This is a genomic window from Yersinia frederiksenii ATCC 33641 (assembly GCF_000754805.1).
Classification (GTDB): Bacteria; Pseudomonadota; Gammaproteobacteria; order Enterobacterales; family Enterobacteriaceae; genus Yersinia; species Yersinia frederiksenii.
The window spans coordinates 1,401,206-1,458,876 of record NZ_KN150731.1; the positions used below are offsets into that span (position 1 = coordinate 1,401,206).

A 57,671-nucleotide genomic window follows, 5' to 3' on the forward strand; every position below is an offset into this window, starting at 1 on the left:
GTGGCCAATAACCATGCCTGAGCGATAATTAATAACCCACTGAGGAGGCCAAGTAACATGGACAGGCGGAGCCAACGTTGCGCGGGGGCGCTTTGTTTTTTCAGCCAACGAATCAACTCATACTGTCGTGTTTTATTCATCAGGCAATTTGTCTGCGCAGAGTACTGGAAAATATCAAAAAGTGTTTGCCGCCATTGGAGGTGGCACACCAGCGAGGGGCAATATTACCTCGTCATGCCATGAGGTGAAACCATAATGCTTGTGATAGTTGCCGCATTAGCTGACATCAATAATTTGCCGTTTTTCATTAACATGACAATAGATAAAAATTAAGGGCAGAACAGAAATTAAAAACGGGCAGCTCACATATTTGTCAGTTGCCCGTTTTTGCTAAGTGAAACAGTGATATCCGATACCAATATCAATGGCGCTATTTGTCGTTAATCAATCCATCCAAATAACGCTCGGCATCCAGTGCCGCCATACAACCGGTACCGGCTGAGGTAATGGCCTGACGATAGATATGGTCCATAACATCACCCGCAGCGAATACACCTGGAATTGAGGTCTGTGTTGCATTGCCCTGAATACCAGACTGCACTTTGATATAACCATTCTCCAGAGCCAACTGGTCGCCAAATATAGCGGTGTTAGGGCTATGGCCGATAGCGATGAATACACCGGCTACTGCTAACTCTTCGGTCTCGTTGCTTTTGGTTGATTTCAGGCGCACGCCGGTCACCCCCATATCATCACCGAGCACTTCATCCAACGTCCTGTCAGTGTGCAGAACGATGTTGCCGTTTTTCACTTTTTCCATCAGGCGGCTGATCAGGATCTTTTCTGAGCGGAAACTATCACGACGGTGAATCAGATGAACTTCGGAGGCAATATTTGCCAGATACAGCGCTTCCTCAACGGCGGTATTCCCTCCACCAACAACGGCGACTTTCTGGTTGCGATAGAAGAAGCCATCACAGGTTGCGCAGGCTGAAACCCCTTTGCCTTTGAAGGCTTCTTCAGATTCCATCCCCAAATAGCGGGCAGATGCGCCTGTAGCGATAATCAGCGCATCACAGGTGTATTCCGCGCCATCACCAAACAGGCGGAATGGACGATTTTGTAAGTCAACCTTGTTGATATGGTCAAACACGATTTCTGTATCGAATTTTTCTGCATGGGCATGCATCCGTTCCATTAGTGCCGGCCCCGTCAGACCCTCTGGATCACCTGGCCAGTTTTCTACGTCGGTGGTCGTGGTCAACTGACCACCTTTTTCCATTCCGGTGATCAATACAGGTTTCAGGTTGGCGCGTGCGGCATAAACTGCCGCGGTATAACCTGCAGGGCCAGAACCCAAAATAATCAATTTGCTATGTTTAGCCGTGCTCATGAATACCTCTTTCCCACAATGGCGGACAATGTTAGCGATTGTAGGGAAAATCGAGCATTAAAAAAAGCAGGCAAAAATGTTGTTAGCGATTTGTTTGATAGGTAATGCCTATTTAATAAACTAAATGTATTAAGAATCGACAGTTAGCCAGTAAACGAATTTGAGCAGTTCGCAAATTAAACCAAAATTAAGTTTTACGTTATGAATAAAATAACGCTAAAAATCTTTAACCCCATAAAAAATGTGGTTTGCAAGCCGGTAGTGTCAAAAAACACCCGTAATTTTCATATGCCTACTTGCCCCATTTTATAGCAAATAAACGATTAAAAAATAGGTAACGGGAGGGGGTTGAGATTTTAATTCTGGCACGTTCCACTGATTTAACTTCTTTTACTTTGACAATCGGCTGTGCATTTGCGAAAACATCATAGGAAGAAGAAATTATCTACGCGCCATAATTTCAGATTTGGTATCAGTGATGCCAAGCGAAAACCCTGGAATGTTTTCGATTAATACTGGATGGCATGTGGAGTATGTTCTCAAACAACTGCAGGGGGGAATTTTTGCAGTTGTTTGTGATGCGCTATCTCTTCCTTAACGCTAATAATCATCGAGTACCTCGCATACAGTTGGACAGACAGGGTGTGAGATAACAACGTATTGATATATTTGCATAAAACAGGCTGCGGGTCGTTGTTTGCAGCAGGCTCTAAATCGATTAACGAGCGGAGCATGTCGCAGACTCAAGGAAATTAAGAGAGACTATAAGATGATAGATAATAAAAAACGCCCGGGGAAAGAGCTTGATCGTATAGATCGTAACATCCTGAATGAATTACAAAAGGATGGGCGTATCTCTAACGTTGAGCTTTCAAAACGAGTAGGGTTGTCACCAACACCATGTTTGGAACGGGTTCGCCGCTTAGAGCGTCAGGGCTTCATTCATGGCTATACCGCACTGCTTAATCCACAGTATTTGGATGCATCATTGCTGGTTATCGTTGAGATTACTCTGAATCGTGGCGCTCCGGATGTGTTTGAGCAATTTAACGCCGCTGTAAAAAATCTTGAGGAAATTCAAGAGTGTCACCTGGTTTCCGGCGATTTCGACTATTTGTTGAAAACCCGTGTACCTGATATGTCTGCTTACCGTACTTTGCTCGGTGAGACCTTGCTTCGCCTACCGGGTGTGAATGATACCCGTACCTATGTGGTCATGGAAGAAGTGAAGCAGAGTAACCGCTTAGTGATTAAAACGCGGTAAACAGGCAGGTGCAAAACCTGAGTAATTTGGTTACACTCCTGTTTATTCATACAGTTTCAACGCCGGGAGGGTTCTCGGCGTTGTTACTCATACTAGTTAACAGGAACCTGGAGAGCCTTTCTTGAGCCAGGAATATACAGAAGATAAAGAAGTTACTCTGAAAAAACTCAGCAGTGGGCGTCGTTTGCTTGAGGCTGTTTTGATTATAGTAACGCTATTGGCGGCCTACCTGATGGCGGCGCTGCTTAGTTTTAATCCTTCGGACCCGAGTTGGTCCCAGACCTCATGGCATGAGCCTATCCATAATCTTGGCGGGAGTGTTGGTGCCTGGATGGCCGATACGCTGTTCTTCACTTTCGGTGTTTTGGCTTATGCCATTCCGGCCATTATGGTGATGTTATGCTGGGCAGCATTCCGTCAGCGTGATGCCAGTGAGCATGTCGATTACTTTGCGCTTTCGTTACGCCTGATTGGCACATTAGCTCTGATTTTAACGTCATGTGGGTTGGCAGCATTAAATATTGATGATCTCTATTACTTTGCCTCCGGTGGCGTGATTGGTAGCTTATTCAGTAATGCCATGTTGCCATGGTTCAATGGTTTGGGTGCGACTCTAACATTGCTCTGCATCTGGGCTGTGGGCTTGACGCTCTTTACTGGCTGGTCATGGCTAGTCATTGCTGAGAAAATTGGTGGGGTAGTCTTAGGCTCATTGACATTTATGACTAATCGTTCACGTCGTGAAGAACGTTATGACGATGAAGATGACGATTATCATATTGATGATGCGAGTGCTACCGAGCAAGAGCCGAATAAAGCAGTTACTGCGGGTGTGGTTACTGCAACAGCATTGACGGCAAACTCTGCTCATGCGGCAGATGATGATGTGTTGTTCTCTGCGCCGTCAGTAACTGACGCGCCAGTTAACCCCTTACGTGATCGTGATAATATTCCGCCAAATGATGGTCTATCAGTTGGAACCAACGATAACGATGACCCATTATTAACGACACTGCGCGCGACAGATGATAGTGATTCATCCCCATTATCAGCTAACTCCTCTGAGGGGGCGATTGAATCCGCTGTCAGCCATAATCACAGTGCAATCCCTGTAACTGATAATGTGACGGCGACACCGCCACTTTATTCTTTTGAAATCCCACAGGAGGCGACATCTCCTGCGCCGACCCGTATCACGCTACCCGCCGAGCGGCCAGAACCTCAGTTGGGTGCATGGGATAAGCCGACAACTCCTGCGAGCCATTCACCATTTGATTTTTCGGCGGCGCAACGTCATAGCGTTCAGGTGGAAAGTACTCCTTATATGAATCCTGGGCTGAGTACTGATAGCGATAGTTTGACCGCTATGGGCGCAGTAAATCGCCCGGTTTCCCCGTCTGGAATCGTGGCAGCAAGTGCCGCAGCTGCTACGTTTATGCCCGCATTTACGGCAACCAGCGATAGCAGTTCTCAGATTAAACAAGGCATAGGCCCTGAGTTGCCACGGCCTAACCCGGTACGTATTCCAACACGGCGTGAGCTGGCATCCTATGGGATTAAACTGCCATCTCAACGTATGGCAGAACAGGAACAACGCGAGCTGCGTGAAGAGGATATTCAGAACCCTTCAGCAGTAGAAACTCAATTTAATGCAGGTGCTGTGTCTGAAGATGATGATGCATTGCAACAGGCCATCTTGCGTAACGCCTATGCTGAGCAGCAATCAGAGCGTTATGGGTCAGCATCTGAAGCGGGTGCTAGTGCTTTCTCGACAGTTGAACCTGAAGATGAACAGGCTTTACAAGAGGCAGCCTTACGGCAGGCCTTTGCAGCACAACAACAGCATCGTTATGGCGGAGTTCATACTGAAAATCACGAAACTAATGTTGCTGAAAATACTAGAGCTGAAGAGATGCAGCCGGTAGATACGCGCAGTGCTTTCACTTTCTCACCAGTTGCAGACCTCGTAGATGAGAGCCCACGTGAGCCGTTGTTCACGCCTTCTCCGTATACTGAAGAAGTTGCGCAGCCAGTTGTTGATCACAGCACTTTGGCACCAGATTATCCTGAACAGGTCTCGGCCTATCAGCCATCTGCACCACAGCAACCTTATTCAGAGCAAGCAAGACCGGCTCAACCCACCGCGCCAGTTCAACCGGTTTCTCCGGTACAACCAACGCCAGCAATGGACAGTTTGATTCATCCATTCCTGATGCGTAATGACCAGCCACTTGTTAAACCTACAACACCACTGCCGACTCTTGACCTTCTTTCTTCTCCGCCGGTGGAAGAAGAGCCAGTCGATATGTTTGCGCTGGAGCAAACTGCTCGTCTGGTCGAGGCGCGGTTAGGGGATTATCGAGTAAAAGCTGAAGTGGTAGGCATTTCTCCCGGGCCAGTGATTACACGTTTTGAGCTGGATTTGGCTCCGGGCGTTAAAGCTTCGCGTATTTCTAATCTTTCGCGCGATTTGGCTCGTTCTCTGTCTGCCATCGCAGTGCGTGTGGTTGAGGTGATCCCAGGTAAACCTTATGTCGGCTTAGAATTGCCAAACAAACACCGTCAGACGGTGTATTTGCGTGAAGTGCTGGATTGCGCCAAATTCCGTGATAACCCTTCGCCATTAGCTATCGTGCTGGGTAAAGATATTGCTGGGCAGCCGGTGGTGGCAGATCTAGCCAAAATGCCTCACTTGTTGGTGGCGGGTACCACTGGCTCTGGTAAATCGGTTGGGGTGAACGCAATGATCCTCAGCATCCTGTATAAAGCCACGCCAGATGAGGTGCGCTTTATCATGATTGACCCGAAAATGCTGGAGTTGTCGGTGTACGAGGGCATTCCTCATCTGTTAACCGAAGTCGTGACAGATATGAAGGATGCGGCAAATGCATTGCGCTGGTGTGTTGGTGAAATGGAACGGCGCTATAAGCTGATGTCAGCCTTGGGTGTCCGTAATCTTGCCGGATACAACGAACGAGTTGCTCAAGCCGAAGCTATGGGACGGCCAATTCCAGATCCATTCTGGAAACCATCTGATAGCATGGACATTTCACCGCCAATGTTGGTGAAATTGCCTTATATCGTGGTCATGGTGGATGAGTTTGCTGACCTGATGATGACGGTTGGTAAGAAAGTTGAAGAGTTGATTGCCCGTTTGGCGCAGAAGGCACGTGCTGCTGGCATTCATCTGGTTCTGGCAACCCAGCGTCCGTCAGTAGATGTGATTACTGGTTTGATTAAAGCCAATATTCCAACTCGTATCGCGTTTACCGTTTCCAGTAAAATTGACTCACGAACTATCCTTGATCAAGGTGGCGCTGAATCGCTACTGGGAATGGGGGATATGTTGTACATGGCGCCAAACTCTTCGATTCCTGTCCGTGTGCATGGTGCCTTTGTCCGTGACCAAGAAGTACACGCTGTAGTTAATGATTGGAAAGCTCGTGGTCGTCCGCAATATATCGAGAGCATTCTCAGTGGTAGCGAGGAAGGTGAGGGTGGCAGTCTTGGATTGGATAGCGACGAAGAACTGGATCCACTGTTTGATCAAGCGGTGAACTTTGTGCTGGAGAAACGTCGTGCGTCAATCTCTGGGGTTCAGCGCCAATTCCGTATCGGCTATAACCGTGCTGCGCGTATCATTGAGCAGATGGAAGCCCAGCAGATTGTAAGTACGCCGGGCCATAATGGTAATCGTGAAGTTTTGGCTCCACCGCCGCACGAGTAACTTCTTGTTTTGAAATCGTTAACATAAATGGGGCCGCTTTGCGGCCCTTATGCAAAGAAGCGTAAAAGCTGTATTTATCAGATTAATATGCTAACGCAAAAGGAATGCTTCAGCTAAAGTGCATGGGTTTGTCGAAAATAGGTTTGTAGTCTGTTTTCAGTTTGCCGGTCATGGACTTAAACCGCGCTTAGAGTGACAATATATTCGCTTACTGAATCCGCCTTTGTGGCAGCCCGGTTAGGGTGCAATGAATTTTATAAGGTATTTAGAATAATGAAAAAACTGCTTATTGCTTGCTGTCTGTTGTCAGGTTTAATTTCGGGTTCAGTTCTGGCCGATGCCAGTACAGACTTGCAAGGTCGCCTGAGCAAGGTGAACAGTTTCCATGCTAACTTCTCACAAAAAGTCACCACTGCAGATGGCGCTGCCGTACAAGAAGGTGAAGGTGAGTTATGGGTGAAACGGCCAAATCTGTTTAACTGGCATATGACTTCCCCAGATGAAAGTGTTCTGATTTCTGATGGCGAAACCTTGTGGTTCTATAACCCATTTGTTGAACAGGCGACTGCAACCTGGTTGAAGAATGCCACCGGTAATACCCCTTTCATGCTGATCACCCGCAATAACCCGGATGACTGGAAACAGTACAATGTGAAGCAAAAGGGTGACGATTTTGAGCTGACACCGAAGAGTGCTAGTGGCAATCTTAAGCAATTTGCGATTACGGTGACGCCAGCTGGCACCATCAAAAACTTTGCTGCGGTTGAGCAAGATGGGCAGCGCAGCACATATGTGCTGAAAGGCCAGCAAAATAGCTCAACTGATGCCAGCAAATTTAAATTTACCCTACCAAAAGGTGTGACGCTGGACGACCAGCGGCAGTGAGGTTTGCGTGAGTAATATGTCCCTCGATTTTTCCCAGAATGAGTTTCAACCATTGGCCGCACGTATGCGGCCTTTGACGTTGGAACAATATATTGGTCAGCAACATTTGCTGGCACCGGGTAAACCGTTACCGCGGGCAATCGTTGCCGGGCAATTACACTCCATGATCCTTTGGGGGCCGCCGGGAACCGGCAAAACGACATTGGCAGAAATTATTGGGCGGTACGGTCAAGCTGACGTTGAGCGCATTTCTGCGGTAACCTCCGGTATTAAAGAGATTCGTGAAGCAATTGAGCGAGCGAGGCAAAACCGGGATGCGGGTCGGCGAACTATTTTGTTTGTCGATGAGGTTCATCGCTTTAATAAAAGCCAACAAGATGCATTTTTACCCCATATTGAAGATGGCACTATCACCTTTATTGGTGCCACCACGGAAAACCCATCGTTTGAACTGAATTCGGCTTTGCTCTCCAGAGCGCGTGTTTATTTACTGAAGGCATTAACTGCCGAGGATATCGAAAAAGTTATCGATCAGGCGATGTCCGATAGCAGCCGTGGTTATGGCGGGCAGAATATAAAACTGCCAGATGAAACTCGTCGTATGATGTCTGAGTTAGTGGGCGGAGATGCCCGCCGCGCCTTGAATAGCCTTGAAATGATGGCAGATATGGCGGAAATAGATGCCAATGGGGTACGAGTTCTAACTCCTGATTTGCTAAAAGAGGTTTCTGGTGAGCGTAGTGCTCGCTTTGATAACAAAGGCGATCGTTATTACGATCTTATCTCGGCTGTGCATAAGTCTATCCGTGGCTCTGCACCTGATGCGGCCTTATATTGGTATGCGCGTATTATCACCGCGGGCGGTGATCCTCTCTATGTCGCCCGGCGCTTACTGGCTATTGCCTCAGAAGATATTGGGAATGCCGATCCGCGTGCCATGCAAGTAGCGATATCCGCTTGGGACTGTTTTACCCGTGTTGGCCCAGCGGAAGGTGAACGGGCGATTGCTCAAGCGATTGTTTATTTGGCCTGTGCACCGAAAAGTAATGCTGTTTATACCGCGTTTAAAGCAGCAATGCAGGATGCGCGTGAAAAGCCAGATTTTGATGTACCGGAACATTTACGTAATGCCCCGACCAAACTAATGAAAGAGATGGGGCTGGGGGCTGAGTACCGCTATGCTCATGACGAGCAACATGCTTATGCTGCCGGTGAGAACTATTTCCCGCCAGAAATGGCAGCTACTCGCTACTATTCTCCGTCATCCCGAGGTCTGGAAGGTAAAATCGGTGAAAAGCTGGCATGGTTGGCTGAGCAGGATCAAAATAGCCCGATAAAACGCTACCGCTAGCCTTGCTGTTGCGGTAAGGTTAGCGCTATAAATACTTTGTAAGTGGCTGTTTACACCGCTTACGTCGTTAATTTCTCCTTTCACAACCATTTATCAATAACTACAAGCACAGGACTAGCATGCTCGATCCCAATATGCTGCGCAATGAGCTAGACGCAGTTGCCGAAAAACTGGCTCGCAGAGGTTTTAAACTTGATGTTGAAATGTTGCGCCAACAAGAAGAGCGCCGCAAAGTTTTACAGGTTGAAACAGAAAGTCTGCAGGCAGAACGTAACTCCCGATCGAAAATGATTGGCGCGGCCAAGGCGCGTGGCGAAGATATCGAACCATTACGTCTGGAAGTGAATGTGCTGGGTGAAAAGCTGGATGCCGCTAAGGCCGAGCTGGACAAGTTGCAAAACGAAATCCGTGATCTGGCATTGTCTATTCCTAACTTGCCTGATGATTCTGTTCCAGTGGGCAAAGATGAGAACGATAATGTTGAAGTCAGTCGTTGGGGTGAGCCTCGCAAGTATGACTTTGAAGTAAGAGACCATGTTTCTCTGGGCGAAATGGCCGGTGGTCTTGATTTCGCCGCCGCAGTGAAACTGACTGGCGCGCGCTTTGTGGTGATGAAAGGGCAAATTGCCCGTATGCACCGCGCATTAGCGCAATTCATGCTGGATCTGCATACTGAAAAACACGGCTATCTGGAAACTTACGTCCCTTATCTGGTTAACCATGCAACTTTGTACGGAACCGGCCAATTGCCTAAGTTTGGTGGTGATTTATTCCACACCAAACCTCTGGAAGAAGAGTCAGACAGCAGTAACTATGCACTGATTCCAACGGCCGAAGTTCCCGTGACTAACTTGGTGCGTGACGAGATTCTGGAAGAAGAATCCCTGCCATTGAAAATGACCGCCCATACACCGTGCTTCCGTTCTGAAGCGGGTTCTTATGGCCGTGATACTCGTGGCTTGATCCGTATGCATCAGTTCGACAAAGTTGAAATGGTGCAGATAACTCGCCCGGAAGATTCAATGGCGGCTCTGGAAGAGCTAACCGGTCATGCAGAGAAAGTTCTGCAATTACTGGAATTGCCTTACCGCAAAGTGCTGCTGTGTACCGGTGATATGGGCTTTGGTTCCAGCAAGACTTACGATTTAGAAGTATGGTTGCCAGCGCAGAACACTTACCGCGAAATTTCTTCATGTTCTAACATGTGGGATTTCCAGGCGCGCCGTATGCAAGCTCGTTGCCGCAACAAGACTGACAGAAAGACCCGTTTGGTTCATACCCTGAATGGTTCTGGTTTGGCTGTTGGGCGTACGTTGGTTGCCGTGCTGGAAAACTACCAGCAGGCTGATGGCCGAATCCAAGTGCCAGAGGTCTTACGCCCATATATGGGTGGATTAGAATTTATCGGTTAATAAAACAGGTGAATTAGTTACCTGAATTTTGTTATTAATCTAAAAGCGCCTGCGGGCGCTTTTTCTTTTTATAATGACCGTCAGCGTTTTGATTTAGTGCTATTGATGCTGCTAAGCAACATATTGTGCTATCCCCTCCTGCGAGGTAATTGACTTTTTTATCGCCAGTGGCATGATGCGCTCACTTTCATTGTCCCGATGGCTTCAGTCTTATTATGTCCGCATATTCTCGCCCAGTGCTGCTTCTGCTCTGTGGGCTTTTGTTGTTTACGATTTCTATCGCGGTTTTAAATACATTAGTTCCCTTATGGTTATCCCATCAACAGCTTCCAACCTGGCAAGTGGGGATGGTGAGTTCATCATATTTTACCGGGAATCTTATCGGGACATTAATTGCCGGGCGGTTTATCCAGCATCTTGGTTTTAATCGTAGTTACCATTATTCCTGCATTCTATTCGCGCTAGCGACTTGCGGATTGATGCTGTCGGTCGATTTTTGGAGCTGGTTAGGGTGGCGCTTCTTTGCCGGTGTTGCCTGCGCGCTGATCTGGGTTATTGTCGAGAGTGCATTACTGCGCAGTGGCACATTAACCAACCGCGGACAACTGCTGGCGGCTTACATGATGGTTTACTATCTCGGGACCGTCACCGGGCAGCTCCTCTTGGGCATTGTCTCCACCCAATTGCTTAACGTTATCCCTTGGGTCAGTGCGTTGGTGATTACTGCGATGCTGCCACTGCTATTTGCCCATTTCTCGCATCAAAGTGAGGGCGAATCATCACATATCGCCGTTTGGCCGATGTTAAAACGCCGTAGCGCACGTTTAGGCATTAATGGCTGCATTATCTCAGGTGTATTGCTAGGTTCGCTCTATGGGTTGCTACCGCTGTATTTGTCCCATCAAGGAATGAGTGATGCGAGCGTCGGGTGGTGGATGGCACTGCTGGTCAGCTCGGGAATAGTGGGTCAGTGGCCGATAGGGAAAATGGCAGACCGCTATGGCCGGCTACTGGTGCTGCGCATTCAGGTATTCGTCATTATTCTTGGGAGTGCGGCTATTCTGGGTAACTCTGCACTGGCTCCAGCACTGTTTATCCTGGGGTGTGCCGGTTTTACTCTCTATCCGGTAGCCATGGCATGGGCGTGTGAAAAAGCCAGTGCTGATGAGTTGGTGGCGATGAATCAGGCTTTATTGATGAGTTATACCATCGGCAGTTTGGCCGGGCCGACCATGACCTCACTGTTGATGCAGCGTTATTCAGATAATCTATTGTTCGTTATGATTGCTGGCGTGGCTTTAGTGTATTTAATGATGTTATTGCGTAAACCTGACCAGCAGCACACGCCTTACGCTGCAGTGTAGTGGATAAAAATGCCGCCAGCGGAATAATCCGGCATGGCGGCACAGTTTGAGCATCAGTTGGTCGCTATTAATGACTCGGTCACTGAGTTAGTAGATAACTTTGTGGCCATAGCTTTCCAGAATGCCCTTTACACGATCCATAATTTCCTTGGATGGTGGCTTAACGCCATCCAGCTTGTATTCTTCGCCCATGGCAATCCATTTGTGCTTACCTAATTCGTGGTAAGGCAGCAACTCGATTTTTTCTATATTGGTCATGTTCTGGGTAAACTCACCCAACATATGAGCTGATTTGTCATCATCTGACCAGCCCGGTACTACCACATAGCGAATCCAGGTTTTCTGGTTGCGTTTTGCCAAATAGCGGGCAAATTCCAGTGTCCGGTGATTGGATACGCCGACCAGATTCTGATGCACGCTGTCATCCATCTGTTTTAAATCCAGCATCACTAAATCTGTGGCATCCAGTAATTCATCAATGACTGGATCATAACGACGTACAAAGCCATTGGTATCCAGGCAAGTATGAATGCCTTCTTCATGACAGGCGCGGAACCAATCGCGCACAAACTCGGCCTGCAAGATAGCTTCGCCACCAGAGGCAGTCACACCGCCGCCAGATGCATTCATAAAGTGGCGATACGTGATGGCTTCTTTGACTAACTCTTCAACGGTAACTTCTTTACCGCCGTGGGTGTCCCAAGTATCACGGTTATGGCAATACAGGCAACGCATCAAGCAGCCCTGGAAGAATACGATAAATCGGATGCCCGGGCCGTCAACGGTGCCACAGGATTCGAATGAGTGAATACGACCAAGTACTGACATAGCAGGATTTCTCCAACGCTGGATGAATAAAGGCCCCACTAAAGTGGAGCCTTTAAGTTTATGCCATTTTACTGCGGCAGGGAATTATATCGACTGTGTAAAGGTACGAGTAATCACATCCTGCTGTTGTTCTTTAGTCAGTGAGTTGAAACGAACAGCGTAGCCTGATACGCGGATAGTCAACTGCGGATATTTTTCCGGGTTCTCCATCGCGTCTAACAGCATTTCACGGTTCATTACGTTCACGTTCAGGTGTTGACCACCTTCGATGGACGACTCGTGATGGAAGTAACCATCCATCAGACCTGCCAGGTTAGCTTTACGAACTTCATCGTCTTTACCCAGCGCGTTTGGCACGATAGAGAAGGTATAAGAAATACCATCTTTCGCATAAGCAAACGGCAGTTTAGCAACGGAGGTCAGAGAGGCTACAGCACCTTTCTGGTCACGGCCATGCATTGGGTTAGCACCAGGACCGAATGGAGCACCAGCACGGCGACCATCTGGAGTGTTACCGGTTTTCTTACCATAAACCACGTTAGAGGTAATGGTCAGTACAGACTGAGTTGCGACTGCACCACGGTAAGTACGCAGCTTCTGAATTTTCTTCATGAAGCGCTCAACCAGGTCACAAGCAATATCGTCAACGCGTGAGTCGTTGTTACCAAATTGTGGATATTCGCCTTCGATGTTGAAGTCGACAGCCAGGCCATCAGCATCACGGATGGTGCTTACTTTGGCATACTTGATAGCAGACAGTGAGTCAGCGGCAACAGACAGACCGGCGATACCACACGCCATAGTACGGTAAACATCACGGTCATGCAGTGCCATCAGTGCAGCTTCATAGCTGTACTTGTCATGCATGTAGTGAATGATGTTCAGCGCGGTAACGTATTGTTTAGCCAGCCAATCCATAAAGTGGTCCATGCGTTCCATGACTTTGTCATAGTCCAGCACGTCATCCATCATTGGCGCTTCTTTCGGGCCAACCTGAATTTTCAGTTTTTCGTCAACGCCGCCGTTGATTGCATACAACATGGTTTTCGCCAAGTTGGCACGGGCACCGAAGAACTGCATTTGTTTACCAACAATCATCGGGCTAACGCAACAAGCAATGGCATAGTCATCGTTGTTGAAGTCAGGGCGCATCAGATCATCGTTTTCATACTGTACAGATGAAGTATCGATAGACACTTTAGCTGCATATTTTTTGAAGTTCAGTGGCAGTTTTTCTGACCACAGAATGGTCATGTTCGGCTCTGGAGAAGGTCCCATGGTGTACAGGGTGTTCAGGAAGCGGAAGCTGGTTTTAGTGACCAGAGTACGACCATCAACGCCCATACCGGCCAGAGACTCAGTAGCCCAGATTGGGTCACCAGAGAACAGCTCATCGTATTCAGGAGTACGCAGGAAACGAACCATACGCAATTTCATAACCAAATGGTCAATCAGTTCCTGAGCTTCGATTTCAGTCAGTTTACCTTCTTTCATGTCACGTTCGATATAAACGTCAAGGAAGGTAGAAACACGGCCGAAGGACATTGCAGCACCGTTCTGGGATTTAACTGCAGCCAGGTAGCCGAAGTAAGTCCACTGTACCGCTTCACGGGCATTAGTTGCAGGACCGGAGATATCACAACCATATTTGGCTGCCATTTCTTTGATCTGACCCAGAGCACGATGCTGTTCAGCAATTTCTTCGCGCAGCTGGATAGTCATTTCCAGGTCTTTACCGTTTTCCAGATCATCCTGCAGAGAGTTGAACTGAGCCAGTTTGTCTTTCATCAGGTAGTCGATACCGTAAACGGCTACGCGACGATAGTCACCGATGATACGACCACGGCCATAAGCATCTGGCAAACCAGTCAGGACACCAGATTTACGGCAGTTCAGGATGTCTTTAGTATAAACGTCGAACACACCTTGGTTGTGTGTTTTACGGTAGTCGGTGAAGACTTTTTTCAGTTGCGGGTCAAGTTCACGACCGTAAACTTTGCAAGAGCCTTCTACCATTTTGATGCCGCCGAATGGAATCAGGGCACGTTTCAATGGTTTTTCAGTTTGCAAACCAACGATGGTTTCCAGATCTTTGTTGATATAGCCAGCATCATGGGAGGTGATGGTTGCTGCAACGTCGGTATCGAAATCAACTGGCGCATGGGTGCGGTTTTCCAGTTTGATACCTTCCATAACTTGCGCCCACAGCTTGTCGGTCGCTTCGGTAGAGCCGGCAAGGAAGGACTCATCGCCTTCATAAGGAGTGTAGTTTTTCTGGATGAAGTCACGAACGTTTACTTCGTTCTGCCAATCACCTTTGGTAAAACCTTGCCATGCTTTGGCCAATTTTTCATTAAGTTCGGTCATAATGCATCTACCTTTTAATGTGAATTTCTTCGAAAACCGTGTGCGGCCACACTTAGTGTTGCTGGTCACCGCGCAGATAAATTACCCAGTAAGTCAAACCTACCAATAATCCGCCACCAATGATGTTACCGATAGTGACTGGGATCAGGTTATCAATAATAAAGTTACTTACGGTTAAGTGAGCAAATTGCTCAGGTGCTGCTCCTATGGATTGCCAAAACTCAGGCGAAGCGAAATTTTTAATCACAATACCCATAGGGATCATAAACATATTTGCGATGCTATGCTCAAAGCCGCTGGCAACAAACATTCCCACCGGTAAAATCATCGCGAACATCTTGTCCATTATGGTACGGCCGGAGTAACTCATCCAAACCGCCAGACAGACCATTAAGTTAGCCAAAATACCCAAACATACTGCTTCAATAAAAGTATGGTGCAATTTATGGTCGGCGGTTTGTAAAACATTCAGACCCCATTGACCATTTGCCACAGTATATTGGCCTGCGAACCAAATAAGGCACACAAAGAACAGTGCACCAATCAGGTTCCCAACATAGACGTTAACCCAGTTGCATCCCAGTTGGCGCCATGTAATACGGCCACTGGCTTTAGCAACAGTTGTGAGTACGGTAGATGTGAAAAGGTCACCACCACATACCACTACTAACATTAGCCCTAGGGAGAAACAAATACCACCGACTAACTTGGCAAAGCCGAAAGGCACACCTGCAGTCCCGGTAGTCGCTGTAATATAAAAAACAAACGCAATTGAAATAAACACACCAGCAGTAATCGCTAAATAAAAGGTTTTTAGCGGATGCTTGGTGGCTTTATAGACACCGGCATCTTCGGCTACTTTAGCCATTGCCGCAGGTAATAATGCATCGAAGGGGTTGTCAGCTTTCACACTAACTCTCTCTTAAGGGTTAATAAAGCACAGCGAGATACTAGCAAAGCAGTATAGCGTGAAAATTGATGTGGATCATATTGCACGAGTTTAGTTGGCTCTAAAACACTACAAAATGTGTGCTTAATTGGGTTAATTATTTGATTTTAAAGGTGAAAAAATATTTTAAGATTTACAAAAAATTTTGAGCGGCCTGTTTTAATGCCGTTGAGAAAGTTAAATAAAAGCAGTGTTTGTAGCTATTTTTATTGTTTGCTGTCATTAAAAATTAACTATTTATTCACCTCTATGTCTATTTTATCTGATGAACAAATAAAGTTTGTTTAAAGGTGCTGTTTTTTACCAGAGGCGGTGTCAGAAAATAACGTTTTTTTATGACAAAAACAATTATTGGTTGTCCTGATTTGTATTTATTTTCGTCAGGAATAATTGCAGTAATAAATAGAAGGGAAGAATCAAGGAGTAAAAAATAAGGATGAAAACAGGTAAAGCGACATTTGCCGCTTTACCTGAATGGTGCTTATTCGTCTTTAGCCCAATAACGGCGTTTGGCCGCTTGTAGCTTGGCGTAGGCACCAAGCAGTGCCTGATGTGCTGGCAGAGATTTCAAGTCGGCATCCACACTGAACAAGCCATTAAAGCGCTCTTCACCTGCTAATGCCGCAGATGCCGCCTCTACTGCTTCGTGACCATACATTTTCACAAACGCGCTGTGATATTGCATAGGTTCGCGATCTGGCTCTTGGGTCAGCAGTAACAAGGTTTGCAGGCAACGGTAATAATTTGCCTGTTTCGCAGTGAAGACTGAAGAGTTGAAATCTTGTGTCCATTCCACCCAGATTAGAGCTTGCTCCAGATCACCACCCGCTAATGCCAGCATGGATTTCAGCTCGCCAACTCGTAGGGTATACCAGCCGTTATCTTTACCGGAGGCGATACCAAGCAGCTCGCGCACACGGGCAAAATCATCCAGACCGTCGTCATCCAACTTCTGAATGAGTTCCAGATATTGCTCTGGCTGCCAATCACTGTCTGGCAGTGCCAGAATGGTGTCACGCAGATGCACACCCATGGTGTTGTTTGCCATCAGCAGGTCTTCGGCAGGATAGATATCTGACATTCCTGGCACCAGAATGCGGCAAGCATAAACCCCTAAGTGTTCATAATCAGCGATATACACTTCGGCATCTTCTTGCTTGAAGATAGCCATTAAGGTGGCGAACTCTTCTTCTGTGGTGCCTTTAAAGCTCCAGTCGACAAACGGATAGTCGGCATCTTCTTTAAACATATCCCAACTGATCAGGCCGCTTGAATCGATAAAGTGTGTTTCCAGATTGGTATGCTCCGCCACTTCTTCATCATCAAAGGTGGGGGCAGTAAACACATTCAGATCTTTCAGGCTGCGGCCCTGCAATAACTCAGTCACCGTACGTTCAAGGGCGACACCAAAGTCTGGATGCGCGCCGAACGAGGCAAAACAGGTGCCATTTGCTGGGTTAAACAGCACCACACAGATAACTGGATAAGCGCCGCCTAAAGAAGCATCGTAAGAAAGGATCGGGAATCCTTCTTCTTCCAGTTTGGCAATGGCTTCCACCACCCCCGGATAGCGATTGAGCACCTCGACTGGGATTTCTGGCAGACTGATTGATTCTGCAATAATGCGATTTTTCACCGAACGTTCAAACACTTCTGACAATGCCTGCACACGGGCTTCGTTGGCGGTGTTGCCCGCAGACATTCCATTAGAAACATACAAATTACCAATAATATTCATTGGAATATAGACAGTTTCTAAATCTGACTGACGGGTGAAAGGCAATGAGCAGATACCCCGCTTAGCATTACCTGACTGTAAATCGACCAGGTCACTGGCAAGCAACTCTTGCTCTGGATCGTAAAATGCCAGCAGACGCTTATCCAAAATCCCCTCTGGTAGCAGGTCATCTTCAGGAATTGGGAACCATTTCTCGTTCGGATAATGAACGAAATCGCCCTCTGCAATGCCTTTGCCCAGATAGAAATCGGCAAAGAAATAGTTAGTGGATAAACGCTCGAAATATTCACCCAACGCGGAAGCCAGTGCTGCTTTCTTGCTGGCGCCTTTGCCGTTGGTAAAGCACAACGGGCAGTCACGGTCGCGGATATGTACCGACCAAACGTGAGGAACCGGATTCAGCCAGGAGGCTTCTTCAATATTAAAACCGAGGTCGCTCAGTTTCAGCTGAAAGCGGGAGATGGAGTCTTCCAGCGCGGCGTCTTTGCCGGGAATAAAGGTTTGAGTCATTGTTCTTCACTTTTTGGCGGTACTAAAAACGCGCAATCATACGGGGTTTTAGCTAATAGCTCCATGTATTCCTAAAGCACAGCAAATGTCACAGTTTTAGTATGGATATTCCGGATAATTCACTAGCTTATAAATAATGGAGTCATAATATGAAATCTATAAAGCTAACTGTCTTAGCCGGAATCTTAGCAGGGATCAGCGGTTCGGCCTTTGCTCTACCCAACATCACCTTGTTGGCAACCGGGGGAACTATCGCTGGTGGCGGTGATTCAGCCACCAAATCTAACTACACCGCGGGCAAAATTGGGGTCGATGCCCTGGTTAACGCGGTACCAGAAATGAAAAAACTCGCTAATATTCAAGGCGAGCAAGTAGTCAATATCGGTTCTCAAGATATGAATGACGAGGTTTGGCTAAAATTGGCGAAGAAAATTAATGCCGATTGCGCTAAAACCGACGGGTTCGTGATTACCCACGGTACCGATACCTTGGAAGAGACGGCGTATTTCCTCGATTTAACCGTCAATTGCGATAAACCCGTGGTGATAGTTGGGGCAATGCGCCCGGCAACTGCCTTGGGGGCTGATGGCCCGTTGAATCTCTATAATGCGGTGGTGGTGGCCAGTGATGCCAACTCAGCTAAACGTGGTGTGTTGGTTGCCATGAATGACCAGGTCATGACTGGCCGCGATGTTATGAAAACCAATACTACCTCGGTACAAACCTTCCAGTCGCCAAATACCGGTCCATTGGGCTATATCTATGACGGTAAAGTCAATTATCTGCATCAGCCAGCACCAAGGCAGCCTGCTTTCGATATCAGCAAGCTGAGTACCTTACCGAAAGTTGGCATTATCTATAACTATGCCAATGCGTCCGATTTACCCGCCAAGGCTTTGATTAACGACGGTTATCAGGGGATTGTTAGTGCTGGTGTCGGCAATGGTAATCTTTACCATACGGTATTTGATACATTGGCAACAGCGGCACATAACGGTGTTGCCGTGGTGCGTTCATCTCGTGTGCCAACAGGCTCTACCACAGAAGATGCTGAAGTTGATGATACAAAATATGGCTTTGTTGCTTCCGGCTCACTTAATCCGCAAAAAGCGCGGGTATTGCTGCAGTTGGCATTAACACAGACGCAAAAACCGCAAGAAATCCAAAAGCTGTTCCATACCTATTGATTTAGCCAATCGCTAACGGAGGCTTCGGCCTCCGTCTTTTTATTACCTGTAATCTGAAATGAAAACGCTAATCCCTTCGGCCTACTACCTTTAATGAATATCAGGCGAGGATTTGTCAGTCTTTTTAGACAGCAGGAAAACAATAAATGAAAACTTTTGATTTCAACCGGATGGCTCTGGATAAGTTCCCTATTGAATTTTTAGCAGAGGTGGGTATCCGCTGCTTATTTACCTTTGTCTTAGTCTTTTTATTTCTCAAACTGAGTGGTCGTCGAGGCGTGCGACAGATGTCGCTCTTTGAAGTGGTGATCATTCTGACACTCGGTTCCGCAGCGGGTGACGTCACCTTTTATGAAGATGTCCCTATGCTGCCCGTCGTCATGGTATTTATCAGCATTATGATTCTGTACCGCCTGTCCACTTTCTTAATGTCTCGCAGCGAAAAAATACAGCAATGGATGGAAGGTAAGCCGTTAATTATTATCAGCGACGGTGTATTTGTTTGGGAAACCATGCAGCAGGAGAATATTACCCATGATGAGTTCTTTATGGAGTTGCGCCAGCAAGGTGTTGAACATCTTGGTCAGGTGCGGCTGGCGATTTTGGAGGTCAATGGGGCTATTAGCGTCTTTTTCTTCGCTGACGAACACGTTAAACCGGGGTTGCCTGTTCTGCCAAAATGCTGCATCAAGCCGTTGAGTACCATAGAGAAAAAAGGGGAGTATGCCTGTAGCCAATGTAGCCTCATTATTACATTATCAGCGGGTTCACAGGTCACCTGCCAACGTTGTGGTCACCACCATTGGGTTGAGGCCTTGCACCATCAACGAGCAAAATGAGTTATCTATCGTGCCGTAGCAGTATGATGGGGCTACTTTTGGTGAATAATTTCAAATTAATGACAAGTTAGCGCACAGCCTGCTGTAGCGGAGGCTGAGAGTTTGCCCCTTGCCAGTGAATAACCGTTGCAGCAGGCGGACTCGGATGATAAAACCCAGTAATGGGTTATAACGATGGCAATCTCAGTAGAGTGTAGTGAGGGGAAATGACACAGGTTTATAATTTTAGTGCAGGGCCTGCAATGCTACCGGTTGAAGTTTTACGTCGTGCGGAACAGGAATTACGTAATTGGCATGGTCTGGGTACATCGGTCATGGAAATCAGCCACCGTAGTAAAGAATTTATGCAGGTAGCTGAAGAGGCTGAAAAAGATCTGCGCGATTTGATGCAGATCCCAGCCAATTATAAAGTGTTATTTTGTCACGGCGGCGCACGTGCACAGTTTGCTGCGGTTCCACTGAATTTGCTCGGCGACAGTAACAGCGCTGATTATATTGATGGTGGTTATTGGGCGCACAGTGCGGTTAAAGAAGCACAGAAATATTGCACCCCGAATGTTATCGATGTGACAACGCACGAGAACGGTGTCACTGGCATTCAGCCAATGAAACAATGGAAATTGAGTGATAATGCCGCCTATGTGCATTACTGCCCAAATGAAACCATTGATGGGCTTGCTATCGATGAAGAGCCTGATTTTGGTAACAAAGTGGTGGTCGCTGACTACTCCTCATCTATTCTCTCTCGCCCGATTGATGTCAGCCGTTATGGGGTGATTTATGCCGGTGCTCAGAAGAATATTGGCCCAGCGGGTCTGACAGTGGTTATCGTGCGTGACGATTTGCTCGGCAAAGCCCGCCAAGAGCTGCCGTCAATCCTTGATTATAAGGTTCTGGCAGAGAACGATTCGATGTTCAATACACCGCCAACTTTCGCTTGGTATCTCTCTGGCCTGGTATTTAAATGGCTGAAAGAACAGGGCGGTTTGGGCGAAATGGAAAAACGTAATCAGGCCAAAGCTGAGTTACTGTATGGCGCTATTGACCGCACTGGTTTTTATCGTAATCAGATTGCTACCGCGAATCGTTCTCGGATGAATGTGCCATTCCAAATGAAAGATCCTTCTCTGGACAAGCTGTTCTTGAGTGAAGCTGAAGCTCAAGGTCTGCAAGCTTTGAAAGGCCATCGAGTAGCTGGGGGAATGCGAGCTTCAATCTATAACGCAATGCCAATTGAAGGCGTTAAAGCATTAACCGATTTTATGGCTGACTTTGAACGCCGCCATGGTTGATTGCGCTGTGCGGGGATAAACCTGCACAGATTTATTTATCACCATTATTTGCATCATAATTATTCATTAGTGATTTATTCATTGATAACAACAGCCTCGCCCGGTGCGGGGCTGTTGTTCATTAAGACTGGAGAGTGCTTTTCTCATGCTGGAATCCCTGACTTTACAACCCATAGCCCTGATTAATGGCACCGTTAATTTACCTGGTTCTAAAAGTGTTTCTAACCGTGCACTTCTTCTGGCAGCGCTGGCTGAGGGGACGACCCAACTAAACAATTTGCTAGACAGTGATGACATCCGTCATATGCTCAATGCGCTTCAGGCATTGGGGGTAAAGTTCCGTCTTTCGGCTGATCGTACTCGCTGTGAAGTTGATGGTCTTGGCGGCAAACTGGTTGCCGAGCAGCCGTTAGAGCTGTTTTTAGGCAATGCCGGCACAGCAATGCGCCCATTGGCCGCCGCACTGTGTCTGGGGAATAGCGATATCGTACTGACCGGTGAACCGCGAATGAAAGAGCGACCAATTGGTCATTTAGTCGATGCATTACGTCAGGGCGGTGCACAGATTGATTATCTGGAGCAAGAAAACTACCCGCCATTGCGCTTACGTGGTGGTTTCCACGGCGGCAAGTTGACGGTTGATGGCAGTGTTTCTAGCCAATTTCTGACGGCATTGCTAATGACCGCGCCTTTAGCTGAACAAGATACTGATATACAGATTCAAGGTGAGCTGGTTTCCAAACCTTATATCGATATCACCTTGCATCTGATGAAGGCTTTTGGCATTGATGTAGTGCATGAGAATTACCAAATATTCCATATCAAAGGTGGCCAGACTTATCGCACTCCGGGAACTTATCTGGTTGAAGGCGACGCGTCATCAGCATCCTATTTCCTGGCTGCTGCGGCGATTAAAGGCGGCACCGTGCGTGTGACCGGCATCGGCAAGAAAAGCGTGCAAGGTGATACTAAGTTTGCCGATGTACTGGAGAAAATGGGCGCGAAAGTGAGTTGGGGTGATGACTATATCGAATGCAGCCGTGGTGAATTACATGGTATCGATATGGATATGAACCATATTCCTGATGCGGCAATGACCATTGCCACGACGGCATTATTTGCCGATGGCCCGACGGTGATTCGTAATATTTATAACTGGCGCGTTAAAGAAACTGACCGCTTATCTGCGATGGCGACGGAACTGAGAAAAGTCGGAGCCGAAGTGGAAGAGGGACAAGATTATATTCGCGTTGTGCCACCGACACAGTTAATCGCTGCAGAAATAGGGACTTACAATGACCATCGCATGGCAATGTGCTTCTCTCTGGTGGCACTGTCTGATACGCCGGTCACTATTCTGGACCCTAAATGTACCGCCAAGACTTTCCCGGATTACTTTGAACAACTGGCCCGCTTGAGCCAGTAATTTCAATTGCAGATTGACATAATTTAACTGCATAAATGGGTGCCATTGGGTACCCATTTTTTATGGCATAAAAGGTGCTTTCTGAACAAATTATGATTAGCTAACGTCGCCAGAACTTTGGCGAGAGATAACTTAAAAATAAATATTTATCTGCCTATCTTGCCCATCTCTTCTACACTTGAGCCACAGCCTATGGTTTTATTTTCAGCAACTAAACCACTGCAGGGTAACAGTTCATACCGATGCAGCGTATAATACTGCTCCTGTGTTTGCCCTGTTGGGTAGACAAGAGGTTTTGCCTACCGAAAGGAGAGATAAATGACGGCGTCAGCTCCGGTGATAACCGTTGATGGACCAAGTGGTGCAGGTAAAGGTACGCTTTGTAAGGCACTGGCTGAATCGCTGGGCTGGAATTTGCTGGATTCTGGTGCGATTTACCGTGTTTTAGCTTTGGCAGCACTGCATCATCAGGTTGATATCAGCACCGAAGAGGCATTAGTTCCACTTGCCGCGCATCTCGATGTTCGTTTTGTCTCACAGAATGGACAGTTAAAAGTGATTTTAGAAGGTGAGGATGTCAGTAATGAGATTCGCACCGAAACTGTGGGCAACACGGCATCTCAGGCTGCGGCTTTCCCCCGAGTGCGTGAAGCATTGTTACGCCGACAAAGGGCATTTCGTGAAGCACCTGGCCTGATTGCCGATGGCCGTGATATGGGAACAGTAGTCTTTCCTGATGCGCCGGTGAAGATATTTCTGGATGCAAGTTCGCAAGAACGTGCGCACCGACGTATGCTACAGTTGCAGGAAAAGGGGTTTAATGTTAACTTTGAACGTCTTTTGTCCGAGATACAGGAGCGGGATGACCGTGATCGTAATCGGGCTATTGCACCTTTAGTCCCTGCCGCAGATGCGTTGGTACTGGATTCAACCAGTATGTCCATCGAGCAGGTGATCGAACAGGCGCTGGCTTATGCCCAACGAATTCTAGCGTTGCCGTTAAATAAATAACGACAATGCGGTCAGTTCTGAGCTCTCAACGATTTATTTTTTAAATAAAATTATTTTTGATGAGCACTTTAACCTTGCTGCAAGGATGTGTGGCGAGGCATGTGAAACAACCCCATCCGGCGGGATGCTAGATGGACGTTAAACTTAAGAATCCTGAAGATTATAAACATGACAGAATCTTTTGCTCAACTCTTTGAAGAATCCCTGAAAACAATTGAAACACGTCCGGGCTCTATCGTCCGTGGTGTTGTTGTTTCTATCGATAAAGATATCGTACTGGTTGACGCCGGTCTGAAATCTGAGTCAGCAATTCCAGCAGAACAGTTCAAGAACGCGCAAGGTGAACTGGAAATTCAAGTCGGCGATGAAGTTGACGTTGCACTGGACGCTGTTGAAGACGGCTTCGGTGAAACTCTGCTGTCCCGTGAGAAAGCTAAGCGTCACGAAGCATGGCTGATGCTGGAAAAGGCTTACGAAGAAGCTGCAACCGTTACTGGTGTGATCAACGGCAAAGTGAAGGGCGGCTTTACAGTCGAACTGAACGGCATCCGTGCGTTCTTACCTGGTTCACTGGTTGATGTGCGTCCAGTTCGCGATACTCTGCATCTGGAAGGCAAAGAGCTTGAGTTCAAAGTCATCAAGCTGGATCAGAAGCGCAACAACGTCGTTGTTTCTCGTCGTGCAGTTATCGAATCCGAGAACAGCGCTGAGCGTGATCAATTGCTGGAAAACCTGCAAGAAGGCATGGAAGTTAAGGGTATCGTTAAGAACCTGACTGACTACGGTGCATTCGTTGATCTGGGTGGCGTTGATGGCTTGCTGCACATTACTGACATGGCTTGGAAACGTGTTAAACACCCAAGCGAAATCGTCAATGTGGGCGACGAAATCACAGTTAAAGTTCTGAAATTCGACCGCGAACGTACTCGTGTATCCCTTGGCTTGAAACAGCTGGGCGAAGATCCATGGGTTGCTATCGCTAAACGTTACCCAGAAAGCACTAAGCTGACTGGTCGTGTAACTAACCTGACTGATTACGGCTGCTTCGTAGAAATCGAAGAAGGCGTTGAAGGCTTGGTACACGTTTCAGAAATGGATTGGACCAACAAAAACATTCACCCGTCTAAAGTTGTTAACGTTGGCGACGTAGTGGAAGTTATGGTTCTGGACATCGATGAAGAACGTCGTCGTATTTCTCTGGGCCTGAAACAGTGCAAATCTAACCCATGGCAGCTGTTTGCAGAAACCCACAACAAAAACGACCGCGTTGAAGGTAAAATCAAGTCTATCACTGACTTCGGTATCTTCATCGGCCTGGACGGCGGCATCGACGGCCTGGTTCACCTGTCTGACATCTCCTGGAACGTTGCAGGCGAAGAAGCAGTTCGTGAATACAAGAAAGGCGACGAAATCGCAGCTGTGGTTCTGCAAGTTGACGCAGAACGTGAGCGTATCTCCTTGGGCGTGAAGCAACTGGCAGAAGACCCGTTCAATAACTACCTGTCTGTTAACAAGAAAGGTGCTATTGTTACTGGTAAAGTAACTGCAGTTGACGCTAAAGGTGCTACAGTTGAATTGGCAGGCGGCGTAGAAGGTTATCTGCGTGCTTCCGAAGCAACTCGCGACCGCGTTGAAGATGCGACGCTGGTTCTGAACGTCGGTGATGAAGTTGAAGCCAAATATACTGGCGTTGACCGCAAAAACCGCGTAATCAGCCTGTCTGTTCGTGCTAAAGACGAAGCTGATGAGAAAGATGCTATTGCTACAGTTAACAACAAGCCAGAAGAAGGCAACTTCTCTAGCGCAATGGCAGAAGCGTTCAAAGCTGCAAAAGGCGAGTAATAACGGGGGGCGGTTTTTCTGCCCCTATACGGTAGTTTAGCTGCAAAGCTTGGAGGTAATATGACCAAGTCTGAACTTATTGAAAGACTTGCTGGCCAGCAATCTCACGTACCGGCGAAGGTCGTTGAGGATGCAGTGAAAGAAATGCTTGAACATATGGCTGGAACACTAGCTGAAGGTGAGCGCATTGAGATCCGCGGATTTGGCAGTTTTTCGCTTCACTACCGTGCTCCGCGTGTTGGCCGCAATCCGAAGACTGGCACTAAAGTTGAGTTGGACGGTAAGTACGTTCCACACTTTAAGCCAGGTAAAGAATTGCGCGATCGCGCTAATATCTACGGTTAAGTTGTTTACAACTTTCCGCGTTATTATATATACCTAAAGTACTTGAAGCGTATGCTTCAGATGACTCAGGTGTAACGCTAATACGAAACGGTGCCTATAACGGCACCGTTTTTATTTTGTTTTTCGCCTCTACTATCTATCCAGATCAAACCTATCCACATCGAAACGCTTTTCCTCCATGAGTAAAATCCCGCTTATTTAAGAGACCTCCCGCATTTCTAATCTTGTTTTTGCAACAAGGTAAAACTGTTCGCGAACCTGCTCTGAGCCCCTACAATTCGTGCTGGCTGTATTATCCACTCCTGTAGAGAATCCGTGTATTACCTCAGCGATGTTCGGATAGCAATAAGCTTATCTGAGCATTATAGAATGGATGGGTTCATATCACTTTATCAATTGACCGTGCCGCAATTGCGATTGTTGCGGGCCTACTGCCACTTATTTTTCTGCCGCAACTTCCTGATGCTGTAACCATAAGCGCTTTGCTGGTTCTGGGCGGTTTGTTATGGATAAGTGGTAATACTTATTGCCAGTGTTTGACGTTGGCCCTGATTAGCTTTGCATGGGGGGGGTGGCATGGGGATAAAGTCTTGATGCAGATTGAGCTACTGACTCAAGGGGAGCAGCAAGTTGTTGGCACTATAAATAGCTCACATTTGACCTGGAGCGACGACGACAAAGTTCTAGTCGGCATTCAGCAGGTTAATGGCCAGAGAGTCTTTCCACCGATTAACGTTACGCTAAAGTGGCAAAAGGGGCTTAGCTACTGTGCGGGGCAGCAATGGAGATTTCGCCTAAAGATGCGAGGCGTCCATAGTTTACTTAATGAAGGGGGTTTTGATAGTCAACGTTGGGCAATAGCGAATCGCCGTCCGCTACAAGGACGCGTTATTCATGCTCAATTGCTTGATACTCGCTGTAGTGCTCGCCAGCAGATTATCCGAGCTGTTGAGCGGCAACTTGGAACCTATGGTCAACGGGAGATATTGCTGGCACTGGCATTTGGCGAAAGGCGTCAACTAGCCTCACAGCTCTGGGCAATGCTACGTGACACCGGCACGGCGCACCTGATGGCAATCTCAGGTTTGCACATTGCAATGGCGGCTCTGTTTGGCGGGGGACTGGCACGATGTGTGCAGTTTCTCCTTCCTGTCAGCTGGATTAGGCCACAATTTCCTCTGCTGATAGGCTGGCTGGTGGCGATTATTTATGTCTGGTTAGCGGGGGCAAACCCACCTGCGGTCAGAGCTGGAATAGCATTAACACTGTGGCTATTGCTCCGGCTGGCAGGTGTGTCATGTAGCGCCTGGCAAGTATGGCTATGGGCATTAGTGCTAATTCTACTCAATGACCCACTAGCGGTACTCTCAGACAGTTTCTGGCTCTCTTGCCTGGCTGTCTTCAGCCTAATATGTTGGTGCTACTGGATGCCACTATCATCGCGCTTTAAAACGAGCTGGTATGGATTGCCAATTCGTTGGTTTCATTTGCAATTGGGTATGATGCTACTGTTGATGCCACTGCAAATAGGTTTGTTCCAAGGTATCAGTTTATTGTCGATACCAGCAAACTTATGGGCTGTCCCTATTGTTTCCTTTATGACTGTGCCCTGTGTTCTATTGGCACTGGTTTTTACTCTGTTTCCAACTATTGCTGCAGTGTTTTGGCTATTGGCTGATATGTCACTGACAGCGGTGTTTTTACCCTTTGATTATCTGAATGTAGGTTGGTTATATACCGGTACAACATCTATTGCCTTGGGATATGGTGGCTGGTTGGTTATGCTTATTTGGCGTTTCCAGTGGTGGCGTAATTACCCTATTGGGATCATGATTCTTTGCGCCAATTTAATATTACTCACGCAGCGGCGTGATGAATACCGTTGGCGTGTTGATATGTTGGATGTTGGGCATGGTTTGGCGATGGTGATTGAACGTGACCGAAAAGCGATTATCTTTGATACAGGTAACCGTTGGGCGACCGGTAGCGTGGCATCGAGGATTATCCTGCCTTATTTGCGCTGGCATGGTCTTACCGTTGAGCAGATTATCCTCAGCCATGACCATCTGGATCATACTGGCGGATTGGCTGAGCTTCGTGCCGCGTTTCCACAGGCAACAGTTCGAGCCCCATTCCCTGTAAAGAATGATGTGAGTACATCGCCCTGTAAGCAAGGCGAGCAATGGCAGTGGCAAGGTTTGAGCTTTGAGGTTTTATGGCCTGAAGCACAGGTGGTAAATGCTCAAAATGATGATTCGTGTGTTATTCGTATTGATGATGGTAAACACCGTTTATTACTGACCGGTGACCTTGAAATGAAGGGCGAGCACCAATTGGTCAAATATTATCGTACAAAGCTAGCCTCAACGTTGTTACAGGTTCCTCATCATGGGAGCAATACCTCTTCAACCGCGCCTTTTCTACGGGCTGTGAGGCCGGAAATAGCACTGACCTCTGTTGCACGCTATAACCAATGGCATCTTCCTGCCAGAAAAGTGATTCAGCGCTATGAAAAAAATAGCATTATTTGGCGCGACACCTCGATATCAGGGCAACTAAGTGTGTATTTTTACAGCGATAGTTGGCAAATTAATGGTTATCGGGAACAATTAATGCCACGTTGGTACCACCAGCAATTTGGCGTTAGGAGTCATAATGAGTAGAATGGGCCGCTATTTCTTCTGGCGCTGGTATTTGCATGATGAATGATAAAGATCTATCCACTTGGCAGACGTTTCGTCGCCTCTGGCCAATGATCTCTCCTTTTAAGACCGGTCTTGTGGTGGCGGCGATAGCATTAATCCTTAATGCTGCCAGTGACACCTTTATGCTGTCATTGCTAAAGCCATTGTTAGACGATGGTTTTGGTAAAGCAAACAGCTCAATTTTAAAATGGATGCCTCTGGCCGTAATCGGTTTGATGGTCGTCCGTGGTGTCACTGGCTTTATTTCAAGCTATTGCATCTCTTGGGTTTCCGGCAAAGTGGTGATGCATATTCGTCGCCGCTTATTCAGCCATATGATGGGAATGCCAGTTTCATTTTTTGATCAGCAATCGACTGGTACTCTGTTATCTCGTATTACCTATGATTCCGAGCAAGTCGCAGCATCTTCTTCTGGCGCATTGGTCACCGTTGTTCGGGAAGGAGCTTCGATTATCGGTTTGTTTATTATGATGTTTTATTACAGCTGGCAGTTGTCGCTGATTTTAATCGTCATTGCACCGATTGTTTCGGTTTCTATCCGTTTGGTCTCAAAGCGTTTTCGTAATATCAGTAAGAATATGCAAAGCACAATGGGGGAAGTGACCACCAGTGCAGAACAAATGCTCAAAGGGCACAAAGAAGTGTTGATCTTTGGTGGCCAGAAAGTTGAAACCGAGCGTTTTGAGACTGTTAGTAATCGTATGCGCCAGCAGGGGATGAAACTGGTTTCTGCTTCTTCCATTTCCGACCCGATTATTCAGTTGATCGCCTCTTTTGCTCTGGCATTTGTACTCTATGCAGCAAGCTTCCCCAGTGTCATGGAAACCTTGACCGCCGGTACCATTACTGTGGTGTTCTCAGCCATGATTGCACTGATGCGCCCATTGAAATCACTCACTAATGTGAATGCACAATTCCAGCGCGGTATGGCGGCTTGCCAGACGTTATTTACTATTCTGGATATGGAGCAGGAGAAAGATGACGGCAAACTGGAGGTTGAACGTGCGAAAGGCGAAATAGAATTCCGCCATGTGACTTTCTACTATCCGGGCAAAGACACTCCAGCACTGAATGACATTAATATGCATATTGAAGCGGGTAAAACCGTGGCATTAGTGGGGCGTTCAGGTTCAGGTAAGTCAACTATCGCCAATTTACTCACTCGTTTTTACGATGTGAGTGAAGGCAGTATTTTGATGGATGGTCATGATTTACGTGATTATCGGTTGGGCTCCTTACGCAATCAGGTTGCGCTAGTATCGCAAAGTGTTCATCTGTTTAATGATACCGTTGCTAATAACATCGCTTATGCACGTGATGAGCAATACAGTCGGGCTGAAATTGAAGAAGCCGCCCGAATGGCCTATGCCATGGACTTTATCAATAAAATGGAAAATGGCCTGGACACTGTGATTGGGGAAAACGGCGTCATGCTTTCTGGCGGTCAACGTCAACGTATTGCCATTGCACGGGCTTTATTGCGAGATTGTCCAATATTGATTCTGGATGAAGCGACCTCGGCACTGGACACTGAATCGGAGCGGGCGATTCAATCTGCATTGGATGAGTTACAGAAAAACCGTACTTCACTGGTTATTGCACATCGCTTATCCACGATTGAAAAAGCGGATGAGATTTTGGTCATTGAAGATGGCCGAATTGTCGAACGTGGTGTACATGCCGAATTGCTGGCGAAAAAGGGTGCTTATGCCCAACTTAACCGTATGCAGTTTGGCCAATGATTGAACGTATCTGGTCTGGGAAGTCGTGGCTGTATTTATTATTGCTGCCACTATCCTGGCTTTATGGGGCAATCACTTGGCTTATTCGTACTAGCTATACTCTGGGGCTGCGTTCAGCTTGGCGGGCTCCAGTGCCGGTTATCATTGTCGGTAATCTTACCGCTGGCGGTAACGGTAAGACGCCGGTGGTCATCTGGCTGGTGGAACAGCTACAGCTTCGGGGTTACCGTGTTGGTATAGTGTCCCGTGGTTATGGTGGTAAGTCAGATGTCTATCCATTGCTACTTTCCCATGAAATAACCACGTCTCAGGCAGGTGATGAACCGGTACTTATTTTTCAGCGCACCGGAGCGCCAGTTGCTGTTTCACCCAAACGTTCTGAGGCGGTGAAAGCCTTATTGAAATGTCATGAGCTGGATTTCATCATCACAGATGATGGTTTACAGCATTACGCTTTGCAGCGTGATTTTGAGTTGGTTGTGATAGATGGTGTGCGGCGCTTTGGTAATGGTTGGTGGCTTCCTGCAGGCCCAATGCGGGAGCGGGCAGGGCGACTGCGCTCTGTCGATGCAGTGATAACTAATGGCGGTATTGCAGCTGCGGGTGAAATCCCCATGCAGTTAGTGGCGTGCGATGCAATTAATTTGGTGACGGGTGAGCGCTTGCCTGTACAGCAATTGCACCATGTCATCGCGATGGCGGGAATCGGTCACCCACCGCGTTTTTTTGCCACACTGAGTTCAATAGGTATTGAGCCTAAAAATGAATATGCCTTTGCAGACCATCAGGATTATTCATTAGCTCAACTTAGCCCACTGACTTCGGGGCCACAGATTTTACTCATGACCGAAAAGGATGCCGTCAAATGCCGGGCTTTTGCTCAGCCTAATTGGTGGTATCTGCCAGTAGATGCACAGCTACCACCTGATCAGGCTGAACAATTACTACTGAAAATTCAGGCGCTACCTCGCCATTCGATATCATCCAATTTATAAACTCAGTGTCGCCAGCTTTAAGGCTGCGGCACATTCAGCCAGCGAGCGCTGCTGAGTTTCCTCGTACAATTGCAGTTCATCAATGACTTCAGCACCTAAATCCCGCTGGAAATCCCGCTTACTGGAGTGCCCAGTAAAATGACTCTGCCCTTTTTCCCCTAAATTTGATTGGAAAATACCCGCGGCACTGACCGGTAAAAAGTCCTCATAAACCAAAGGTTCGCATTGGATGATACCCGTGTTAATCAGCTGGTCTAAGGTGAGATTCCGTATGGATACTGCAGAATCACGGAGGCTTTTCTCGGTGGGGAAGTAACGGAAAAAGGCGAGCTTCTCTGTGCGCATGGTCGGGTAATCATCGGGAAATTGGCTAAAGTGCTCACAAAGAATGGCATTATATTGTGCCGCATTTTTCTCATTCACTGGTACCTGTAATTGGTCCTGTGCTGCTTGTAACAAGCGGTCATAAAGAGAGCGACCTTTGGCGGTCAGGGCTGCACCTCGCTGTTCTATCTCTCCAAAACGGGCAGTATGATGCCCTTGGACACACTGCCCATCAGTGGATATAAACGCGACTTTCTCTTCCAATGCCTTAAAACTGGTTTGTCGCAACAGTATTGGACAGTGGCGCGGTGGTGGCCCTTCGACCACGGCTTTGGGGGTAATATGGTGTTCTGGCATCGCCGTTTGCACGGCATCTATATTTAACGTTCGTGGCGTCAGGTGATTAATATGGGGGCCCTTGAAAGCAACCACATCAGCAATTAACCGATGTTGATCATGCAGTTGCTGATAAACCTCCGCACTGACTGTGGCTTGATTATGCCAGCGAAATGTTTCCAACGCCTGAGTGATAAAATCAGTCGCTTCATTATCAGTCAACCCACCTACAGTTTCATGCGTGGCAATTAACTCGATGGCGCGCGGGGTAAAAATATCTCTTTTCGCAAGAATATCAGCCGCTTGTTGTCTCAGCTCTGGTTGTTCAATTAACTCCAGGCGCAATAGCGAAGTGAAAACTCTGAAAGGGCTGACTTGCAATGCAGCCTCATGCACGGCGCGAAATGCTGTGGAGTGAACCGGCACTCCGGCAGGCGCGAGGTCATAATAGCCTACAGGGGCCATCCCCATGACGGCAAATAAACGGCGTAAGGTGGCAAGCTCGGCGGCAGTTCCCACACGTATAGCACCATGTCGCTCCATATTTAACCGCTCTATTTCCCCAGTTTGGTGCAAATGACGGGCCAGTTCAGGTTGCTGTTCCAGGGTTTGGTTATTGATTTCGGCCACCAATTGCAATAAAGCTTCGTATAGCGGGACTTCGGCCTGGTACATATCTGACATAGCACGAGAGAATCTGGCGCGTATTTCATCGGGATGCACAAAGGGTGGGTGGGTCATCATCAGGTTGCTCCTATTGGCCTATTGAAGCGCATATTGCCGGGTGGTTGCTGGTATGCTCAATTTTTATTTTAGGTTGATATCGTTAAGTTAGGGGGTAACCAGCGGAGAATATTGGTTTTTTATGCGTGATATCTCATTGATGCTGCTGTTTGACCCGTTTTCCCAGATAAAATGATTGCATGATTATATTTATTGTGAGTAAATAGCCGTCGGCCTGTGATACAGACCTATTTATGTGTAAGAGTGTACGAGAGTAAAGCAAAGCAGTTCCTCCAAAGACGTTATCTTTTGATGCCGCTTCAAAGACGAACCTCCTAGTATCTCCGATAAGTAACTCCCATAAGTAATGTTTCTGATGCAGACCCGCTATTCCCGATAGCGTAGAGTGCCTTATGGCAGATTTATTGGTATTTGTTTTTGATAGTAAAGGTAAAAGTTATGTCTAAGAAGACTGGTCAGGTTAAGTGGTTCAACGAAGCTAAAGGTTTTGGTTTTATTGAACAGCATGATGGCGGTAAAGATGTGTTTGTTCACTTCTCCGCAATCGCAACTGATGGTTTCAAAACTTTGGCTGAAGGCCAACGTGTTGAGTACACCATCCAAGACAGCCCGCGCGGGCCGGCTGCCGCAAACGTTATTGCTCTGTAATTCAGAATTATGATGTTTGAATTATCTTGGAAATTGATGATGCTAATGTGTTAATCATCTATCCGGATAGCAAAATTCTAAAACCCGCACTTATGCGGGTTTTTTCATACAATCAAGCTCATAGAGGTTTAATCAGAAAACTTTAGGATGGGCAACTGCATCTAAACAATAAATAAAAATGAGTTGTTAGGATGCCCAGTAAAAGGAAATTTATTATGACGTTAAAAATGGGTCGCGTGAAATGGTTCAACCAGTCTGAAGGCTACGGTTTCATTTCTCCACACGATGGTAGTTTGGATGTGTATGTCAGCAAGACAGCCATTGCCAATACCAAAAATAAATCACTGAGTGAAGGGCAGGACGTTGAATTCTCTACATATCGTAGTATTCACGGGCCGTCAGCAGCTGATGTGATCGCTTTCTAAGAAAACGGCTACCCAAGGGTAGCCGTTAGTTTTTATACTCGTCTGATTTGACGTAGTTGCCTCTATTCGATATTAACTTCATCGCTGGGCTATTTTGCAGGTGCTGCTATTTGTATTTTTGCGGCTCAGTTGCTGAAGTTAGCAAACAGCGCAATAATTTTATGGAATACTTTCATTTCTTACTCGATGTACATAATTTTGTGATGTCAGTCACAAAATGATACTCCTCGATATTCAACATATCAATAACAAAACCAACATTTATCACCTCAATTGCCGATGGTATTTACTTATATTAACGCTGATTAACATGGCGGTTTGTAATTAACCACTGATATCAATGACGGCATCGGCGCAGTTAACCTGCAACTGCGGATATGATATCCTCGACCACTTTCCTGCTGGCTAAACTCCATTCTGGAGGATGTATGGACCACCGTTTACTCGAAATCGTTGCCTGTCCGGTCTGCAACGGCAAGTTGTACTTCAATAAAGAAAATCTTGAGCTGGTATGTAAAGCTGACAATCTGGCTTACCCGGTGCGTGATGGTATCCCGGTATTGTTAGAAAACGAGGCCCGCCCATTGTCAATTGATGAGAAGCACGCATGAGTTTCATTGCTATAATTCCCGCCCGCTATGCTTCAACCCGCCTACCCGGTAAGCCACTGGCTGATATTGCGGGTAAACCCATGGTGGTTCATGTGATGAAGCAAGCGTTGGCGTCAGGTGCCTCTCGGGTTATTGTGGCAACAGACCATCCAGATGTGGTGAAAGCGGTTGAAGCCGCAGGGGGCGAGGTGTGTCTGACTCGTGCTGATCATCAGTCTGGTACCGAGCGCTTAGCCGAAGTTATTGAACGTTATAATTTTGCCGATGATGACATTATCGTCAATGTGCAGGGTGATGAGCCACTGATACCTCCGGTGATAATTCGTCAGGTGGCTGATAATTTGGCGGCCTCTAGCGCGGGTATGGCAACCCTTGCTGTGCCGATTGAAAGCAGTGAAGAAGCTTTTAATCCAAATGCGGTGAAAGTGGTTATGGATGCACAGGGTTATGCACTCTATTTTTCCCGTGCGGCGATCCCATGGGAGAGAGAGCGTTTTGCTCAATCTAAAGACACCATTGGTGACTGTTTCTTACGTCATATTGGTATCTATGCTTATCGTGCCGGTTTTATTCGCCGTTATGTCAATTGGGCTCCCAGTCAACTGGAACAAATCGAATTATTAGAGCAACTTCGCGTGCTGTGGTATGGCGAGAAAATCCATGTTGCTGTGGCAAAAGCCGCGCCTGCAGTTGGGGTGGATACTCAAGAAGATTTGGACCGAGTTCGGGCGATTATGCTCAATCAGTAATTCAATAATAATAGCTAGAACTCCCACGGCAGGTTCATGAGATCCTGCCGTTGTTATTTTATAGCCGATGGTTTGATTTTTATTATGGATGTTATTTGATCTGTGTTCTGGAAATATCCAGCCCACCATTCCATTATGAGCAATCCCTATAGTCAAATAATCGGAAGAGCTTTATGGAACAGCTGAAAGCTGAGTTGAGCGTGGTGCTTGGAGAGTCTATTACCCGCCTTGAGTGTATCAGCGAGCAGCCCTATGCCCATCTCTATGCAATGTATAATCAGCAGGGGCAGGCTATTCCATTGTTGGCCAAGAGTTATGTCTGTCAGGGGATTGCACAGCAAGAGGCATATAAACTGTCAATGTTGTCGCGTGAAGGCGATATTCGCCTACCGACAGTGTATGGCTTAGTCATGACCCATCAATCCCCATATAAAGAAATTCTGCTGATGGAGCGTCTACGTGGCGTTTCAGTGGAAGCGCCAACTCGGACCGGGGAGCGCTGGGATGCTCTGATGGATCAGATAGTTGAAGGTGTATTAGCCTGGCACCGCATTGATAGCCATGGCTGTGTTGGTAATGTTGATAGCACACAGGAAAATGATTGGTTCAGTTGGTATCAGCAACGTGTCGAAGTGTTATGGGCCACACTATCAAATATGAATTCGCCAGTCATAACTCTGGAAGACCGTGCGGTACTTTATCGTGCTAGGGCCTCCTTAAGTGCACTTTTTGCCGGTTTTGACGACAGTTCAGTGCTGGTTCACGGCAATCTCACCTTACGCAGTATGCTGAAAGATGCACGCAGCGATCAGTTATTGGCGATGCTGAATCCTGGCCCGATACTATGGGCCCCACGCGAGTATGATTTATTCCGTCTCAGTGAAGAGGGAATGCCGAGCCAACTATTTTATCGCTATCTCAATAAAGCACCGGTTTCTGAATCCTTTGTTGCCCGTCGTTGGCTTTATACTGTTTGGGAACTGGTATCTCGTTTTATTCATACCGGCAATTTAGACCGGGCTTTATTTGATAATGCGGCCCGGCAACTTTTACCTTGGCTAGATTAAATATCTCTGTCATCTCTTTCAATTTGCTGATGGGCTATTTTCAGTTAATTTCTGCCATATTAATCCCAATGTTTCATACCAGGCCCGCTCGGAATGGCCGAGATACACAGCGGCTGGAATAGTGCGCTCCCAGCTATGTAACGGTGTGGTAATAGCTAACTGATTGGCCGGTGCTGCAATAGGATGCAACCCCTTTGCCACGAAGAACTTCATCGCCCGTGGCAAATGGCTGGCGGAAGTCACCAACAAAAATGGCTTATCACCCACCAAGCTCGCCACGGCGGCGGCTTCTTCGACAGTATCTTTGGGCTGATCTAATGCAATAATGTTCTCGGCTGGGACACCTAAACTTTCAGCAACCTGTGCTGCGGTTCTTGCGCTGCTTTGACTGTTGGGGCCAGCACCGCCAGTAAACACCATTTTTGCATCGGGATGAGCACGATATAGCCGGATTCCCTCTGTTACCCGTGGCAAACTATTTGCGAATAAATTCGCACTTGGCGCCCAATTCGGATTAAACGTGTAGCCGCCACCAAGTACAACAATGTAATCTACCGGGTCGTTTCCCTGATAAGTTGCGTATTGCTTTTCCAACGGCAACAGCAGGCGATCTGCGACAGGTTGTAGGCTAATAAGCAGTAATACCAGCCAACTTAATGCAAAAAGCGTTTTGCCGCTTTTCTGCCAACGGGTAAACCACAATAAGATGAGTGCCAGTCCCATAAGAATGAGTACCAAGGGCAGTGGCATTAATAAGCCGCCGACAAACTTTTTTAGGGTAAAAAGCATAAAAACAGGAACCTTTTGGCTGAAAAAACGGCATTTGGTGATGATTATGGGCCAAGAAGATTTATTCTAAGTCAGGCTGTGCCAAAATAGCAGGTTGGTAGTCATTCTTTTTGCTATAGCCATTGATTTGTACGTCTCTATCAACGCGGGTAAATCAATAGTTATATTGATGATGGTGGAACAGTTATCTATGCAGGATCGCAATTTCGATGATATTGCCGAGAAGTTTTCCCGCAATATCTACGGCACGACGAAAGGCATGATTCGTCAAGCGGTGGTTTGGCAAGATATCACCGGGCTGTTAGCGCAGTTACCGCAACGCCCGTTACGGATTTTAGATGCTGGTGGTGGCGAAGGGCATATGGCTTGCCAACTGGCGGCATTAGGTCATCAGGTTCTATTATGTGACTTGTCTGCGGAGATGATTCAGCGTGCTAAAGTTGCCGCTGAAGAAAAAGGTGTGAGCCACAACATGCAATTTGTACAAAGTGCGGCTCAGGACATCACCCAACATTTAGAACAGCCAGTTGATCTGATATTGTTCCATGCGGTTTTAGAATGGATTGCAGAACCTCAACAAGTTCTGCAAATACTTTTTAATGCGCTAAAACCCGGTGGTGCGCTTTCATTGATGTTTTTCAATGCCAATGGGTTGGTGATGCGTAATGCGGTATTGGGTAATTTTCAGTTGGCAATACCGGGTGTCAAGAGGCGCCGGCAGCGCTCGCTGTCACCGCAATATCCTTTAGACCCACCGACGGTATATGGTTGGCTTGAGCAAATGGGATTAACCATTAGCGGTAAGACGGGAGTGCGGGTGTTTCACGATTACATGAAAAATAAACAGCAACAAGTCGATGAGTTTGCTGAATTATTGGCGTTGGAACAGCGCTATTGCCGGCAGGAGCCCTTTATCAGTTTGGGGCGCTACGTGCATGTCATGGCGTTTAAGCCGAATCTGAAGGACCCATTATGAGTGAATTTTCCCAGACAGTACCCGAACTGGTCGCCTGGGCGCGAAAAAATGATTTTTCGATTACTCTGCCAACGGAGCGTCTGGCCTTTCTTATGGCTATTGCTACCTTAAACGGTGAGCGGCTGGACGGCGAAATGAGCGAAGGGGAGTTGGTTGATGCATTTCGTCATGTCAGTAAAGGTTTTGAACAGACCAGCGAAACCGTGGCAGTGCGCGCCAATAATGCCATCAATGACATGGTACGCCAGCGTTTACTGAACCGCTTTACCAGTGAAATGGCCGACGGTAATGCTATTTACCGCCTGACGCCATTGGGCATTGGTATCACTGACTATTATATCCGCCAGCGTGAGTTCTCCACTCTGCGCTTGTCGATGCAGTTGTCGATTGTGGCGCAAGAGCTACAACGCGCAGCCGAAGCGGCAGAAGAGGGTGGAGATGAATTCCATTGGCACCGAAATGTGTTTGCCCCGCTCAAATATTCTGTAGCTGAAATCTTTGACAGTATTGATATGACGCAGCGCTTGATGGATGAACAGCAGCATAGCGTGAAGGAAGATATCGCCGCACTGCTGAATCAAGACTGGCGTGCCGCTATTGCTAGCTGCGAAATGTTGCTGTCAGAAACCTCCGGTACACTGCGAGAATTACAAGATACGTTGGAAGCCGCGGGTGATAAGCTGCAGGCGAATTTATTGCGGATTCAGGAAGCCACCATCGGCAATGCCGGTCTGGATCTGGTTGATAAGCTGGTCTTTGATCTGCAAAGCAAACTTGACCGCATTATTAGTTGGGGTCAGCAGGCCATTGACCTGTGGATCGGTTATGACCGCCATGTACACAAGTTTATCCGTACTGCAATTGATATGGATAAAAACCGGGTATTCGCCCAGCGTTTGCGCCAATCAGTTCAAAATTATTTTGATAGCCCTTGGGCTCTTACCTACGCCAACGCCGATCGCTTGCTGGATATGCGCGATGAAGAGTTGGCATTGCGTAGTGAAGAGGTTACCGGGGAGCTGCCACCGGATCTGGAGTTTGAAGAGTTTAATGAGATCCGTGAGCAGCTAGCCGCCATGATTGAGCAGGCATTGCTGGTTTACCAGCAGCAGAAACTGCCACTTAATCTGGGGGAAGTGATGCGCGATTACCTCGCGCAATATCCGCGTGCTCGTCATTTCGACGTGGCTCGTATCCTGGTCGACCAGGCAGTTCGCCTTGGTGTGGCCGAAGCCGATTTCTCAGGGTTACCAGCTCAATGGTTGGCAATCAATGATTACGGAGCCAAGGTGCAGGCACATGTCATCAACAAATATTGAAGTAGTAATGCCGGTTAAACTGGCTCAGGCATTGGCCAACTCACTGTTTCCGGCACTCGATAGCCAGCTGCGCGCTGGCCGTCATATCGGTATTGATGAGCTGGATAATCATGCCTTCCTGATGGATTTTCAGGAACAACTGGAAGAGTTTTATACCCGTTATAACGTGGAATTAATCCGTGCACCGGAAGGCTTCTTCTATTTACGCCCGCGTTCGACCACCCTTATTCCGCGTTCAGTGTTATCTGAGTTGGATATGATGGTTGGCAAAATTCTCTGTTATCTGTACCTCAGCCCGGAGCGCTTAGCCCATGAAGGTATTTTTGCGCAGCATGAGTTGTACGAAGAGCTGCTAAGTCTGGCTGATGAGAGCAAATTGCTGAAATTCGTTAATCAGCGCTCAACCGGTTCAGATTTGGATAAGCAGAAGTTGCAGGAAAAAGTACGAACGTCACTCAACCGGCTACGTCGTTTGGGAATGATCTACTTTATGGGCAATGACAGTAGCAAATTCCGTATCACTGAGGCGGTGTTCCGCTTTGGTGCCGACGTGCGCAGTGGCGATGACCCACGCGAAGCCCAGTTACGCATGATCCGTGATGGTGAAGCCATGGCGGTAGAGAACAGTCTGTCACTCCATGATGAAAGCGATGAAACCGATATCACCATGGGTAATGCAACGGACAGTGCAGAGGATGAACAGGAATGATTGAACGCGGTAAGTTTCGCTCACTGACGCTAGTTAACTGGAATGGTTTCTTTGCTCGAACATTCGATCTTGATGAGTTGGTCACCACTTTATCCGGGGGGAATGGTTCAGGGAAATCCACCACCATGGCGGCTTTCGTTACTGCACTGATCCCTGACCTGACATTACTGCACTTTCGTAACACCACCGAAGCCGGGGCGACCAGTGGTTCGCGCGATAAAGGCTTGCACGGTAAATTGCGTGCCGGGGTGTGTTATTCCACTTTAGATGTGGTCAACTCCCGCCATCAGCGCGTGGTAGTAGGGGTGCGCCTGCAACAAGTTGCCGGACGTGATCGTAAAGTTGATATTAAGCCTTTCACTATCCAAGGGTTGCCGACAGCTATTCAGCCAACAGAAATCCTCACCGAGGTGGTGGGTGAGCGCCAGGCGCGCGTGTTGTCATTGCCCGAACTGAAAGAGCGCGTTGAAGCGATGGAAGGGGTGCAATTTAAGCAATTTAACTCCATCACTGATTACCACGCCTTGATGTTTGATTTAGGGGTGATTCCAAAGCGTTTACGCTCTTCCGCGGACCGCAGTAAATTCTATCGTTTGATTGAAGCGTCATTGTACGGTGGTATCTCCAGCGCCATTACCCGTTCACTTCGCGACTATTTATTGCCAGAAAACAGCGGAGTACGTAAAGCCTTCCAAGACATGGAGTCGGCGTTACGTGAAAACCGCATGACTCTTGAGGCGATTCGCGTTACCCAGTCTGACCGTGACCTGTTTAAGCACTTGATCTCAGAGGCAACGTCCTACGTTGCTGCTGACTATATGCGCCATGCCAATGAGCGGCGTATTCACCTTGACGGTGCTTTGGTATTACGCCGTGACTTACTGGCCAGCCGTAAGCAACTGGTGACCGAACAGTATCGGCATGTCGAAATGTCGCGCGAATTGGCGGAACAGACTGGGGCAGAATCTGACCTCGAAACCGACTATCAGGCAGCCAGCGACCATCTGAGTTTAGTTCAGGCGGCGATGCGCCAGCAGGAAAAGATCGAGCGCTATCAGAGTGACCTGGAAGAACTGACTTACCGGCTGGAAGAGCAAAATGAAGTTGTTGCCGAGTCAAGCGAGCAGCAAGCTGACAATGAAGCACATGCCGAAGCCGCAGAGCTGGAAGTTGACGAACTGAAAAGTCAGTTGGCTGATTATCAGCAAGCACTAGATGTGCAGCAGACACGAGCCATTCAATATCAACAAGCATTACAGGCCTTGGAACGTGCGCGTGCGTTGTGCCAGCTGCCAGAATTAACGGCTGATAATGCTGAAGAGTGGCTGGAAACTTTCCAGGCCAAAGAGCAAGAAGCAACCGAGTCTTTATTGCAGCTTGAACAAAAACTGAGTGTTGCTGATGCGGCGCATAGCCAATTTGAGCAAGCTTATCAGCTGGTGGTGGCGATTGCCGGTCAAGTCAGTCGCAGTGAAGCTTGGCAGACCGCGCGTGAATTATTACGTGACTGGCCGTCTCAGCAACATTTGGCTGAGCGCGTTCAGCCACTGCGCATGCGTCTGTCCGAATTGGAACAGCGCTTGCGTGCCCAGCAAGATGCCGAGCGCTTATTGCAGGAATTCTGCAAACGTCAGGGGCAGGAATATCAGCCGGAAGAGCTGGAAGAGTTGCAGCGCGAGCTGGAATCTCAAGTTGAAGAGCTTTCTCTCAGTGTTAGTGATGCCGGTGAGCGGCGCATGGAAATGCGTCAGGAACTGGAACAACTGAAGCAGAAAATTCAGGAACTTACAGCACGAGCTCCGGTTTGGCTAGCGGCACAAGATGCGTTGAGCCAACTCAGTGAGCAAAGTGGCGAAACGCTGCAAGATAGCCGTCAGGTCACTGAGTACATGCAGCAGTTGCTGGAGCGTGAGCGCGAAACCACGGTTGAGCGCGATGAAGTGGCCGCGACCAAACGTGCCATTGATGCACAAATCGAGCGGCTGAGCCAGCCAAGTGGTGCTGAAGATGCACGGATGATTGCGTTGGCCGAACGTTTTGGCGGCGTGCTGTTATCCGAAATTTATGACGATGTGACCATCGACGATGCGCCATACTTCTCTGCATTATATGGCCCATCGCGCCACGGTATAGTAGTGCCAGACTTATCATTGGTACGTGACCAATTGCAGGGGCTGGAAGATTGCCCGGAAGATCTCTATCTCATCGAAGGGGACCCGCAGTCATTTGATGACAGCGTATTTGCCGTCGAAGAGCATGAAAAAGCGGTGGTGGTGAAAATTGCCGATCGCCAATGGCGTTATTCGCGCTACCCGGAAGTGCCACTGTTCGGCCGTGCTGCCCGTGAAAGCCGGCTGGAATCACTGTATCAAGAGCGCGATAGCTTGGCAGAGCGCTATGCGACGTTGTCTTTTGATGTGCAAAAAACGCAGCGCCTGCATCAAGCCTTCAGCCGTTTTATTGGCTCTCATCTGGCAGTGGCATTTGATTCTGATCCCGAAGCTGAAATTCGCCTGTTGAATACTCGCCGTGGCGAAATTGAGCGCGCCCTGAGTGCACATGAAGATCAAAATCAACAACAACGCCAGCAATTCGAACAGGCTAAAGAGGGTATTTCAGCCCTTAACCGCCTGATCCCGCTGGTTTCACTGTTACTTGATGATACTTTGACTGACCGTGTTGAAGAGATAACCGAGGAGCTGGCAGAAGCACAAGAAGCCGCTCGTCATATTCAAAAACACGGGGCTTCACTGACCAAACTTGAGCCGCTGTTGGCGGTACTGCAAAGTGACCCGCAGCAGCACGAACAGCTGCAAGAAAACTATGCACTGGCACAAAACAGCCAGCGCCAGGCGAAGCAGCAAGCTTTTGCATTGATTGAAGTAGTTCAGCGCCGTGCACACTTTAGCTATACCGATTCCGCAGGCATGCTGACGGAAAACTCTGATCTCAATGATAAGCTACGCCAGCGTTTAGAGCAGGCAGAAGCTGAGCGTACCCGCGCCCGTGAGCAGTTACGTCAGTATCAGGCCCAGTTCACGCAATACAATCAGGTGTTGGCATCATTAAAAAGTTCTTATGATGCCAAACGTGACATGCTCAAAGAGTTGAGTCAGGAGCTGGTGGATATTGGCGTTCAGGCAGATCCTGATGCTGAGGCCCGCGCTCGTACTCGCCGTGATGAACTGCATGCTGCATTGAGTGCCAACCGCTCACGCCGTAATCAGTTAGAAAAGCAGCTGACTTTCTGTGAAGCCGAGATGGACAGCTTGCAGAAGAAACTGCGCAAGTTGGAGCGGGATTATCATCAGATTCGCGAGCAAGTGGTTAATGCTAAAGCGGGCTGGTGTGCGGTGATGCGAATGGTGAAAGATAATGGTGTTGAGCGCCGCTTACATCGTCGGGAACTGGCTTATATGGATGGCGACGAATTGCGCTCAATGTCGGATAAGGCGTTGGGGGCATTGCGTCTGGCGGTAGCCGATAATGAACATCTACGTGATGTGCTGCGGTTGTCTGAAGATCCCAAACGGCCTGAACGTAAAGTCCAGTTCTATATTGCGGTGTACCAACATCTGCGTGAGCGTATTCGTCAGGATATTATCCGTACTGATGATCCAGTTGAAGCCATTGAACAAATGGAGATTGAGCTGGGTCGTCTGACCGAGGAACTGACGGCCCGTGAGCAGAAACTGGCGATCAGTTCAAAAAGCGTCTCGAATATCATCCGTAAAACCATTCAGCGTGAACAGAATCGTATTCGTATGCTGAATCAAGGCCTGCAAGCCGTGTCATTCGGTCAGGTGAAGAGTGTGCGGCTGAATGTGAATGTGCGTGAAGCCCATGCAACCTTGCTTGATGTGTTATCCGAGCAGCAAGAGCAGCATCAGGATCTGTTCAACAGTAACCGCCTGACCTTCTCTGAAGCACTGGCAAAACTCTATCAGCGTCTAAACCCACAAATGGATATGGGGCAGCGTTTGCCGCAAACTATTGGTGAAGAGTTACTGGATTATCGTAACTATTTGGAGCTGGAAGTTGAGGTTTACCGTGGTGCTGATGGTTGGTTACGGGCAGAGAGTGGGGCATTATCAACCGGTGAGGCTATCGGTACCGGGATGTCTATTCTGGTGATGGTTGTTCAAAGTTGGGAAGAGGAATCGCGTCGTTTACGTGGCAAAGATATTTCGCCGTGCCGTCTACTGTTCCTGGATGAGGCCGCGCGTCTGGATGCAAAATCCATCGCGACATTATTCGAATTGTGCGAGCGGCTAGAAATGCAGTTAATTATTGCTGCGCCAGAAAATATTAGTCCAGAAAAAGGGACAACGTATAAGCTGGTACGAAAAGTCTTCCAAAATCATGAACATGTACATGTTGTTGGCTTACGCGGTTTTGCAAATGAAATTCCAACGCTGCCATCAAAGCCTGTTGAACAGCAGCAACCCGGTTAATTACTGTTCAGTGAAAGCGTGAATAATAATTAATTCCATTTAATGGCCGCTTAGCGGCCATTTTTATTTGCTGGCACATTTGAGGGTTATATTTTATAACCAGAGAAAATCTGTTAGCGTAACGTAAATGGCTAAATTTGTAATATTGGCCGCCCAGTAGGATTTCTGTTTGTATAATAATGTTAATACCCAAAGAGAGTGGTATTGCAGTCGAACAACAAACAATACTGAGCGGATTCCCGTCAGTCATTCGGGTGAGAAAGCCGCTAGCATGCTGCGACTTCAGGGAAGAAAGGTAACGACAGACTATGACGTATTTAGACAAGCATACCGGGGGCATAGAATGTCGGTAGAGAGAAAAAATCCGCAACGTGTATTCGCGTTATACTGCGCTTTAGTTGGTAGCCTGATACCGGTATTTACCGCATCGGCCACTGTGCCAGTCATGCCTGTAGATTCATCTTCAGCACTGTCTGTCGCGCCAAAAAGTATGACCGTCGCACAAAGTCGCTCTCAGTTATTGGCGACGTTACCAAAAAACGTCACTCCACTCTATTCTTCTGAATTAGCGCTACTTTATGCCGCTAATCAAATGCAGCCGATGTGGCAGGATAGAACGGCTGTTCAGCATTTTCAGCAGCAATTGGCGGAAGTGGCCCTCTCCGGTATTCAACCGCAATTTATGCAGTGGGTAAAATGGTTGAGTGATCCTGACATTACAGGTATGGCTCGCGATATTATTTTGTCCGATGCCATGTTGGGATATTTGCACTTTATCTCAGGCGTTGGCGCGAATGGCAGTGTCTGGTTATATAGCAATGTGCCGTACAAGATGGCTATGCCACCAGCCACGATTGTAAATAGCTGGCAGCAGGCAGTTCACGAAGGGACGACAGCACCTTATCTGGCCTCATTGGCTCCCCAGCATCCGCAATATGAAAAAATGCATCAGGCGCTGAAACAGATGTTGGCTGACCGGCGTCCATGGCCACAAATGGCTAATGGCCCAAGTTTACGCCCCGGTCAGCTAAGTGACGATATACCCGCGTTGCGGGAGATTCTCGACAGAACTGGCATGTTGCACCCAGTGGCTTCAGTATCAGCGAAAGACAGTGAAGTCATCCCTGCAGATAATCCGGCAGTCGCGGTTGTTAATGATGACCTCTCGGTTGATGAAGAGAAAAGCCGAGCCCAGGCACACAGCTTAGTTGTCAGCCCATCTGCGGCACCGGTCGCGGATGTTCCGGTTACTGGGGGCGTGGTTGTTGCTCCATCATCAGCACCACTGACGGCCACTGCTGCAGTGACTGATAATGTTTACACTCCAGAGTTAATGGAAGCCGTTAAACGTTTTCAACAGTGGCACGGGCTAAGTGATGATGGTGTTATCGGTATCAGGACCCGCGAATGGCTGAATGTTACCCCACAAACACGGGCCACATTATTAGCATTAAATATTCAGCGTTTACGTATTCTGCCGGGCCGTGTAGATAATGGCATTATGGTTAACATACCTAACTATTCTCTGAATTATTATAAGAATGGTGCGGAGGTACTTTCATCGAGAGTGATTGTTGGCCGCCCAAGCCGCAAAACCCCCCTCATGAGCAGCGCGTTAAATAATGTGGTGGTTAATCCACCTTGGAATGTGCCAACATCCCTAATACGTCAGGATATCGTGCCGAAAGCGCGTTATGATTCCAGTTACTTCCAGCGCCATGGTTATACCGTATTGTCCGGCTGGAGTAACGATGCTGAAGTCGTCGATCCTTCGATGATCAATTGGAACATGATTTCGCCGAATAATTTCCCATATCGTCTGCGTCAGGAGCCTGGTGCCAGTAACTCATTGGGGCGGTTCAAGTTTAATATGCCGAGTTCTGATGCTATCTATCTGCATGATACGCCGAACCATGGTTTGTTCCAGAAAGACATACGGGCGTTGAGTTCAGGTTGTGTCCGAGTCAATAAAGCCTCAGATTTAGCCAATATGCTGTTACAGGATGCGGGTTGGAATGATGCGCGAGTGTCGTCGACCTTAAAACAAGGGAATACTACTTACGTCAACATTCGCCAACGTATCCCGGTGCAACTGTATTATCTGACGGCATGGGTGGCAGAAGATGGCAAACCGCAGTTTAGAACAGATATTTACAATTATGATATGACGGTGAGATCAGGTTCACAAATCTCCCAACAGGCTGAACTTTTGCTGCAATAAATGCAGTAAAACTCAATAACTAATGGTCTCAATATCGGGTTGTCTTGTGGGCGCTCATTGATGGGCACCCAGCCCCTGAATCTAAACGCACAGTGAATGCGTGCCGAATGCGGGTTGACTGGTTTTCCGTAGGCGGTTATGGTTCGGGACGGCACATTTTATAGTGCTTACTTTTGACATTCTTGCCGGGTATTAACAGAGATCATGGATAAAATTGATAATTATCGCCGTAAATGGCTAACGTTAGGCGGGGCCGCGCTGGGTATATCGCTGCTGCCGGGGCAAGCATTCGCTACCCTTTCTACTCCTCGCCCACGTATCTTGACCCTGAATAATTTGAATACAGGTGAGTCCATAAAAGCCGAATTCTTCGATGGTCGAAGCTATAACAAAGACGAACTTTCCCGCTTAAATCATCTATTCCGTGATTATCGGGCCAATAAAGTTAAAACCATCGATCCACGTCTGTTTGACCAACTCTACCGCCTGCAAGGTCTTCTCGGTACAACTAAACCGATACAGCTTATTTCGGGTTATCGCTCACTTGATACGAATAATGAACTACGTGAACGTAGCCGAGGTGTCGCCAAACACAGCTTCCATACCCAAGGGCGGGCGATGGATTTCCATATAGAAGGCATTCAATTGAGTAATATCCGCAAAGCGGCATTAAAAATGCGCGCAGGTGGTGTAGGATATTACCCTCGCAGTAATTTTGTGCATATTGATACTGGGCCAACACGCACCTGGTAATACGCATTTTTTTGCCAATGCTATGCATCTATTGGGTTGGGCATTGGGGTTGGAGCTTTATGAAATATCAAATTATTCCGGTGACGGCTTTTAGCCAAAACTGCACACTAATCTGGTGTGAAGCGACAGGGCAAGCTGCACTTGTGGACCCAGGTGGTGAAGCTGCCAAGATCATCGCTGAAGTGGCGCGTCAGGGTGTTAAAGTTAGCCAAATTTTACTGACTCACGGCCATCTTGACCATGTTGGTGCCGCCGCAGAACTCGCCGCACATTTTCAGGTGCCTATTTATGGCCCAGAAAAAGAAGACGCTTTTTGGTTAGAAGGATTGCCAGCCCAGAGTAAAATGTTTGGGCTTAGTGAATGTGAGGCTTTTACCCCAACTCGCTGGTTGGAAGAAGGTGACAAAGTCACTGTGGGTGAAGTGGAGTTAGCCGTTTTGCATTGTCCAGGACACACACCGGGGCACATTGTTTTTATCGATCAGCAGGATCATTTGGCGTTAGTAGGTGACGTTATCTTTAATGGTGGTGTTGGGCGCAGTGATTTTCCGCGTGGCGATCATCAGCAATTAATTAATTCTATCCGAACCAAATTATTACCTTTGGGTGATGATATGACGTTTATTCCAGGTCATGGTCCTATGTCTACCTTAGGCCATGAACGGCAGACCAATCCGTTTATACGAGAAGAACCTGCAATCTGGTAATGCATCAAGTTTACTGTCACAAACTTTATGCATAATTCAAGTATTGATCACAAGGAAGGCACCGTCAGGTGCCTTTTTTACGTTATATTTAATAGAAGTGTTTAAGTATTTTGTGAACAAATAATCAGCTATTTACTTGTACTACGCACATAATGATGACGGTTATTAAATAATAACGATCTCTGCGATATTGATAAGGTACGGCATAACAAAAAAGGTCTAACTGATATTAATCCGGCACTGCTTTTTATTGCCATTTCGAGTTCGTAAAATGACGAACGCCTTTCAATGGGATTCACTATGCCATTTCGTCGTTTCAGACTGAATAAGTTACTGTCCCGGCTCGGATTTTCTTGCATAATTTTATTACTATTCTTGCTGTTAGGTGCTGTGGTGATTTATGCGCAGACCAAGGCCAATATGCATCAGGATGCTGAGACTAGGTTATTGCAAGCCAGGGAGCGATTCGATCAAATATTTAATAACTTGCAGCATGCTGCGATCCAGGTTGAAACCGGATTAGGGAAACCTTGTTTGCAGGTCGTGCAGAATTTGCGCGATCAAGTAGTGATGATCCCGGATGTTCGCTCCGTCACTTTAGCTAAAGGCTCCACTATTTATTGTTCATCAATATATGGACCACTCGCGACCCATTTTGATTTAGGTGCGTTTGTTAATGGGCAATTAGAATTAATGTCAGGCAATGATGTTACGCCTGATCGTGCTTTAATCGCTTACCGGCAGGAGCGAGGCGATTACAGTATTTTGGTTGCCGTCGATGGCTACTACTTACGTAGTATTCTGAACCTTTTGAGCCGTGATGCTGAATTACAACTGCGAGTGGGTAATGCCTGGATGGATGCGGCAGGGATGGTTCATGCAGGCCGCCCACCAAATGGAGATGAACCTTTATATTTGGCCTCTGAGAAGTTTGCCTATTCATTAAGTACCACTCTTTCTCATCAGCAATATATAGATTATGCCTGGCAATATGCGCGAGGCAGCTTAATTTTCTTCATACTAATAAGTCTCGGGTTTGCCACCCTAGTTTTCTGGTTATCAGGTAGGGCGGCATCACCGACCTTAGTATTAAGACATGCATTAGAAAATAATGAATTTATTCCTTATATGCAGCCAATTGTATCCGGTAAGGATCAATGTTGGGTTGGCTGCGAAGTATTAATGCGCTGGCAACATCCAGGGCATGGGCTAATTCAACCGAATAAGTTTATTCCAATGGCTGAGGACAGTGAGCTTATCGTACCGATGACGTGCTCTATTATGAGGCAAGTGAGGGAAAAATTTGCACCTTATGTAAATCAGTTACCTGAAGGTTTTCACTTTGGTTTTAATATTAGCGCTAATCATTGTCGTGATTTGAGTTTGGTGGATGATTGTCGTAGCTTTATTGAGGCCTTTGGTGGCAATAAGATTAATATTACACTCGAGCTAACTGAGCGACAGTTGATTGTTGCCGACGAGACTACAGATAGGTTATTTGCAGAGCTCAATGCTCTGGGCGTATTTATTGCTATCGATGACTTTGGAACTGGACATTCAAGTTTAACTTATTTGCAGAAATTTAAAGTCGACTTTATAAAAATTGACCAAAGTTTTGTTGGCATGATTGGTTCAGATGCTTTGTCGAGCCATATAGTGGGGAATGTTATCGATCTGGCGACACGATTGGGGCTACAAACCATCGCCGAGGGGGTCGAGAATGATACCCAAATGCGTTATTTGCAAGCGCACAAAGTGGATTATCTACAGGGCTATATGTATGGGCGTCCCATGCCAATGGCTGAGTTTGCCAAATATATGTTCTATTAAGACTATTTGGGCTTTATGTATAAAAAAGGGTGCCTGAGCACCCTTTGCAGTCTGTCATTATAGCTTAATCAGAGCACGGCAACGATGGCTTCACACAGTGGTGCCATATTATCCGGTGTCATCCCGGCAACGTTAACCCTGCCAGAGTTTACGGCATAAACTGCGAACTCATTACGCAGACGCAAAACTTGTTCTTTGGTCAGGCCACTGAACGAGAACATACCATTCTGGTTAATAATAAAGCTGAAATCTTGCTGAGCGCCTTTCTCTTGCAGGGTATTCACAAATAACTGACGCATACGATGAATACGCTGGCGCATATCGGTCAGTTCTTGTTCCCAAATAGCCCGTAGCGCAGGGGTGCTGAGTATGGTCGCAACCACAGAGGCGCCATGAGCCGGTGGGTTAGAGTAGTTAGCACGAATAACGGCCTTAACCTGACTAAAGGCGATATCGGCTACTTCACTGGTCGCAGCCACCACCGTGCAGGCCCCAACACGTTCATTATACAGACCGAAATTTTTGGAATAAGAGCTGCAAACAATCAATTCTTGATGTTTCGCGGCGAAAATACGCAAGCCTTGGGCATCTTCTTCCAAGCCTTTAGCAAAACCTTGATAAGCGAAGTCAAACAGTGGCAACCAACCTTTGGCTACAGACTGTTCAGCTAATTGTTTCCACTGGTCTTCTGTTGGGTCGATCCCGGTAGGGTTATGACAGCAGCCATGGAATAGCACGACATCACCAGCTTGGGCTTCTGACAGGCTATTTAATAGGCCATCGAAGTCCAGCGCATGATTTGTCGCATCATAATATGCATACTCAACAACTTCTAGCCCTGCGGCCGCGAAAATGTTTTTATGGTTTGGCCAGCTTGGATTGCTAACCCAGACACGTTTGGCACTGGTTTGATGGGCGATAAAGTCAGCGGCGATACGTAATCCACCAGTACCCCCCGGCGTTTGAGCAGTGCGCGCACGTTTATCGGTAATGATCGCGCTATTGGTACCGAACAGCAGTTCTTGAGTACAACTAGCGAAAACGGGTAGGCCATCAATGCCCAGATAGTTTTTGGTAACTTCATTTTCCAGCAAATACTGCTCAGCTTTTTTTACGCTGGTTAGCACCGGCGTCTTCCCGGTTTCGTCTTTGTAGACACCGATCCCCAGGTTGATTTTATTAGGGCGGTCATCCGCGCGGAAAATATCGGTCAGGCCCAGAATTGGGTCCGCAGGTGCAGCAGTGATTTTTTCAAACATGTCAGAGGCTTCCATGGCTTAGCGTTAAGCAAACAGAACCTTCAGGGTAGCGCCAGTTGCGGTCTTTGCCAACCGTTTGCGAAAAAAAGAAATGAATGTTGTGAGGCGAGGAGATTCAGGGTGAAAAATCGGCAGAATAGGCCAATCAACAGCGTAATATCCCTAAATTAATTAAGGGGAAAACAAAAAGACAGAGCTGAGGCCCTGTCTTTTTTAACTTACGTCAGCAGATAAACTGCGTGATTAAGTTTAACTTAGAACTGGTAAACCAAGCCAACACCAACAACGTCGTCTGTGTTCAGGCTGTTAGCACGGGTGAAGTTATCTTCATCCAGCAAGTTGATTTTGTAATCAACATAGGTAGACATGTTTTTGTTGAAGTAGTAGTAAGTACCAACAGAAACATATTTCAACAGGTCATGGTTGTCATCAGTATTGTTGTTCAGATCCTTACCTTTAGACTGAACGTAGCCTAAAGATGGACGCAGACCGAAGTCGAACTGGTACTGTGCAGTGATTTCAATATCACGAGTCTTGTTGGCAACTGAATCATCACCAAATGGAGTCATGTTTTGAGTTTCAGCATACATTACAGCCAAGTATACGTTGTTAGCGTCGTATTTAGCACCAACGTTCCATGCTTGAGCTTTCTCGCCTTCAGCAAATGTTGGGTTAGTCAGGTGAGCATTTTTCTGCAAAGTAGTACGGTTTGCAGTAGAGAAGCCAGCACCGAAGTTTACGCCGTAACCGATATCATAAGTAGAAGATATACCGAAACCGTCACCGTTCTGAGTAGTCAACAGACCATCACGACCACTTTCGTTTTTGCCTTGATATTGCAGGGCAAAGTTCAGACCGTCAACCAGACCGAAGAAGTTGGTATTACGGTAAGTAGCCAGGCCAGTAGAACGGCCAGTCATGTAGTTGTCAGAGTTGGAGATTGAATCACCACCGAACACTGGCAGCATGTCAGTCCATGCGTTGACATCATAGATTACGCCGTAGTTACGGCCGTAGTCGAATGAACCGAACTCAGCAAATTTCAGACCAGCAAAGCCCAGACGGGTTTTGTTGCCTTTGCCTTCTTGGGCTTCAGCATTGTTAGCCTGAATGTTGTATTCCCACTGGCCGTAACCGGTCAGTTGGTCAGTAATTTGGGTTTCACCTTTGAAGCCGAAACGAACATAAGATTCGTCGCCGTCTTGGCCAGCGTTGTCAGAGAACTGGTGACGCGCGTCAACTTTACCGTACAGGTCAAGTTTGTTGCCGTCTTTGTTGTAGATTTCTGCTGCATTAGCTGCGCCAGCTACTAACAATGCTGGGATTACTACTGCAAGAATATTGCGCTTCATCATTATTATTACCCTCATTGGTGTTATTCGGACACCTGCCACTGCCGCCAATAATTTTTTTGGAACTATTGTTGAGAGTTTGGTGTCGTCTGTGTCTGAACGCAGTGTTCCATTCACAGGCCCCATAATCCACACCGAAAATGCTACCAATTACCTGAATGTGTTTCATTGAGATACTATGTGTTACCAAATGTAAATATCAGGGAACTTTGTGACTTAGATCGAACTTTAAAAAATGACAAAAGCCAGCTGAGCTGGCTTTTTTTTATACAAAAAGACATTTTTTTTCTAAATGAGAAACTTAGAAGCTGGCATTTCTCGGAGTACGAGGGAATGGAATAACATCCCGAACGTTTTGAACCCCCGTTACATATGAGATCAAACGCTCAAATCCAAGGCCAAAACCTGAATGTGGCACAGTGCCATAGCGACGAAGGTCACGATACCACCAATAATCTTCTTTATTGAGACCCATTTCAGCCAGACGTGCATCCAGAACATCCAAACGTTCTTCACGCTGTGAACCACCGATGATTTCGCCGATACCCGGAGCCAGGACATCCATCGCCGCTACGGTTTTACCATCTTCATTCATCCGCATATAGAAGGCTTTGATATCTTTCGGGTAGTTCTTAACCACCACGGGCGCTTTAAAGTGTTTCTCAGCTAAATAGCGCTCGTGTTCAGAAGACAAATCAATGCCCCAAGACACATCATTTTCAAATTTCTGGCCCGAGGCCAGCAAGATTTCAATGGCGTCGGTATAGTCAACCTGAGCAAAGTCAGAGGTCACAAAACGTTGTAAACGATCGACGGCATCTTTATCTACACGCTCAGCAAAGAATTTCATGTCATCAGCGCGTTCGTTCAGCACGGCCTGGAAAACATATTTCAACATTTTCTCGGCCAAACCGGCGACATCATCCAATGAAGCAAAAGCAACTTCAGGTTCTACCATCCAGAATTCAGCCAAATGACGGCTAGTATTGGAGTTTTCCGCCCGGAAAGTTGGGCCGAAAGTGTAAACTTTTGATAACGCACAGGCGTAGGTTTCACCATTCAACTGACCGGATACTGTCAGGAAAGCTTCTTTACCGAAAAAGTCTTCGCTGAAATCGATGGCACCCGTATCTGTGCGTGGCAGATTTTCCAAATCCAAGGTGGATACACGGAACATCTCGCCAGCACCTTCGGTATCTGAGGCGGTAATCAATGGGGTAGAAACCCAGAAATAGCCATTCTCATCGAAGAAACGGTGAATGGCTTGCGCCAATGTATGACGAACACGAGCAACTGCACCGATCAAGTTGGTCCGTGGGCGCAAGTGCGCAACTTCACGCAGATACTCGATACTGTGGCGTTTTGCTGCCATTGGGTAGGTGTCGGGATCATCTACCCAACCAACCACTTTGATAGCCGTGGCCTGAATTTCAAAACTTTGGCCTTCACCTGGTGATGCAACCACCGTCCCGGTGACTTCAACAGAACAGCCGGTAGTCAGATGCAGTACTTCATCCTGATAATTCGGCAAAGTATTATTCACGACGGCCTGTAACGGGTCAAAGCAGGAACCGTCATAAACGGCAACGAAGGAGATACCCGCTTTAGAATCTCTCCGGGTACGCACCCAACCGCGCACGGTGACTTCACTGTCAACCGCAGCACGGCCTTGCAGTACGTCGACTACAGGCACTACGCTCATAGATTTCTCTCTTTAATAAATAGTTTTATAGAAATAGTTAATAACCCAACAAAATGGGGATGTTGCTATGTTACTTGCGGCGGTGCAGGACACAAGTAGAAATCACCAGATCAGTGCAACATTTCTATGGTTAGCTTAAATAAAGACGGCATAAATCGAGCGGGAGTTTAATGGGGGCAATAATGAGGGGGAAAAACCTGTCTGTGAGATGAATCGCCGGGCAGAATTGGCCCGACGATTCATAAACACAGGTGCAATAGACTAACTGGCTTTCTTTATCAGCGGCAGGGCAAATGCTTCACGTAACTCATCAACAAAAGCCGGGTCGTGGCAAATGGTTTTACCGGGACTATCAGAAAGCTTAGCCACGGGTTTATCGTTACATTCGACCAACTTAATAACAATATTAAGTGGCTTGACGCTGGGAATATCGCAAGTTAGGCGGGTACCAATACCGAATACCAATTTAATCCGCTGATAGAAGTGGCGATATAGCGAGAGCGCTTTTTCCAGATCTAAATTATCGGAGAACACCAACGTCTTGCTCATAGGGTCAATACCCAGCTTTTCATAATGGGCGATAGCTTTTTCACCCCATTCAACGGGATCACCAGAGTCATGGCGCAATCCCTGGTAGCGCTTAGCGAATGTCTCATCAAAATCACGCAGGAATGCATCCATCGCAATACAGTCGGTTAATGCAACCCCAAGTTGGTCGGGATATTCATCTAGCCAAACTTGCAGTGCAACGCGCTGACTGTTGGCCAGAACCGGGCTTATCTGCTGGTGAGCCTGGAACCATTCATGGGCCTGAGTACCTACCGGCGTTAAAGCTAACTCGCGCGCTAAATCATAATTACTGGTGCCGACCAGGTAGGGGAACTCGTCTTTTAAGCTGCTAACAATGGCATGTTGTATCTCGCGTGAGAAACGACGACGTGTACCAAAGTCCATTAATTTGAAATGAGTAATATCGATATCAGCACTGAGCGCTTTAAATTGCTGAAGTTTATTACGCAATTGCTTGACGGCTTGAGCGGCGGTGACATGTACAGAACGACGGCGATGTACGATTTCACTGATTACTGCCAGCAATGGCACTTCCCATAGAATCGTTTCACACCACAGCCCGGTAATGCGAATATCTAATTTCCCATCTTTATTTAATACGCTGACTTGCTCAGGATTAAAACGAAAATCCCGTAGCCAGTCCAGATAGTCATCCTGAAAGAAGGGTAAACTTGAGAGGTAGATAAACTCATCATCGGTCAATGCCAATTGGCTCATCAGTGTTATTTGATGGCGGATTTCGTCGGCATATTCGCCCAACAGCTCATCACCACGGCAGCGAAACTCCGCAGCAACAGTAATATGGCGATAACGATGGAACACTGCTTGTTGCATATGGAGCTTATAAGCATCCGTATCAAGCAATGAAGTCAAAATCGGTGAGGCGTCTTGGGTCATGGCGCTATACAGCATCCTCGTAGGAGCATTTTCCACAGTCGGCATAATCTAAAAGTTGCAGGAGTATACCGGTATTATCCTGTTATTGAAGCCTCATCACACCATAAATGCTAATCAGAGGTCTAGGATTAAACGTGCCATTACCCGTGAAGTCACTCTTTTCTTAAATGTGTTATGAGATAAAAGCTAACTTTTTAGGTATTTAGATAATGAAGGAGGAATATTGTCTTAAAAAATATAGGGTTATTAACTTGAGTAGAATATCGACAAAGCGTAAGTTTTTATGTCTACGACATGGAAAATGTATCTTATGTATTTCCCCATCATTATATTTGCATTTCTTAACAATTATTTAATTTTAGTCAAAACGAGGCGAAATTTTAATAAGGAGTAACTATAAAGGAGGGCTAGCTGGTTTGGTGTCCTTTTATAGATTTGTTGGCTATTTTTAGTCCAGATAAAAACGTGGGGTTGTTGTAGTGATTAAGTGAGTATCTGCTTCGCTATGTTTACTCTTATTAATGTGCAGTCTGTTTTCTGTTCGATACAGAATTTGCCGCAATAGCACAGGTTCTCAACTGGGATTTTCTTGCAATTGTGATACATTGAAAAGCTATCTGAGTCTGAGGGCAAAGCCACTGGCAGCCTTGTATTTAGCCTAATGTTTTGGGCCCCAACAGCCATAATTACAGACTTGGTAATCATATTCACTGAAGACGTCAAAAGGGTTTCTATGACACAACAGCCGCAAGTTAAATACCGTCACGATTATAAATCGCCGGATTACACTATCACCGATATCGATCTGGACTTCGTGCTAGATGCACAAAAAACGACGGTAACGGCGGTCAGCAAAGTAAAATGTCAGGGAACAGATGGAGCACCGTTGATATTAAATGGTGAAGATCTCACTTTAGTGAGCCTTAGTGTTGATGGGCAAGCATGGCCGCATTATCAGATACAGGATAACGTGCTGGTCATCGAACAACTGCCGGCGAATTTCACACTGACCATTGTTAATGATATTCATCCTGCGACCAACAGTGCACTTGAGGGGTTATATCTTTCCGGCGAAGCATTGTGCACACAGTGTGAAGCCGAAGGTTTTCGTCATATTACCTATTATTTAGACCGCCCTGATGTACTTGCGCGTTTTACTACGCGCATTGTTGCCGATAAATCGCTTTATCCTTATTTGCTCTCCAACGGTAATCCGGTGGGGAAAGGCACTTTAGACGATGGTCGCCATTGGGTTAAATGGGAAGACCCATTCCCAAAACCTTGCTATCTGTTTGCTTTGGTCGCCGGTGATTTTGATGTTTTACGCGATAAGTTCATTACCCGTTCTGGTCGCGAAGTTGCGCTGGAACTTTTTGTTGACCGTGGCAATTTAGACCGCGCCGATTGGGCGATGACCTCGTTGAAGAATTCGATGAAATGGGATGAGACCCGTTTCGGCCTGGAATATGACCTCGACATTTATATGATTGTTGCGGTTGATTTCTTCAATATGGGGGCCATGGAAAATAAAGGGTTGAATGTATTTAACTCAAAATATGTTTTGGCAAAAGCAGAAACGGCGACAGATAAAGACTATCTGAATATTGAAGCGGTTATTGGCCATGAATATTTCCATAACTGGACAGGTAACCGAGTAACTTGTCGCGATTGGTTCCAGTTAAGTTTGAAAGAAGGGCTAACGGTATTCCGTGATCAGGAGTTCAGCTCTGATTTAGGGTCACGTTCGGTTAATCGCATAGAAAACGTGCGAGTCATGCGTGCGGCACAGTTTGCAGAAGATGCCAGCCCAATGGCCCATGCTATTCGGCCAGATAAAGTTATCGAGATGAACAACTTCTACACGTTGACGGTGTACGAGAAAGGTTCAGAAGTTATCCGCATGATGCATACTTTGCTGGGTGAACAGCAATTCCAGGCAGGTATGCAACTCTATTTTGAGCGCCACGATGGCAGCGCCGCCACCTGTGATGATTTTGTCCAGGCCATGGAAGATGCATCAAATGTCGATTTATCTTTATTCCGCCGCTGGTATAGCC

41 protein-coding genes and 2 pseudogenes (2 of these 43 running past the window's edge) are annotated in these 57,671 nt (G+C 47.1%); 31 read left to right on the forward strand and 12 right to left on the reverse strand.

From position 1 onward, the window contains the following. On the reverse strand, nucleotides 1-140 hold the 5' portion of the coding sequence (gene cydD / locus DJ58_RS15435) for a heme ABC transporter permease/ATP-binding protein CydD (RefSeq protein WP_032912278.1). The gene continues 1,627 nt to the left of window position 1, outside the view; only the first 140 of its 1,767 coding nucleotides appear in the window; its start codon is at nucleotides 138-140; its stop codon lies beyond the left edge, outside the window. 290 nt (nucleotides 141-430) lie between these two features. After that, a complete protein-coding gene (gene trxB, locus DJ58_RS15430; RefSeq protein ID WP_004712731.1) occupies nucleotides 431-1,393 on the reverse strand; it encodes a thioredoxin-disulfide reductase in 963 nt (320 codons plus the stop codon). Nucleotides 1,394-2,162: 769 nt separating this feature from the next. Between trxB and lrp the strand changes: the two genes are divergently transcribed. From lrp to DJ58_RS15400, 7 genes and pseudogenes are all read left to right on the forward strand, one after another. Continuing rightward, nucleotides 2,163-2,657 carry a leucine-responsive transcriptional regulator Lrp gene (gene lrp / locus DJ58_RS15425; RefSeq protein ID WP_002211340.1) on the forward strand — a complete coding sequence of 165 codons (495 nt, stop codon included), beginning with the start codon at nucleotides 2,163-2,165 and terminating at the stop codon, nucleotides 2,655-2,657. Nucleotides 2,658-2,778: 121 nt separating this feature from the next. Next, nucleotides 2,779-3,583, forward strand: a pseudogene (locus DJ58_RS24110) (DNA translocase FtsK 4TM domain-containing protein); the annotation flags it as partial. Between the two features lie 770 nt (nucleotides 3,584-4,353). After that, a pseudogene (locus tag DJ58_RS24115) lies at nucleotides 4,354-6,384 on the forward strand (DNA translocase FtsK); the annotation flags it as partial. A 273-nt stretch (nucleotides 6,385-6,657) separates the two neighbouring features. Next, complete coding sequence (gene lolA, locus DJ58_RS15415; protein ID WP_004710046.1) at nucleotides 6,658-7,269, forward strand: outer membrane lipoprotein periplasmic chaperone LolA; 612 nt, start codon at nucleotides 6,658-6,660, stop codon at nucleotides 7,267-7,269. Between the two features lie 7 nt (nucleotides 7,270-7,276). Beyond that, nucleotides 7,277-8,620 (forward strand): replication-associated recombination protein A, encoded by a 1,344-nt coding sequence (locus DJ58_RS15410; protein ID WP_032911325.1) that lies wholly within the window; start codon nucleotides 7,277-7,279, stop codon nucleotides 8,618-8,620. Nucleotides 8,621-8,739: 119 nt separating this feature from the next. Beyond that, nucleotides 8,740-10,032, forward strand: coding sequence for a serine--tRNA ligase (gene serS / locus DJ58_RS15405; protein WP_004710043.1), 1,293 nt, complete (start codon nucleotides 8,740-8,742; stop codon nucleotides 10,030-10,032). 215 nt (nucleotides 10,033-10,247) lie between these two features. Beyond that, on the forward strand, nucleotides 10,248-11,396 hold the full coding sequence (locus tag DJ58_RS15400; RefSeq protein ID WP_004710042.1) for an MFS transporter: 1,149 nt from the start codon (nucleotides 10,248-10,250) through the stop codon (nucleotides 11,394-11,396). A gap of 87 nt (nucleotides 11,397-11,483) precedes the next feature. On the opposite strand, the gene pflA is transcribed toward DJ58_RS15400, so the two are convergent. The 4 genes from pflA to ycaO all read right to left on the reverse strand — a co-directional run bounded on the left by pflA (nucleotide 11,484) and on the right by ycaO (nucleotide 17,788). Beyond that, nucleotides 11,484-12,224: a pyruvate formate lyase 1-activating protein gene (gene pflA, locus DJ58_RS15395; protein WP_032911324.1), complete on the reverse strand. Its 741-nt coding sequence runs from the start codon at nucleotides 12,222-12,224 to the stop codon at nucleotides 11,484-11,486. Nucleotides 12,225-12,308: 84 nt separating this feature from the next. Further along, on the reverse strand, nucleotides 12,309-14,591 hold the full coding sequence (gene pflB / locus DJ58_RS15390) for a formate C-acetyltransferase (protein WP_004710039.1): 2,283 nt from the start codon (nucleotides 14,589-14,591) through the stop codon (nucleotides 12,309-12,311). Nucleotides 14,592-14,643: 52 nt separating this feature from the next. Beyond that, on the reverse strand, nucleotides 14,644-15,501 hold the full coding sequence (focA, locus tag DJ58_RS15385) for a formate transporter FocA (RefSeq protein WP_004710037.1): 858 nt from the start codon (nucleotides 15,499-15,501) through the stop codon (nucleotides 14,644-14,646). Nucleotides 15,502-16,021: 520 nt separating this feature from the next. After that, nucleotides 16,022-17,788 carry a 30S ribosomal protein S12 methylthiotransferase accessory factor YcaO gene (gene ycaO, locus DJ58_RS15380; RefSeq protein ID WP_004710033.1) on the reverse strand — a complete coding sequence of 589 codons (1,767 nt, stop codon included), beginning with the start codon at nucleotides 17,786-17,788 and terminating at the stop codon, nucleotides 16,022-16,024. A gap of 149 nt (nucleotides 17,789-17,937) precedes the next feature. On the opposite strand from ycaO, the gene ansB reads away from it, so the two are divergent. The 10 genes from ansB (at nucleotide 17,938) to lpxK (ending at nucleotide 31,172) form a co-directional block, all read left to right on the forward strand. Further along, nucleotides 17,938-18,975, forward strand: a complete 1,038-nt coding sequence (gene ansB, locus DJ58_RS15375) for an L-asparaginase 2 (RefSeq protein ID WP_004710032.1) — start codon at nucleotides 17,938-17,940, stop codon at nucleotides 18,973-18,975. Nucleotides 18,976-19,121: 146 nt separating this feature from the next. After that, a complete protein-coding gene (locus tag DJ58_RS15370; RefSeq protein WP_004710030.1) occupies nucleotides 19,122-19,814 on the forward strand; it encodes a DUF421 domain-containing protein in 693 nt (230 codons plus the stop codon). A 206-nt stretch (nucleotides 19,815-20,020) separates the two neighbouring features. After that, entirely contained in the window at nucleotides 20,021-21,106 is a 1,086-nt protein-coding gene (gene serC, locus DJ58_RS15365) for a 3-phosphoserine/phosphohydroxythreonine transaminase (RefSeq protein ID WP_004710028.1), read from the forward strand. Between the two features lie 145 nt (nucleotides 21,107-21,251). After that, nucleotides 21,252-22,532 carry a 3-phosphoshikimate 1-carboxyvinyltransferase gene (gene aroA / locus DJ58_RS15360; RefSeq protein ID WP_004710026.1) on the forward strand — a complete coding sequence of 427 codons (1,281 nt, stop codon included), beginning with the start codon at nucleotides 21,252-21,254 and terminating at the stop codon, nucleotides 22,530-22,532. 318 nt (nucleotides 22,533-22,850) lie between these two features. Continuing rightward, nucleotides 22,851-23,543, forward strand: a complete 693-nt coding sequence (gene cmk / locus DJ58_RS15355; protein ID WP_004710024.1) for a (d)CMP kinase — start codon at nucleotides 22,851-22,853, stop codon at nucleotides 23,541-23,543. A 168-nt stretch (nucleotides 23,544-23,711) separates the two neighbouring features. After that, complete coding sequence (gene rpsA, locus DJ58_RS15350; RefSeq protein ID WP_004391091.1) at nucleotides 23,712-25,385, forward strand: 30S ribosomal protein S1; 1,674 nt, start codon at nucleotides 23,712-23,714, stop codon at nucleotides 25,383-25,385. Nucleotides 25,386-25,445: 60 nt separating this feature from the next. Then, nucleotides 25,446-25,730: an integration host factor subunit beta gene (ihfB, locus tag DJ58_RS15345; RefSeq protein WP_004710022.1), complete on the forward strand. Its 285-nt coding sequence runs from the start codon at nucleotides 25,446-25,448 to the stop codon at nucleotides 25,728-25,730. A gap of 383 nt (nucleotides 25,731-26,113) precedes the next feature. Continuing rightward, on the forward strand, nucleotides 26,114-28,393 hold the full coding sequence (locus DJ58_RS15340; protein WP_032911322.1) for a ComEC family protein: 2,280 nt from the start codon (nucleotides 26,114-26,116) through the stop codon (nucleotides 28,391-28,393). A gap of 35 nt (nucleotides 28,394-28,428) precedes the next feature. Continuing rightward, nucleotides 28,429-30,177, forward strand: a complete 1,749-nt coding sequence (gene msbA / locus DJ58_RS15335; protein WP_004710018.1) for a lipid A ABC transporter ATP-binding protein/permease MsbA — start codon at nucleotides 28,429-28,431, stop codon at nucleotides 30,175-30,177. After that, complete coding sequence (gene lpxK, locus DJ58_RS15330) at nucleotides 30,174-31,172, forward strand: tetraacyldisaccharide 4'-kinase (RefSeq protein WP_032911321.1); 999 nt, start codon at nucleotides 30,174-30,176, stop codon at nucleotides 31,170-31,172. The genes msbA and lpxK overlap by 4 nt, the downstream gene beginning before the upstream one ends. On the opposite strand, the gene hglS is transcribed toward lpxK, so the two are convergent. Continuing rightward, entirely contained in the window at nucleotides 31,167-32,573 is a 1,407-nt protein-coding gene (hglS, locus tag DJ58_RS15325; RefSeq protein ID WP_032911337.1) for a 2-oxoadipate dioxygenase/decarboxylase HglS, read from the reverse strand. The two genes, lpxK and hglS, sit on opposite strands and share 6 nt — an antisense overlap. A gap of 441 nt (nucleotides 32,574-33,014) precedes the next feature. Here hglS and cspE point away from each other — a divergent pair, with 441 nt between their 5' ends. The 5 genes from cspE (at nucleotide 33,015) to DJ58_RS15300 (ending at nucleotide 36,076) form a co-directional block, all read left to right on the forward strand. Beyond that, on the forward strand, nucleotides 33,015-33,224 hold the full coding sequence (gene cspE / locus DJ58_RS15320) for a transcription antiterminator/RNA stability regulator CspE (RefSeq protein ID WP_004713318.1): 210 nt from the start codon (nucleotides 33,015-33,017) through the stop codon (nucleotides 33,222-33,224). Between the two features lie 215 nt (nucleotides 33,225-33,439). After that, nucleotides 33,440-33,649, forward strand: coding sequence for a cold-shock protein (locus DJ58_RS15315; protein WP_005159937.1), 210 nt, complete (start codon nucleotides 33,440-33,442; stop codon nucleotides 33,647-33,649). Between the two features lie 428 nt (nucleotides 33,650-34,077). Next, nucleotides 34,078-34,260, forward strand: coding sequence for a Trm112 family protein (locus tag DJ58_RS15310; protein WP_004700032.1), 183 nt, complete (start codon nucleotides 34,078-34,080; stop codon nucleotides 34,258-34,260). After that, a complete protein-coding gene (kdsB, locus tag DJ58_RS15305) occupies nucleotides 34,257-35,009 on the forward strand; it encodes a 3-deoxy-manno-octulosonate cytidylyltransferase (protein ID WP_032911320.1) in 753 nt (250 codons plus the stop codon). The genes DJ58_RS15310 and kdsB overlap by 4 nt, the downstream gene beginning before the upstream one ends. Before the next feature lie 173 nt (nucleotides 35,010-35,182). After that, nucleotides 35,183-36,076: a YcbJ family phosphotransferase gene (locus DJ58_RS15300; protein WP_004710006.1), complete on the forward strand. Its 894-nt coding sequence runs from the start codon at nucleotides 35,183-35,185 to the stop codon at nucleotides 36,074-36,076. Between the two features lie 18 nt (nucleotides 36,077-36,094). Here DJ58_RS15300 and elyC read toward each other — a convergent pair whose 3' ends face one another. Then, nucleotides 36,095-36,865, reverse strand: a complete 771-nt coding sequence (elyC, locus tag DJ58_RS15295) for an envelope biogenesis factor ElyC (protein ID WP_032911318.1) — start codon at nucleotides 36,863-36,865, stop codon at nucleotides 36,095-36,097. A 190-nt stretch (nucleotides 36,866-37,055) separates the two neighbouring features. Between elyC and cmoM the strand changes: the two genes are divergently transcribed. From cmoM to DJ58_RS15255, 8 genes are all read left to right on the forward strand, one after another. Next, entirely contained in the window at nucleotides 37,056-37,841 is a 786-nt protein-coding gene (cmoM, locus tag DJ58_RS15290) for a tRNA uridine 5-oxyacetic acid(34) methyltransferase CmoM (RefSeq protein WP_032911336.1), read from the forward strand. Beyond that, nucleotides 37,838-39,160 (forward strand): chromosome partition protein MukF, encoded by a 1,323-nt coding sequence (gene mukF, locus DJ58_RS15285; protein ID WP_032911316.1) that lies wholly within the window; start codon nucleotides 37,838-37,840, stop codon nucleotides 39,158-39,160. Before cmoM ends, mukF begins: the two co-directional genes overlap by 4 nt. Then, nucleotides 39,141-39,869, forward strand: coding sequence for a chromosome partition protein MukE (gene mukE / locus DJ58_RS15280; RefSeq protein ID WP_032911314.1), 729 nt, complete (start codon nucleotides 39,141-39,143; stop codon nucleotides 39,867-39,869). The genes mukF and mukE overlap by 20 nt, the downstream gene beginning before the upstream one ends. After that, nucleotides 39,866-44,323 (forward strand): chromosome partition protein MukB, encoded by a 4,458-nt coding sequence (gene mukB, locus DJ58_RS15275; RefSeq protein ID WP_032911313.1) that lies wholly within the window; start codon nucleotides 39,866-39,868, stop codon nucleotides 44,321-44,323. The genes mukE and mukB overlap by 4 nt, the downstream gene beginning before the upstream one ends. Before the next feature lie 343 nt (nucleotides 44,324-44,666). Beyond that, a complete protein-coding gene (ldtD, locus tag DJ58_RS15270; protein ID WP_004709993.1) occupies nucleotides 44,667-46,544 on the forward strand; it encodes a L,D-transpeptidase in 1,878 nt (625 codons plus the stop codon). Between the two features lie 204 nt (nucleotides 46,545-46,748). Next, on the forward strand, nucleotides 46,749-47,297 hold the full coding sequence (mepK, locus tag DJ58_RS15265) for a peptidoglycan L,D-endopeptidase MepK (RefSeq protein WP_004709991.1): 549 nt from the start codon (nucleotides 46,749-46,751) through the stop codon (nucleotides 47,295-47,297). 59 nt (nucleotides 47,298-47,356) lie between these two features. Next, complete coding sequence (locus DJ58_RS15260; protein ID WP_032911311.1) at nucleotides 47,357-48,004, forward strand: MBL fold metallo-hydrolase; 648 nt, start codon at nucleotides 47,357-47,359, stop codon at nucleotides 48,002-48,004. Between the two features lie 300 nt (nucleotides 48,005-48,304). After that, nucleotides 48,305-49,834 carry an EAL domain-containing protein gene (locus DJ58_RS15255; RefSeq protein WP_032911309.1) on the forward strand — a complete coding sequence of 510 codons (1,530 nt, stop codon included), beginning with the start codon at nucleotides 48,305-48,307 and terminating at the stop codon, nucleotides 49,832-49,834. A 68-nt stretch (nucleotides 49,835-49,902) separates the two neighbouring features. On the opposite strand, the gene DJ58_RS15250 is transcribed toward DJ58_RS15255, so the two are convergent. From DJ58_RS15250 to pncB, 4 genes are all read right to left on the reverse strand, one after another. Continuing rightward, the gene (locus DJ58_RS15250; protein WP_032911307.1) at nucleotides 49,903-51,093 is read right to left on the reverse strand and encodes an amino acid aminotransferase; all 1,191 of its coding nucleotides are present in this window, start codon (nucleotides 51,091-51,093) and stop codon (nucleotides 49,903-49,905) included. Nucleotides 51,094-51,347: 254 nt separating this feature from the next. Further along, entirely contained in the window at nucleotides 51,348-52,445 is a 1,098-nt protein-coding gene (ompF, locus tag DJ58_RS15245) for a porin OmpF (RefSeq protein WP_161598507.1), read from the reverse strand. Between the two features lie 301 nt (nucleotides 52,446-52,746). Then, complete coding sequence (gene asnS, locus DJ58_RS15240; RefSeq protein ID WP_004709981.1) at nucleotides 52,747-54,147, reverse strand: asparagine--tRNA ligase; 1,401 nt, start codon at nucleotides 54,145-54,147, stop codon at nucleotides 52,747-52,749. Between the two features lie 261 nt (nucleotides 54,148-54,408). Further along, complete coding sequence (gene pncB, locus DJ58_RS15235) at nucleotides 54,409-55,614, reverse strand: nicotinate phosphoribosyltransferase (RefSeq protein WP_032911334.1); 1,206 nt, start codon at nucleotides 55,612-55,614, stop codon at nucleotides 54,409-54,411. Nucleotides 55,615-56,347: 733 nt separating this feature from the next. Here pncB and pepN point away from each other — a divergent pair. Next, nucleotides 56,348-57,671, forward strand: the 5' portion of a protein-coding gene (gene pepN / locus DJ58_RS15230) for an aminopeptidase N (RefSeq protein WP_004709977.1). The gene runs 1,292 nt beyond the window's last position; the window shows 1,324 of its 2,616 coding nt (coding positions 1-1,324); its start codon is at nucleotides 56,348-56,350; its stop codon lies beyond the right edge, outside the window.

Coding starts and splice junctions, on each gene's coding strand:
- rpsA (WP_004391091.1), top strand. CDS start 23,712: ATGACAGAATCTTTTGCTCAACTCTTTGAAGAATCCCTGAAAACAATT.
- serS (WP_004710043.1), top strand. CDS start 8,740: ATGCTCGATCCCAATATGCTGCGCAATGAGCTAGACGCAGTTGCCGAA.
- lrp (WP_002211340.1), top strand. CDS start 2,163: ATGATAGATAATAAAAAACGCCCGGGGAAAGAGCTTGATCGTATAGAT.
- ansB (WP_004710032.1), top strand. CDS start 17,938: ATGAAATCTATAAAGCTAACTGTCTTAGCCGGAATCTTAGCAGGGATC.
- aroA (WP_004710026.1), top strand. CDS start 21,252: ATGCTGGAATCCCTGACTTTACAACCCATAGCCCTGATTAATGGCACC.
- DJ58_RS15315 (WP_005159937.1), top strand. CDS start 33,440: ATGACGTTAAAAATGGGTCGCGTGAAATGGTTCAACCAGTCTGAAGGC.
- lpxK (WP_032911321.1), top strand. CDS start 30,174: ATGATTGAACGTATCTGGTCTGGGAAGTCGTGGCTGTATTTATTATTG.
- pncB (WP_032911334.1), bottom strand. CDS start 55,614: ATGACCCAAGACGCCTCACCGATTTTGACTTCATTGCTTGATACGGAT.
- DJ58_RS15255 (WP_032911309.1), top strand. CDS start 48,305: ATGCCATTTCGTCGTTTCAGACTGAATAAGTTACTGTCCCGGCTCGGA.
- asnS (WP_004709981.1), bottom strand. CDS start 54,147: ATGAGCGTAGTGCCTGTAGTCGACGTACTGCAAGGCCGTGCTGCGGTT.
- ldtD (WP_004709993.1), top strand. CDS start 44,667: ATGTCGGTAGAGAGAAAAAATCCGCAACGTGTATTCGCGTTATACTGC.
- serC (WP_004710028.1), top strand. CDS start 20,021: ATGACACAGGTTTATAATTTTAGTGCAGGGCCTGCAATGCTACCGGTT.
- cspE (WP_004713318.1), top strand. CDS start 33,015: ATGTCTAAGAAGACTGGTCAGGTTAAGTGGTTCAACGAAGCTAAAGGT.
- mukB (WP_032911313.1), top strand. CDS start 39,866: ATGATTGAACGCGGTAAGTTTCGCTCACTGACGCTAGTTAACTGGAAT.
- mukE (WP_032911314.1), top strand. CDS start 39,141: ATGTCATCAACAAATATTGAAGTAGTAATGCCGGTTAAACTGGCTCAG.
- DJ58_RS15250 (WP_032911307.1), bottom strand. CDS start 51,093: ATGTTTGAAAAAATCACTGCTGCACCTGCGGACCCAATTCTGGGCCTG.
- mukF (WP_032911316.1), top strand. CDS start 37,838: ATGAGTGAATTTTCCCAGACAGTACCCGAACTGGTCGCCTGGGCGCGA.
- DJ58_RS15400 (WP_004710042.1), top strand. CDS start 10,248: ATGTCCGCATATTCTCGCCCAGTGCTGCTTCTGCTCTGTGGGCTTTTG.
- hglS (WP_032911337.1), bottom strand. CDS start 32,573: ATGACCCACCCACCCTTTGTGCATCCCGATGAAATACGCGCCAGATTC.
- elyC (WP_032911318.1), bottom strand. CDS start 36,865: ATGCTTTTTACCCTAAAAAAGTTTGTCGGCGGCTTATTAATGCCACTG.
- ompF (WP_161598507.1), bottom strand. CDS start 52,445: ATGAAGCGCAATATTCTTGCAGTAGTAATCCCAGCATTGTTAGTAGCT.
- kdsB (WP_032911320.1), top strand. CDS start 34,257: ATGAGTTTCATTGCTATAATTCCCGCCCGCTATGCTTCAACCCGCCTA.
- ycaO (WP_004710033.1), bottom strand. CDS start 17,788: ATGACTCAAACCTTTATTCCCGGCAAAGACGCCGCGCTGGAAGACTCC.
- DJ58_RS15370 (WP_004710030.1), top strand. CDS start 19,122: ATGAAAACTTTTGATTTCAACCGGATGGCTCTGGATAAGTTCCCTATT.
- DJ58_RS15310 (WP_004700032.1), top strand. CDS start 34,078: ATGGACCACCGTTTACTCGAAATCGTTGCCTGTCCGGTCTGCAACGGC.
- pflA (WP_032911324.1), bottom strand. CDS start 12,224: ATGTCAGTACTTGGTCGTATTCACTCATTCGAATCCTGTGGCACCGTT.
- ihfB (WP_004710022.1), top strand. CDS start 25,446: ATGACCAAGTCTGAACTTATTGAAAGACTTGCTGGCCAGCAATCTCAC.
- trxB (WP_004712731.1), bottom strand. CDS start 1,393: ATGAGCACGGCTAAACATAGCAAATTGATTATTTTGGGTTCTGGCCCT.
- cmoM (WP_032911336.1), top strand. CDS start 37,056: ATGCAGGATCGCAATTTCGATGATATTGCCGAGAAGTTTTCCCGCAAT.
- mepK (WP_004709991.1), top strand. CDS start 46,749: ATGGATAAAATTGATAATTATCGCCGTAAATGGCTAACGTTAGGCGGG.
- lolA (WP_004710046.1), top strand. CDS start 6,658: ATGAAAAAACTGCTTATTGCTTGCTGTCTGTTGTCAGGTTTAATTTCG.
- cmk (WP_004710024.1), top strand. CDS start 22,851: ATGACGGCGTCAGCTCCGGTGATAACCGTTGATGGACCAAGTGGTGCA.
- msbA (WP_004710018.1), top strand. CDS start 28,429: ATGATGAATGATAAAGATCTATCCACTTGGCAGACGTTTCGTCGCCTC.
- DJ58_RS15300 (WP_004710006.1), top strand. CDS start 35,183: ATGGAACAGCTGAAAGCTGAGTTGAGCGTGGTGCTTGGAGAGTCTATT.
- DJ58_RS15260 (WP_032911311.1), top strand. CDS start 47,357: ATGAAATATCAAATTATTCCGGTGACGGCTTTTAGCCAAAACTGCACA.
- pflB (WP_004710039.1), bottom strand. CDS start 14,591: ATGACCGAACTTAATGAAAAATTGGCCAAAGCATGGCAAGGTTTTACC.